The organism is Halomonas sp. IOP_31 (assembly GCF_021151495.1).
Classification (GTDB): Bacteria; Pseudomonadota; Gammaproteobacteria; order Pseudomonadales; family Halomonadaceae; genus Modicisalibacter; species Modicisalibacter zincidurans.
This window is the reverse complement of sequence record NZ_JAIRBP010000012.1, coordinates 57,104-99,490: the sequence shown is the minus strand read 5'-3', so window position 1 is coordinate 99,490 and position 42,387 is coordinate 57,104. Positions and strand designations below refer to the sequence as shown.

Annotated in this window: 34 protein-coding genes (1 of these 34 running past the window's edge); 21 read left to right on the top strand and 13 right to left on the bottom strand. The window is 63.7% G+C overall.

Features of this window, described 5'->3' with window-relative positions; genetic code table 11:
* Positions 1 to 379 precede the first annotated feature (379 nt).
* The 5 genes from K7I12_RS08615 to K7I12_RS08595 all read right to left on the bottom strand — a co-directional run bounded on the left by K7I12_RS08615 (position 380) and on the right by K7I12_RS08595 (position 6,041).
* The gene (locus K7I12_RS08615) at positions 380 to 1,564 is read right to left on the bottom strand and encodes an alpha/beta fold hydrolase (protein ID WP_231663891.1); all 1,185 of its coding nucleotides are present in this window, start codon (positions 1,562 to 1,564) and stop codon (positions 380 to 382) included.
* A gap of 159 nt (positions 1,565 to 1,723) precedes the next feature.
* A complete protein-coding gene (pcaF, locus tag K7I12_RS08610) occupies positions 1,724 to 2,941 on the bottom strand; it encodes a 3-oxoadipyl-CoA thiolase (RefSeq protein WP_231663890.1) in 1,218 nt (405 codons plus the stop codon).
* 11 nt (positions 2,942 to 2,952) lie between these two features.
* On the bottom strand, positions 2,953 to 3,723 hold the full coding sequence (locus K7I12_RS08605) for a CoA-transferase subunit beta (protein ID WP_031383270.1): 771 nt from the start codon (positions 3,721 to 3,723) through the stop codon (positions 2,953 to 2,955).
* Positions 3,723 to 4,541 (bottom strand): CoA transferase subunit A, encoded by an 819-nt coding sequence (locus K7I12_RS08600; protein WP_031383269.1) that lies wholly within the window; start codon positions 4,539 to 4,541, stop codon positions 3,723 to 3,725. The genes K7I12_RS08605 and K7I12_RS08600 overlap by 1 nt, the downstream gene beginning before the upstream one ends.
* Positions 4,542 to 4,703: 162 nt before the next feature.
* Entirely contained in the window at positions 4,704 to 6,041 is a 1,338-nt protein-coding gene (locus tag K7I12_RS08595; protein ID WP_031383268.1) for a class-II fumarase/aspartase family protein, read from the bottom strand.
* A gap of 201 nt (positions 6,042 to 6,242) precedes the next feature.
* On the opposite strand from K7I12_RS08595, the gene K7I12_RS08590 reads away from it, so the two are divergent.
* The 15 genes from K7I12_RS08590 (at position 6,243) to nadC (K7I12_RS08520) (ending at position 23,371) form a co-directional block, all read left to right on the top strand.
* Positions 6,243 to 7,034 (top strand): IclR family transcriptional regulator domain-containing protein, encoded by a 792-nt coding sequence (locus K7I12_RS08590; RefSeq protein ID WP_442908035.1) that lies wholly within the window; start codon positions 6,243 to 6,245, stop codon positions 7,032 to 7,034.
* Between the two features lie 44 nt (positions 7,035 to 7,078).
* Complete coding sequence (locus K7I12_RS08585) at positions 7,079 to 7,861, top strand: IclR family transcriptional regulator (protein WP_231663888.1); 783 nt, start codon at positions 7,079 to 7,081, stop codon at positions 7,859 to 7,861.
* A 24-nt stretch (positions 7,862 to 7,885) separates the two neighbouring features.
* Positions 7,886 to 8,833: an AEC family transporter gene (locus K7I12_RS08580; protein ID WP_231663887.1), complete on the top strand. Its 948-nt coding sequence runs from the start codon at positions 7,886 to 7,888 to the stop codon at positions 8,831 to 8,833.
* 103 nt (positions 8,834 to 8,936) lie between these two features.
* Positions 8,937 to 9,998 (top strand): Gfo/Idh/MocA family protein, encoded by a 1,062-nt coding sequence (locus K7I12_RS08575; protein WP_231663886.1) that lies wholly within the window; start codon positions 8,937 to 8,939, stop codon positions 9,996 to 9,998.
* Between the two features lie 3 nt (positions 9,999 to 10,001).
* Positions 10,002 to 11,744, top strand: a complete 1,743-nt coding sequence (locus tag K7I12_RS08570; RefSeq protein WP_231663885.1) for an FAD-dependent oxidoreductase — start codon at positions 10,002 to 10,004, stop codon at positions 11,742 to 11,744.
* Complete coding sequence (locus K7I12_RS08565) at positions 11,741 to 12,562, top strand: sugar phosphate isomerase/epimerase family protein (protein ID WP_031383262.1); 822 nt, start codon at positions 11,741 to 11,743, stop codon at positions 12,560 to 12,562. The genes K7I12_RS08570 and K7I12_RS08565 overlap by 4 nt, the downstream gene beginning before the upstream one ends.
* Positions 12,563 to 12,834: 272 nt before the next feature.
* Positions 12,835 to 13,812, top strand: coding sequence for a PDR/VanB family oxidoreductase (locus K7I12_RS08560; protein WP_084173380.1), 978 nt, complete (start codon positions 12,835 to 12,837; stop codon positions 13,810 to 13,812).
* A 26-nt stretch (positions 13,813 to 13,838) separates the two neighbouring features.
* Entirely contained in the window at positions 13,839 to 15,044 is a 1,206-nt protein-coding gene (locus K7I12_RS08555) for a Gfo/Idh/MocA family protein (protein ID WP_031383260.1), read from the top strand.
* A gap of 43 nt (positions 15,045 to 15,087) precedes the next feature.
* Positions 15,088 to 15,573 carry a MarR family winged helix-turn-helix transcriptional regulator gene (locus K7I12_RS08550; RefSeq protein WP_031383259.1) on the top strand — a complete coding sequence of 162 codons (486 nt, stop codon included), beginning with the start codon at positions 15,088 to 15,090 and terminating at the stop codon, positions 15,571 to 15,573.
* A 43-nt stretch (positions 15,574 to 15,616) separates the two neighbouring features.
* The gene (locus K7I12_RS08545; protein WP_051907394.1) at positions 15,617 to 16,363 is read left to right on the top strand and encodes a class II aldolase/adducin family protein; all 747 of its coding nucleotides are present in this window, start codon (positions 15,617 to 15,619) and stop codon (positions 16,361 to 16,363) included.
* Between the two features lie 612 nt (positions 16,364 to 16,975).
* Positions 16,976 to 18,283 carry a Rieske 2Fe-2S domain-containing protein gene (locus tag K7I12_RS08540; protein ID WP_051907393.1) on the top strand — a complete coding sequence of 436 codons (1,308 nt, stop codon included), beginning with the start codon at positions 16,976 to 16,978 and terminating at the stop codon, positions 18,281 to 18,283.
* Between the two features lie 66 nt (positions 18,284 to 18,349).
* A complete protein-coding gene (locus K7I12_RS08535; RefSeq protein WP_031383256.1) occupies positions 18,350 to 19,342 on the top strand; it encodes an ABC transporter substrate-binding protein in 993 nt (330 codons plus the stop codon).
* 54 nt (positions 19,343 to 19,396) lie between these two features.
* Entirely contained in the window at positions 19,397 to 20,392 is a 996-nt protein-coding gene (locus tag K7I12_RS08530; RefSeq protein ID WP_031383255.1) for a TAXI family TRAP transporter solute-binding subunit, read from the top strand.
* Positions 20,393 to 20,433: 41 nt separating this feature from the next.
* Positions 20,434 to 22,347, top strand: coding sequence for a TRAP transporter permease (locus K7I12_RS08525; RefSeq protein ID WP_035575184.1), 1,914 nt, complete (start codon positions 20,434 to 20,436; stop codon positions 22,345 to 22,347).
* Positions 22,348 to 22,522: 175 nt separating this feature from the next.
* A complete protein-coding gene (gene nadC / locus K7I12_RS08520; protein WP_031383253.1) occupies positions 22,523 to 23,371 on the top strand; it encodes a carboxylating nicotinate-nucleotide diphosphorylase in 849 nt (282 codons plus the stop codon).
* A gap of 182 nt (positions 23,372 to 23,553) precedes the next feature.
* Here the strand turns inward: nadC (K7I12_RS08520) and aroQ are convergent, their stop codons facing one another.
* The 3 genes from aroQ to K7I12_RS08505 all read right to left on the bottom strand — a co-directional run bounded on the left by aroQ (position 23,554) and on the right by K7I12_RS08505 (position 26,754).
* Entirely contained in the window at positions 23,554 to 23,985 is a 432-nt protein-coding gene (gene aroQ / locus K7I12_RS08515; RefSeq protein ID WP_031383252.1) for a type II 3-dehydroquinate dehydratase, read from the bottom strand.
* On the bottom strand, positions 23,982 to 24,848 hold the full coding sequence (locus K7I12_RS08510) for a shikimate dehydrogenase family protein (protein WP_031383251.1): 867 nt from the start codon (positions 24,846 to 24,848) through the stop codon (positions 23,982 to 23,984). The genes aroQ and K7I12_RS08510 overlap by 4 nt, the downstream gene beginning before the upstream one ends.
* A gap of 61 nt (positions 24,849 to 24,909) precedes the next feature.
* A complete protein-coding gene (locus K7I12_RS08505; protein WP_031383250.1) occupies positions 24,910 to 26,754 on the bottom strand; it encodes a bifunctional sugar phosphate isomerase/epimerase/4-hydroxyphenylpyruvate dioxygenase family protein in 1,845 nt (614 codons plus the stop codon).
* Positions 26,755 to 27,141: 387 nt separating this feature from the next.
* Here K7I12_RS08505 and K7I12_RS08500 point away from each other — a divergent pair, with 387 nt between their 5' ends.
* The 4 genes from K7I12_RS08500 to K7I12_RS08485 all read left to right on the top strand — a co-directional run bounded on the left by K7I12_RS08500 (position 27,142) and on the right by K7I12_RS08485 (position 30,927).
* Entirely contained in the window at positions 27,142 to 28,143 is a 1,002-nt protein-coding gene (locus K7I12_RS08500) for a tripartite tricarboxylate transporter substrate binding protein (protein ID WP_031383249.1), read from the top strand.
* A gap of 62 nt (positions 28,144 to 28,205) precedes the next feature.
* Positions 28,206 to 28,676, top strand: coding sequence for a tripartite tricarboxylate transporter TctB family protein (locus K7I12_RS08495; protein ID WP_031383248.1), 471 nt, complete (start codon positions 28,206 to 28,208; stop codon positions 28,674 to 28,676).
* An 18-nt stretch (positions 28,677 to 28,694) separates the two neighbouring features.
* Positions 28,695 to 30,194: a tripartite tricarboxylate transporter permease gene (locus K7I12_RS08490; protein ID WP_231663884.1), complete on the top strand. Its 1,500-nt coding sequence runs from the start codon at positions 28,695 to 28,697 to the stop codon at positions 30,192 to 30,194.
* A gap of 55 nt (positions 30,195 to 30,249) precedes the next feature.
* On the top strand, positions 30,250 to 30,927 hold the full coding sequence (locus K7I12_RS08485; RefSeq protein ID WP_231663883.1) for an HAD family hydrolase: 678 nt from the start codon (positions 30,250 to 30,252) through the stop codon (positions 30,925 to 30,927).
* Between the two features lie 11 nt (positions 30,928 to 30,938).
* Here the strand turns inward: K7I12_RS08485 and K7I12_RS08480 are convergent, their stop codons facing one another.
* From K7I12_RS08480 to ampD, 5 genes are all read right to left on the bottom strand, one after another.
* The gene (locus K7I12_RS08480) at positions 30,939 to 31,694 is read right to left on the bottom strand and encodes a hypothetical protein (protein ID WP_231663882.1); all 756 of its coding nucleotides are present in this window, start codon (positions 31,692 to 31,694) and stop codon (positions 30,939 to 30,941) included.
* 165 nt (positions 31,695 to 31,859) lie between these two features.
* Positions 31,860 to 34,871, bottom strand: coding sequence for a bifunctional [glutamate--ammonia ligase]-adenylyl-L-tyrosine phosphorylase/[glutamate--ammonia-ligase] adenylyltransferase (gene glnE, locus K7I12_RS08475; protein ID WP_231663881.1), 3,012 nt, complete (start codon positions 34,869 to 34,871; stop codon positions 31,860 to 31,862).
* Positions 34,872 to 35,090: 219 nt separating this feature from the next.
* Positions 35,091 to 37,163, bottom strand: coding sequence for a dihydrolipoyllysine-residue acetyltransferase (gene aceF / locus K7I12_RS08470; protein ID WP_231663879.1), 2,073 nt, complete (start codon positions 37,161 to 37,163; stop codon positions 35,091 to 35,093).
* 120 nt (positions 37,164 to 37,283) lie between these two features.
* Positions 37,284 to 39,971, bottom strand: a complete 2,688-nt coding sequence (aceE, locus tag K7I12_RS08465) for a pyruvate dehydrogenase (acetyl-transferring), homodimeric type (protein WP_231663878.1) — start codon at positions 39,969 to 39,971, stop codon at positions 37,284 to 37,286.
* Between the two features lie 306 nt (positions 39,972 to 40,277).
* Entirely contained in the window at positions 40,278 to 40,838 is a 561-nt protein-coding gene (gene ampD / locus K7I12_RS08460; protein ID WP_031383241.1) for a 1,6-anhydro-N-acetylmuramyl-L-alanine amidase AmpD, read from the bottom strand.
* Between the two features lie 76 nt (positions 40,839 to 40,914).
* On the opposite strand from ampD, the gene nadC (K7I12_RS08455) reads away from it, so the two are divergent.
* A complete protein-coding gene (nadC, locus tag K7I12_RS08455) occupies positions 40,915 to 41,769 on the top strand; it encodes a carboxylating nicotinate-nucleotide diphosphorylase (RefSeq protein ID WP_031383240.1) in 855 nt (284 codons plus the stop codon).
* 66 nt (positions 41,770 to 41,835) lie between these two features.
* Positions 41,836 to 42,387, top strand: the 5' portion of a protein-coding gene (tsaA, locus tag K7I12_RS08450) for a tRNA (N6-threonylcarbamoyladenosine(37)-N6)-methyltransferase TrmO (RefSeq protein ID WP_031383239.1). The gene runs 195 nt beyond the window's last position; the window shows 552 of its 747 coding nt (coding positions 1–552); its start codon is at positions 41,836 to 41,838; the stop codon falls past the right edge of the window.

Here is a 42,387-nt window from a genome sequence, read left to right as displayed (position 1 = left end):
TCGGCTTCGACATGGAGGTCCAGACGGTGAGGTGACACGGCAGTATCCAGGTGCTGATCCTTGAGAGTCCAAGGTGCTTCAAGGCCCAGGCCAAGGGTCAGAATCTGCGTGCCGTTCATGTCCTGCCTCCTGTCCATGTGGAGGTCATATCCTGGCCCCGTTCAAGGGACGAATTTCACACCCAACGACGAAGAGCCCTTTATTTAAACCCCATAGGAAACGTGGCCTGCTGCTAAACGACAACCCAACCGCCGAGGTGGTGCTACGCCATTCTCTGCGATTGAGCATCGATTAGTACAAGATTCGCTTTCCAAGAGATGACTTAGAAACTATCCGCAAATAAGCCTGTTAGTGCCCTCCCACTTGCCGAAGTGAGCGATTAATAGGACGTCTCGCCCCAGCCCAACTGCTTGGCCAGCGCAAAGGCATGATTGGCGGCCGGTACGCCAGCATAGACGGCGACATGCATGAGTACCTGGCGCAACTCGGCCTCGGACAGGCCGATGCGCTGCGCGGTCTTGAGGTGCAGTTCCAGTTCCTCGCGGCCCAGCGCGGCGAGAATGCCGGTGGTGATCATGCTGCGCTCGCGCCGAGTCAGGTCGCCGTTGCTCCACAGCTCGCCCCAGGCCAGCCGGGTGATCATCTGCTGGAAGGGCGCATCCAGGCTGGTCGCCTTGCTCGAGGCCCGCGCCACGTGGTCTTCGCCGAGCACCTGCTTGCGGGTCTCCAGGCCCGTGGCGTAATCGACGCCGCGTTCGCCGGCCTCGCCCAGATCCACCTTGAGCGTTGCCAGCAGCGCGGCCGCCAGCCGGTCGGGCGCTTCCACCGAGGGCACGTGGCCGACGCCGTCGAAGATCTCCAGCGGCGCGCCATCGCACTCCCCGGCCAGCGCCTCGAGGGTCGCCGGCGGCGTGGCCAGGTCCTCGCTGCCGCCCAGCAGCTGGATATTGACCGACGTGGCGTGCAACCGGCCGGTGAAGGTGTCGCGGCCCAGCATCTCGCACAGCCGGGCGTAGGATTCGTCGTCGCCGCGGCCCATCTGCACGCACCAGCCGGCCTTGAGTGCCGGGTCGGCCTCGACAAGCGCCGGTGCGAACCAGCGCGGCACGATCTCCTCGGCCATCGCCGCCAAGCCCTCGTCACGCACGCGACGCGCGCGGGTGTTCCACAGCTCGGCATTGCCGATCACCGCACCGGTGTTGGTCAGGGTCGCCGACAGCAGCCGCTCGGCGTGGGCGGCGAGCAACCGCTGGCCGACCACCCCGCCGATCGAGGTACCGACGAAATGAAAGCGCCCGGCGCCGGCGTGATCCGCCAGGGCCAGCGCCTCGAGCGCCAGGTCGACCGGCGTGATGTCGCCGCCCCGCTCGGGCCAGGCCTGGCTGGCACCGTGCCCCGGCAGGTCCCAGGTCAGCACGCGGTAACGCGGCAACAGCCGGGGCAACAGGTCGTCCCACACCGCCTGGGTCATGCCCAGCGGATGCGCCAGCATCACCAGCGGGTTGGCCTGGCTGCCCAGCAGGCGATAGGCGACGCTGCGGCCGTTGATGTCGAGAAATGCCATAAGGCTTCTCCAATCGTAAGCGCCTTGGCGGATGCCTCGGCGCGATATCCCGAAAGATGGAAGAACGGGCTACGCCCTTGAAGGTGGAAGAGCGCCACTTCGTGTCGCGACGGCGCGATGATGCATCTCTTCCGTCTTTCCTCTTCTTTCTTCCCTCTCTTAAATCCGCTCGATCACGGTCGCTATCCCCTGCCCGACGCCGATGCACATGGTGCACAACGCGAAGCGCTTGTCGCTGAGCGCAAGCTCGTGGGCCGCGGCGGTGATGATGCGCGCGCCGGACATGCCCAGCGGATGACCCAGCGCGATCGCCCCGCCATTGGGGTTGACGCGCGGGTCGTCGTCGGCGATGCCCAGTTCGCGCAGGCAGGCCAGCGATTGCGAGGCGAAGGCCTCGTTGAGCTCGATGTGGTCGAGCTGGTCGAGGCTCATGTCGAGCCGCGCGAGCAGCTTGCGCGTCGCCGGCACCGGGCCGATGCCCATGATCCGCGGCTCGACGCCGGCGGTGGCCATGCCGTGGATACGTGCGATCGGCACCAGGCTATGGCGCTTCATCGCCGCCTCGCTGGCGACGAACATCGCCGCCGCGCCGTCGTTGACCCCCGAGGCGTTGCCCGCGGTGACCGAGCCCATCACGCTGGAGCCGGCGGCCCGAAACGGCGTGGGCAGGGTGGCGAGCTTGTCGAGGGTGGTCTCGCGCGGGTGCTCGTCGGTATCGAAGATCAGCGGCTCCTGCTTGCGCCGGGGAATCTCGATGGGCACGATCTCGCGCGCCAGCCGGCCGCTGTCCTGGGCCCGCTTGGTCCTGAGCTGCGAGGTGTAGGCGAACTGATCCTGATCCTCGCGGGAGATATTGAACTGCTCGGCGACGTTCTCCGCCGTCTCGGGCATCGAGTCGACCCCGTACTGCGCTTTCAACAGCGGATTGATGAAGCGCCAGCCGATGGTGGTGTCCTCCATCACCTGGCCGCGCGAGAACGCCGTCTCGGCCTTGCCGAGCACGTAGGGCGCCCGCGACATCGACTCGACGCCGCCGGCGATCATCAGCTCGGCCTCGCCGGCGCGGATGGCGCGCGCCGCGGTGCCGATGGCGTCCATGCTCGAGCCGCACAGCCGGTTGATGGTGGTTCCGGGCACGCTGGTCGGCAGCCCCGCGAGCAGCAGCGCCATGCGCGCCACGCTGCGGTTGTCCTCGCCGGCCTGGTTGGCGCAGCCCATGATCACGTCGTCGATGGCCGCCGGATCGAGATCCGGGGCCCGTGCGAGCAGCGCGCGGAAGAGATCCGCGGCGAGATCGTCGGGGCGCACACTGGCCAGTGCGCCGCCGAACTTGCCCACCGCCGAACGAATCGGATGACACAGATAGACGTCAGTCATGTCGATACTCCTTATTCTCCCGCATGATGGCGGTCGGTCCTGTCCTTGAGTTCACGCAGCACGCTCAGTTCCTTCTCGCTGGGCGCCTCGGTGGTCTCCAGCGTCTCGGCAAAGCGGATCTTCCAGCCGGTGGCTTCCTGGACCTGCTCGGCGGTCACGCTGGGGTGCAGCGAGACGACCACCAGCTCCTTGGTGTCGGGATCGGGACGCATCACACACAGGTCGGTGATCACCCGGGTCGGGCCCTTGCCGATGTTGGGCACGCCGTCGCGGCCCTTGCCGTCGCGCCCGAAGCCCAGCGTGGTGACGAAGTCGACCTCGTTGACGAAGGTGCGCGTGGAGTGCTTGAGAGTAATGAACACCTCGCCGGCGTTGGTGGCGATTTCCGGCGCCCCGCCGCCCCCCGGCAGGCGCACCTTGGGCGCGGTGTAGTCGCCGATCAGGGTGGTGTTGAGGTTGCAGTAACGATCGATCTGCGCGGTGCCCAGAAAGCCCACGTCGACCTTGCCGCCCTGCAGCCAGTAGCGGAACATCTCGGGTACCGACACGGTGGTCAGCGCGGTCTCGCACAGCTCGCCGTCACCGATCGACAGCGGCAGCACCTCGGGCTTGGTCTGCAGCGTGCCGGACTCGTAGATCAGCACCACCTCGGGGGCATGGGTCAGCCGCGCCAGGTTGGCCGCCTCGGAGGGCAGGCCGATGCCCACGAAGCAGGTCATGCCGTTGGCCAGCGCGCGGGCGGCGGTCACGGTCATCATTTCCGCGGAAGTGTAGTTGCTCATCAGGATTCTCCTCCCGCTTCAAGCACATGAGTCTTGAGCCAGGCCTCGAAGGCATCGCGGTCGCGGGCGATGGTATCCCACTCCTTGTAGAAGCGGTTGTTGCGCGGATAGTAGCCGTGGGCATACGACGGATAGGCGCCCTGCTCGGCGACCGCCACGGCGCTGATCGCCCAGCCGGGAATCACGCAGGCGTTGGGATGGGTGTCGAGGTCGTCGACGATCTCCTCGACGGTGACGATGCTGTGCCTGGCCGCCAGTACCGCCTCCTTCTGCACGCCGACGATGCCCTCGATTAGCACGTTGCCCTTGCGGTCGGCCTTCTGCGCATGCACCACGCTGACGTCGGGGCGAATCGACGGTACCGCGGCGAGCTTCTCGCCGCTGAACGGGCATTCGATGAACTTGATCTGGTCGTTGACCTTGGGCAGGTCGCTGCCCACGTAGCCGCGCAGCACCGCCAGCGGCAGGCCCGAGGCGCCGGCCTCGTAGGCGCAGGCCATCGCCGCGTGGCTGTGTTCGAGAATCTCGACGTGATGCGGGTAGTCCTTCTCCACCGCGTCGCGCAGCCGATGCAGCGAGCCGACGCCGGGGTTGCCGCCCCACGAGAAGATCAGCTTCTTGACGCAGCCGGCGCCGATCAGTTGATCGTAGATCAGGTCGGGGGTCATGCGGATCAGGGTCAGCTCGCGCTTGCCCTGGCGGATGATCTCGTGACCGGCGGCAAACGGGATCAGGTGGGTAAAGCCCTCCATGGCCACGGTGGCGCCATCGTCGACGTAGCGCGCCACCGCGTCATGCAGGTTGAGGAATTCGGCCATGATGTTGCCTCTCAACGCGTTATGTTCGCTTGGTGAACACAGGTTTGTAATACGAACAAAGTAATTCACGCCGCCGCGCCGCGTCAAACGCGACGGGCCGCTTGCGCGGCCCGTCGCTATCCCTTCGGATTCTAAAAATGGCTTTTAAAAACAAACGCCTTCTTAGCCCTTGAGGCGCTCGCCGACACGCTCGACGAGCGCCCGGCTACTACCAATGTATAACTCCGGTCGCACCGCATTGCGTAGCGCCGCGGCATCGATGTCGCTGCCCGCGACCCGCTCGTGGGCCAGCAAGGCATCAGCATAGGCGATCCCGTCGCGACGCGCCGTTTCACTGGCTTCGCGGGCCACCCGCTTGGCGTCGTCGCTGACCATCACCGTCTGCAGCACCTGCGCCGCCGGCTCGGCCATGATCGCCCCGCCGGTCACCGCCAGGTTGCGCGCCATGGCTTGTTGATTGACTTCCAGCCCCGCGAGCAGGTGGCCGAGGGTTTCCAGCGCGCCCTCCAACAGCAGCACGCCGTCCACCAGCGGCGCCCATTCGGCGTGCCACTCGCCGAGCCCACGCTCCAGCGGCTGAGCGCCGGCATTGGCGAGCACGCTCAAGACGCCGTGGATCTGGCGCGCCGCGGCACGGATCCGTGCACAGCCCACCGGGTTGCGCTTGTGCGGCATCGACGACGACTCGCCGACCCCGGCCTCGGCCGGCTCGGCCAGCTCGCCGACTTCCGTCTGGGTCATCAGCGCCACGTCGAGGGCGATCTTCTCGGCGGCCACGGCGACGCCATCCAGCGCGCAGCCCAACGCATGGATCGGCTGACGGTCGGTATGCCATGGCAGCCAGGGCTCGCTGAGCCCCAGCCGCCGGGCCATGCCGGCCATTAGCGCGACGCCGTGCTCGCCGTGGCCCGAATGCACGCCCACCGCACCGCCGAACTGCAGGTAGAGACCGCTGTCGATCGTCTCATCGAGGCGTCGGCGGGCCTGATGAAGCCCCCACAGCCACTGAGCGAGCTTGGCGCCGAAGGTGATCGGCAGCGCCTGCTGCATCAGCGTGCGCCCGACCATCGGCGTGTCGCGGTGACGTTGCATCAGCGCCGCGCCATCGGCGAGACTCTGCCCGAGCAGTTGCGAGCAGCGCTCAAGACGCGGCTTGAGCAGCAGCATTAGCGCGCTGTCGACGATGTCCTGGCTGGTCGCGCCACGATGAAAGGCCCCTTTCAGGTCGTCGGAAAGCGCCGCCCGGGCCTGCTTGACGAAGGGAATCGCCGCGTTGCCGCCCTTGGCGGTATCGCGCGCCAGCGCAGCGATATCGAAGTCGGCCGCGTCGAGCTGCTCGGCCATCGCCTCGGCGCTGCCCGCCGGCAACAGCCCGAGCGCCTGCTGCTCGGCGGCGAGCGCCAGCTCGACGTCGCACATCGCCCGCACCAGCGCCGTTGCCTGGCACGCCTCGCGCCCGGCATCGCTCATGAAGGGGTGGCGTAACAGCAGGTCATACATGCGCTTTTCTCCGGTTGGCATGCCACTAATGGCGAATTGGCGGACACATGTTCGCGATTCGAACTCTATGCTAGAGTCACAGCGAGCCGACGACAATGTGCTTTGGACTCCGACGCGCTCGGATTCCCGGCACGATACTGTTCCGGCAAGACACTGTTCAGTAATACTCCCTCCCACACGCAACACAGGAATCGTGGCGCCATGACGACGCAAATGAAGGATGAACCGCTGAGTCCCGACGACCGGGACTTCGTTACCGCGCTGGCCAGCGGTCTGGATGTCATCCTGGCGTTCGATCACGCCAACCCGCGCATGACCCTGAGCGAGGTCGCCGCCAAGACCGGCATGAACCGGGCGCGGGCGCGGCGCTTTTTGCTGACCCTGAACTCGCTAGGCTACGTGCGCAAGCAGAACCGCCACTTCGAACTGGCGCCGCGGACCCTGCAACTGGGTTACGCATTCCTGTCGGCCAACAACTACCGCACGGTGATCCAGCAGCATCTCGAGGACATCACCGCGCAGATCGGCGAATCGTCGTCGCTGGGCGTGCTCGACGACAACGACGTGATCTACGTGGCACGCTCGGCGGCGCCTCACCGGCTGATGGCGATCGCCCTGTCGGTGGGTACCCGGCTGCCGGCGGTGGCCACCTCGATGGGTCGCGTGCTGCTGGCGCAACTGCCCGAGGCCGAACTCGAGGCATTGCTCGAAACGGCCACGCTAAAGCACTACACCGAGCGCACGATCGTCGACAAGGACGAGCTGCGCGTACGGCTGCGCCAGGTTCGCCAGCAGGGCTACTGCATCGTCGATCAGGAACTCGACTCGGCATTGCGCTCGCTGGCGGTGCCGGCGTTCGACGCCAACGGCACGCTGCTCGGTGCGATCAACGTCAGCACCAATGCCGCGCGCATCGACCTGGCCACGCTCACCGAGCGCTTCCTGCCGCTGTTGCAGGAAAAGACCCGCCAGATCGCTATCCAGGTCAGTTGAGGTCTTTCATCGCGCTTCAACCGTCGACATCAAAGGAAGGATAGATGGCAGGCAGCCTGATCGAACGCACGCTGCGGATACTCGAGACCCTGTCCAGCGAACCCGACGGCATTCCCCTACAGCGGCTCGCCGAACGCCTGGAAATCCCCAAGAGCGCCGCGCACCGCATCTGCAACGAGTTGATCCGGCTGGGTTACGCCCGCCAGGAAAGCCGTACCGGCCATTACCGGCTGTCGACCCGACTGGTTGCACTGGGCTTTCGCTACCTGGGCAGCACCGGCGCCAGCGACGTACTGCAACCGATTCTCGACCGGCTGGCCACCGAGACCGGGGAACTGGTGCGCCTGGGGGTAATCGAGGGCGATCGCCAGACCTGGATCGCCAAGGCCCAGGGCACGCGCACCGGGCTACGCTACGACCCCGACATGGGCCGTGAGGCGCCGCTGCGCTATACCGCCTCGGGGCAGGCCTGGCTGGCCAGCCTGGACGACCACGCCGCCCTGACCCTGCTCGCCCGACAGGACGGCGACGATCCCGAGCGCTTCGGCCCCAACGCGCCGCGCACCGACGCCGAGCTGCTCGAGCGTCTAGCGCTGGCCCGGGAGCGCGGCTACACCTGCTGCGTCGACAGCTCAGCGCTGGGCACCTCGGCCTTCGGCGCGGTCATCCGCCACCCCATCAGGCGTCACCCGATCGGCGTGATCAGCGTTGCCGGGCCCAGCGTACGACTCACCGAAAGCCGCATGCACGAGCTGGCCCCCAAGCTGCTGCAGGCCGTCGAGGAACTCTCGCATTGCAGCCAGTCATCGCAGCTTTTCTGCGAGTGACTCGCCCCCGACAAGGACGTTGCCGTGCTCGACATCTTCGCCATCACCACACCGATCTTCCTGCTGATCGGTATCGGCTACCTGGCCGTGATGCTCCGCCTGCTCGACAAGAGCCAGGTCCAGAGCCTGGGCGGTTTCGTGATCAACTTCGCGCTGCCCGCGCTGATTATCCGCGCGCTGATCCAGAAGCCGATCGGCGAGGTCTTCAATCCCGTCTACCTGGCGGCCTATGGGCTCGGTTCGGGCGGGTTGTTCGTCGCGGTGCTGGTTTTCGCCCGGCTGCGCGGCAAGCCGCTCGGCGAGAGCGCGATCTTCGCCCTCGGCACCTCGGCGGCCAATAGCGGCTTCATCGGCTACCCGATCGCCGCCATGGTCGTCGGGTCGACGGCGGCGATCGCCATGGCGCTCAACATGGTGGTGGAAAACCTGCTGCTGATTCCCACCGCCATGGCGCTGGCCGAGGCCGGCCGGCAGAAGGGCGGCTCGTTCTGGAGCGCGCTTTTCAAGACGCTGCGACGGCTGACCCGCAACCCGATCCTGATCGCCATCTTCAGCGGTCTGATCATCGCCGTCAGCGGTCTCGAGCTGCCCCAGCCGGTGTTCAAGACCATCGACATGCTGGCCACCGCGGCAGGGCCCACGGCGCTGTTCGTGGTCGGCGGCAGTCTCTATGGATTGCAGGTGCGCGGCATGCTCTCCGACGTCAGCCAGGTGGTATTCGCCAAGCTGTTGCTGCATCCGCTGGCCATCTTCCTGATGCTGCTGTGGCTACCGCCGCTCGATCCCGCGCTGGCCACGGCGGCGATCGTCATCGCCAGCGTGCCGATGCTCAGCGTCTACCCGATCCTAGGCCAGCGCTACGGACACGGCGAGTTGTGCACCGCCTCGCTGATGCTCGCCACGCTATTGTCGTTCGTCACCGTGAGCACCTTGTTGTGGCTCATCGAAGCGCAGCGGCTGCCCATTCCTTGAGGCCCGCACCGGCAGGCAACGCTGGTTTGCGAACAAGCGTACGCATTGCAAATTTCAGAACTTAGTTCTAAATTCGCAAGACACTCCTCCGGAGAGCTCCACGATGCCCGCTTCCAAGCCCCTGCGCATCGCCTTGATTGGTGCCGGTACCATGGGCCGTCAGCACCAGGCGGTGATCGCCCGCCAGCCAGACGCCACACTCTGCGCCATCGCCGACCCCGGCGACGCCGGCCGGGCCTTCGCCGCCGAACTCGGGGTGCCGGCCTATCGCGACCCGCGCGAACTGCTCGCCGCCGAGCGCCCCGACGCCGCGATCATTGCCAACCCCAACGCCCTGCACGTCGCCAGCGCGCTCGAGTGCTTGGCGGCAGGCGTGCCGGCGTTGATCGAGAAGCCCGTGGGCGTATCGCTGGAGGAAGTCGCCACGCTCGTCACCGCGGCCCGTCGCCACTCGACACCGCTGCTGGTCGGCCACCACCGTCGCCATAACCCGCTGATCGGTCGCGCTCACGAGTGGCTCGCCGACGGCGTGCTGGGCGAGCCGACCAACGTCACCGCGCTGTGGCAGCTGCACAAACCCGACGACTACTTCGCCGCGCCCTGGCGACGCGAGCCGGGCAATGGGCTATTGCATACCAACCTGATTCATGACCTGGACCTGTTGCGCCATCTGTGCGGCGAGGTGGTCGAGGTCCAGGCGATGGCCAGCCAGCGGCTGCGTGGCCTGCCCTACGCCGACACCGCGGCACTGATGCTGCGCTTCGCCAACGGCGCGCTGGGCACCGTCAACGCCTCGGATAGCGCCAGCGCGCCGTGGAGCTGGGAACTGACCAGCGGCGAGAATCCCGTCTATCCGCAGCAGTCCGGCCAGCCCTGCTATCTGCTCGCCGGCACCGCCGGCGCGCTGGCCCTACCCCAGCTCCGCGCCTGGCGCTACGCCGACGAGCCGCACTGGCACGCCCCGCTGGCCGAAGAAGCCATCACGCCCGACGCAGGCGCCGCGTTGGAGCGTCAACTCGCCCACTTCATCGCCGTGGCACGCGGCGAGGCGGTGGCGCTGATCGATGTCGAAGACGCCGCCCGCACGCTGGCACTGATCGACGCCGTCGAACGAGCCGCCGCGAGCGGCCGCGCAACCCAGCCCAGCTATCCTTGGGAGGCCTGAGCCATGGCCTCGCATGAGCGCCATTGCGACCTGGTGGTGGTCGGCTCCGGCGCCGCCGGACTCGCGGCCGCGGTGACCGCCGCCCATCACGGCCTCGAGGTGATCGTGGTGGAGAAGGAGAACGTCCTGGGCGGTGCCACCGCCTGGTCCGGCGGCTGGCTGTGGATTCCCCGCAACCGCTTCGCCCGCGAGGCGGGGATCGACGAGGACGTCGAGACGATCCGCACCTATCTCCGTAACGAACTCGGCGAGCGCTTCGACGCGACGAGGATCGACGCCTTCCTCGACGCCGCGCCGCGCATGGTCGACTTCTTCCAGGCGCATACTGCACTCGCGTTCAACGACGGCAACGCCATCCCCGACATCCATGGCGATGCGCCGGGCGCCGGCAACGGCGGGCGCTCGGTGATCGCCGCACCCTTCGACGCCCGCGAGCTCGGCCAGCGCGTCGCGGACATCCGCAGGACCATGCCCGAAACCGCCTTCCTGGGCATGCCGATCCAGGCCGGGCCGGACCTGATGGCGTTTCTCTCCGTGACCCGCTCGTGGCGCTCGGCGCGGCACGTGGCCCGGCGCGTGACGCGCCATCTCTACCACCTCGCCCGCTACGGTCGAGCGATGCACTGGGTCAACGGCGTGGCGCTGATCGGGAGGCTGGTCAAGTCCGCCGACACGCTGGGTGTGGAAACCTGGACGGCCTCGCCGGCCAGGCGCCTGGTAATGGCCGATGGCCGCGCGTATGGCGTGACGGTGGCAACCCATGACGGCGAACAGACGCTGCACGCCCGCCGCGGCGTGATCCTCGCCGCCGGCGGCTTTCCCCACGACGTCAAACGCCGCCGGCGCCACTTCCCGCGCACCCCGACCGGCCGCGAGCATCTCGCGCTGCCGCCCGAAGCGGCGAATGGCGACGGCATCACCCTGGGCGAGTCCGCCGGTGGGCGGCTGAGTACCGGCTTGGCCTCGCCCGCCGCCTGGTGCCCGGTCTCGGCGGTGCCCTACCGGGACGGCCGGGTCGGCCATTTCCCGCACATCATCGACCGCGGCAAGCCGGGCATCATCGGCGTGCTCGCCGACGGCCGGCGCTTCGTCAACGAGGCCCACGGCTACTACGATTACGTGGCGGCGCTGATCGAGGCACTGCCGGAGGACCAGCCGGTCGAGTCCTGGTTGATCTGCGATCACCGCTTCCTGCGTCGCTACGGGCTGGGCATCGTGCGACCGGTGCCGGTGCCGTTCGGGCACTGGATTCGCCGCGGCTATCTCAAGCGCGGCCGTACCCTGGAGCAACTGGCCGCGCACTGCGGCATCGACGCGGCGGGACTGGCAGCGACCGTCGAGGCGTATAACGCGCCTGCCCGTCATGGCGAGGACCCCGAATTCGGGCGTGGCTCGACGCCCTACAACCGCAAGCAGGGCGACCCGCTGCATCGACCCAACCCCTGCGTGGCACCCATCGAAAGAGGGCCGTTCTATGCGGTCAAGGTGGTTCCCGGCAGCTTCGGCACCTTCGCCGGGCTCGAGACCGACGCCCATGCCCGGGTGCTCGCTGGCGACAACACGCCGATTGCCGGGCTCTACGCTGCCGGCACCGACATGGCCAGCATCATGGGCGGCTTCTATCCGGCGGGTGGCGTCAACCTGGGTCCGGCGATGACCTTCGGCTACATCGCCGCGCGTCACGCGGCGGGACTCGACGCAGACGCCCGGGCCGGAACTCCTCCGAAACCGCGAGACATACCATGAACGAGCGTTGCTTTTCGCTGGCCGCACTGACCGTGCTCGAACTCTCTCCGCCCGAGATGGCCGAGGTCGCGGCACGGGCCGGCTACGACCGGGTCGGGCTGCGGTTGATCCCCGCCACCCCCGAGGAGCATCACTTCCCGCTGATCGCCGACGCCGCCCTGCGCCGTCGGACCCAGGCGCGGCTGCGCGACACCGGGATCGCGGTGCTCGATGTGGAGATCCTGCGTCTCAGGCCGGAAACCGACGTCGCATGCGATTTCGCAGCGGCATTGGAAGTCGGTGCCGAGCTGGGCGCAAGCGAAGTGCTGGTCGCCGGCAACGATGACGACGAGGGCCGGCTGACCGACAACTTCGCCGCACTGTGCGAGCTGGCCGAGCGCTTCGGCCTACACCCGCACCTCGAGTTCATGCCATGGACCGGCGTTTGTGACCTGTCCCAGGCCCGGCGCATCGTCGCCACGGCGAACCGGCCCAACGCTGGGCTGCTGGTCGATGCCTTCCATTTCGAGCATTCGGGGAGCCGGCTCGACGAGCTGGCCGAGGTGCCACGCCACTGGATACGCTACGCGCAGCTGTGCGACGTGGCCGGGCCACGCCCCGACTCGATGGACGAAATCATTCGCCAGGCCCGCCAGGCGCGTTGCTTCCCCGGCGAGGGCGACATCGACCTGGCCGGGCTGCTAGCGGTATTGCCACCCGACGTGCCGCTGAGCCTGGAGGTCCCTACCCAGGCCTTGCGCGAACGCGGCGTGAGCGCACTGGAGCGTGCCCGCGGGGCGCTGACAGCCAGCCGGCGATTGCTCGACATCATCTGCTGAAACGACACCGTGCTGGGCGACAGCGCCTTGCGCGTTGCCCGCAATACCCTTGCAATTCCCGGCTCATGGATCGCCCCATGCGCCCGTGAACCCGGCTCCCCACAGACGTGTCGCTTCGCACTACTTTATCCGCTCCGCCGCCTTGGGCCTGTGCCCGAGCCGCCCCTCAGCCGCACGACTAAAGTCGAATGCTCCCCCGATTGCATTTGGTCTTCAAAAATACTTAGATATAAAAGTATTTTGTGCCATCAATGACAACACGGGATTTCCCCATGGCTAGCACTCCCGCCGAAGTTCCCATGAGCGCACTCGAAGTGACGGCGCTGGACATGATCGCCGAAGGGATCTATCGCATCGAATTAGCGCATCCCGATGGCCATGAGCTTGCCGAATTCACACCCGGGGCGCATCTCCACATCCGCGTACCCAATGGCCAGGTGCGTCGTTACTCGCTGTGCAACGATCCCGAAGAGCGCCACCGCTACGTGATCGCGGTCAAGCGCGAGGAGGCCGGGACAGGTGGTTCGAAGAGTCTGATCGACGAGACCCAGGCCGGCGACAGGCTGCAGGTCTCCGACCCGCACAACGACTTCGAGCTCAAGGGCAATCCGGCACGCTACGTGTTCATCGCTGGCGGCATCGGCATCACTCCGATCATGGCGATGATCCGCCATCTGCGCGCCACCGGCGGCAAGCCATTCAAGCTCTATTATCTAACGCGCGACGCCGCCCAGACGGCCTTTCTCGAGGAGCTGAGCGGCCCCGAGTACCGTGGCAAGGTCATCATTCACCATGACCAGGGTGACCCTGATAATGCTTACGACCTGTGGCCGGTACTCGAGCAGCCCAAGGGCGCACACGTCTACTGTTGTGGTCCGCGCGGCCTGATGGAAGCCGTACGCGATATGACGGGGCACTGGTCATCCTCGAGTGTGCGTTTCGAGGATTTCGGCACGCGCAAGTCAGCAAGCAAGGAAGATGACAAGCCCTTCACCGTACGGTTGGCCAAGACCGGCGAAGCCGTGCCTGTCCCGGCGGGCGTGTCGATTCTCGAAGCGTTGAGAGCCAACGGGCATCACGTCCCTTACTCCTGCGAAAGCGGCACCTGTGGCTCCTGTCGCACCCGCCTGGTGGAAGGTGAGGCAGACCATCGCGACCTGGTGCTGTCAGAGGCCGAACACCAGGACAACATTATGGTCTGCGTCTCGCGTGCCATCTCGGAAGAACTAATCATCGACCTTCCAGAATGAGCCGTTCGCTTTCGCCGGAGAATCCCATGACACCACCGCCCTTGCGACTCGGGATCGCCGGTCTCGGTCGCGGCTTCATGTTGCTGCTGCCGACCCTGGCGGCACACCCTGGCATTCGTCTCGTTGCGGCCGCCGATCCTCGAGAGGAGGCCCGGCGGCAATTCGCAAGCGATTTCGACGCCGTGACTTACGCCGACGTTGCCGAGCTGTGCGCCAACCCTGATGTCGAAGCCGTCTACGTCGCCACACCGCACCAGTTTCACCGCGAGCATGTCGAACTGGCGGCGGCGCACGGCAAGCATGTCCTCGTCGAGAAGCCCATGGCACTCTCGCTCGAGGATTGCCGGGCCATGATAGCGGCCATGCGCCAGGCCGGACGCTGGCTGATGGTCGGGCACAGCCACAGCTTCGATACGCCCTATCTGCGTACCCGTGAACTGATCGACAGCGGCGAGTTCGGCGCAGTCCGCATGATTCATGCGCTCAACTTCACCGACTTTCTCTATCGCCCGCGACGTCCCGAGGAACTGGATACATCACGCGGTGGCGGCGTGGTCTTCAGCCAGGCCGCCCATCAGGTCGATATCGTGCGACTACTGGGAGGCGGTCGAGCGAGCAGCGTACGGGCCATCACCGGCAGCTGGGATGCCGCCCGCCCCACCGAAGGCGCTTATGGCGCCCTGCTGAGCTTCGAGGGCGGCCCCTTCGCCACCATGACCTACAGCGGCTTCGCGCACTTCGACAGCGACGAGTTCTGTGGCTGGTCGGGCGAGCTCGGTCAGCCACGCGACCCCAGCCAGTACGGTCATGCCCGACGCAGACTCGCCCAGGTACAGACCCCCGAGGAAGAGGCCGCACTCAAGAACACCCGCACCTACGGCGCCGGCCTGTCGCTCGCCAACAGCCGCCTCGAGGAGATCACCCACAATCATTTCGGCTTCGTCGTGGTCGCCTGCGATCACGCCGATCTGCGCCCCTCGCCCCAGGGGGTACAGGTCTACGCCGATACCCGGCGCTACCTGGAGGCATTGGCGCCCCCGACGATTCCGCGCCGCGAGGTGCTCGACGAGCTGATCGACGCCGTGCGCCACGGCCGAGCCCCGATCCACTCCGGCGAATGGGGCCTGGCGACCATGGAAGTCTGCCTGGGCATGCTCGAGTCCGCAGCCACCAGGCGCGATGTAGTGCTCTCCCAGCAGGTGGGACTGCCCCACCGCGCTGCGCTAAGGTAGGCGTTGGCTGGGAGACCCATTGGCTCGTCAGAAGGAAACCGTGATGGCACGAAGCAACAACCAAGAGACAAGAACGGTACTGCGGCACTGGCAGGAGGACGTCCCCGACGACCGCCTGGCCCACCTGGTACGCGATGCCGGGCGCGTGCTTACCAAAACCCTGCAGACGAAGCTGGCGGATCACTCCGTGAGCTTCGGCCACTGGTCGTTTCTGCGCATCCTGTGGGTGACCGAGGGGCTCACTCAGCGTGAGCTCAGCGAACAGGCCGGTCTCATGGAACCGACCACCTACACGGCGCTGAAGGCCATGGAGGCCAATGGCCTGATCGAGCGGCGCCAGCTCAACGGCAACCGCAAGAACATCCACATCTATCTGACAGAGAAAGGCCGCGATCTCAAGCAGACCCTGATTCCGCTGGCCGAATCGGTCAACGATAGCGCGGTGCGCGGCGTCGACGACGACGACCTGCTGGCGACCCGGCGCACCCTGCTCGCCATTATCAGCAACCTGGCGGAAGCCAACGAATAACGCACCCACTAGACGAAACCCCATACCCAGCCAAGGATATGCGATGAACAACAATACGCCGCAGGCCGCTGCCGGAACGCCGGACATCGACGACCTGCTGCAGGATCTGGTCCATGCCAACCACATTCTCTTCGACGAAGGCGTTGTCGATGCGTTCGGCCACGTCAGCGCCCGCCACCCCGAACGTCCCGAGCGCTTTCTGCTCGCTCGCAACATGGCGCCAGGCCTGGTCGATGCAGAGGACATCATCGAATTCGACCTCGACGGCACGCCCGTCGATGCCGACGGGCGCAAGGTCTATCTCGAACGTTTCATCCATGGAGAGATCTATCGCGCCCGACCGGATGTCATGGCCGTGGTGCATAGCCATTCGCCCTCGGTGGTGCCGTTCAGTGCGGTCAAGTCGACGCCGCTGAGACCCATGTGTCACATGAGCGGTTTTATCGGCGAAGGCGCCCCGATCTTCGAGATCCGCGACGTCGCTGGTGACGCCACGGACCTGCTGATCCGAAACGCCCCGCTTGGCGAGTCACTGGCCCACTCACTGGGCGACAATAATGTCGTGCTGATGCGTGGACACGGTGCGACGGTCACCGGCCCAACACTCAAGCAAGCCGTCTATCGGGCGGTTTACGTTGAGGTGAATGCACGCCTGCAGGCCGATGCCCTGCGCCTCGGTCCTGTCGAATACCTGACCCCGGGAGAAGCCAAGACGGCGATGGAGATGATCGAGGGTCAGGTCGAGAGACCCTGGCAGCTGTGGAAGCAGCGCGCCCAGGCACGTCGCTAGCCGACCGCCCGCTCGCCGGCGCCATTATGATTGGCAACGGCGACTGACGGGGCCATCGCTCCGGCACTCCTGCCCGATCAGCGTGTTCAATTCAGTCGACCCCGTGCGCCCCGCTCCCTTGACCGAGGAGCGGGGCGCACGGTCATGCCATCGGACGAGCCTTTTTGTAGTTGCCCGCCACCGCTTCCCGACAGTTTCGATAAGTGCCAAGCACAAGGCGCATGGGCCGTGCTCTCTTTTTCTGCAGCGCGAGGTGCGCGAACGCATCGCGGACAATAAAGTACCGCTCGATAATGCTTTATAAGTCATTGCAAACCATTCGCCATTCCGCCTTTCTACGATCAGAAAATACGCCTTGGCCGAACGATACCGAGTCGCCGCGTGGGGCTCGCGTCAAGCGCGAAGGGATCGCGGAAGAATGACCGCCAGATCCCGGGAAGCCCCTCTAGACGAAGGTCTCAAAATATTGCGAATACGGCACAAAATACGACTTTCGCCGTATTTGACGTTGCGGACTCTTGGACTAACTTAGGCATGTAAGTTAGATATCTAAGCATTTTCACTGCACAAGGCTTGGATAGCGTCGCAAACCCAATCTGGAGATCTCGTGCAATGTTGACTCACGAAGAAAACGAACTCCTCTGCCGTGTCGAAGGTGACGCCCCCATGGGGCAGATCATGCGTCGTCACTGGCTGCCTGCCTGCCTCTCCGAAGAAGTCGCCGAACCGGACGGCGATCCCGTTCGGGTACGCCTTTTGGGCGAAGACCTGGTAGCCTTCCGCGACACTGATGGTCGCGTTGGTGTTATGGACGAGATGTGTCCTCACCGCCGCGCATCACTGGCGCTGGGCCGCAATGAGGAGTGCGGGCTGCGCTGTCTGTACCATGGCTGGAAGATGGACGTCGAAGGCAATGTCCTCGAAATGTCGTCCGAGCCGCCGGAATCGAAAATGACCGAAAAGGTCAAGCACAAGGCGTACCCGACCCACGAGGAGGCCGGTTTCATCTGGGTCTACATGGGGCCCGCCGAGGAGAAGCCGGAATTCACCGCACCGGTGTTCCAGCCGACGCCGGAAACCAAGGTATCGATCGCCAAGATCATCATCGATTGCAACTGGGCGCAGATTCTGGAAGGTGCCATCGACTCGGCACACTCGTCCTCCCTGCATTCCACCGATATGGTCCCCGCACGCATCGGTGGTGCCGAAGCCAACGATAAACTCTGGCTTCGCCCGTCAACGGACAAGGCCCCACGCCTGCAATTGCAAAAGACCCGTTTCGGGTTTCGCTATGCAGCAATCCGCCGTCCAATCACGGATTCCAAGACGCACGACTATGTGCGTACGACCCTATTCATTGCGCCCTACACCGTGCAGATACCCCCGAACAATCTTTATGATATCGCGATTCTGCATGTACCGATTGATGATACCCACACGGCATTTCACTTCATCGCCTGGGGCGACAAAGCCACCACTCCGGATACCGAATCCTGGCGCAAGTTCCTCGGGGCTCAGGTCGGCATCGATCTGGACGAGCGTTTCCACAAGTTCCGTAATCGCGAGAACAATTACTGGCAGGATCGTCGGATCATGCAGCTCGGCACCAGTTTCACCGGTATCCGCGGCATCCCCAACCAGGACATCGCCATGTGGGAAACCATGGGCCCCATTGCCGACCGCACCCACGACCGCCTTGGTGCCAGCGACCTCGCCATCGTCGAGTTCCGTCGCCAGATGGTCCAGGCGGCCAAGACCATGCAGCAAGGTGGACCGGCAATTGGTACCGAAGAGCCGCGCATTCCGCAGTACAAGCTGAAATCTTTCCAGGGCGTCGTCCCCAAGGAAACCGATTGGCGCGAGCTGGGCACCGCGCCCGAGGAAGCCGAACTCTATGCGGCGGATGCCCAAGCCAAGTAGCCGATCAGTTCCTGATCCCGGCTGATACACGGCAAACGACAATCAACGACCGACCCAGGACTGCTGATGAACAAACTAGAACTCTCCATTGCCGTAGGTAACTATGATCGCATGCGTCCCTTGATCGACGGGGAAGTACAGATCGACGGCGTGGATCCGGTGTTCATGCTCCACGACCCGGAAGAGATTTTCTTCCGCGCTTTTCGTCATGCCGAATTCGACATCACCGAGCTTTCGCTGAGCAGTTTCTCGGTGAAGACCGCGGCAGACAATTGCCCCTACGTGGGTGTCCCCGTGTTTCCCTCGCGCGCCTTTCGCCACACCTCGATCTATATCCGCACCGACCGAGGCATCGAGACGCCCGCGGATCTTCGAGGCAAGCGCATCGGCGTTCCGGAGTACCAGCTCACTGCCAACGTCTGGGCGCGGCTGTTTCTCGAAGAAGACCATGGTCTGAAGCCTAGCGACGTCACTTGGCTGCGCGGCGGTTACGAGCAGCCGGGTCGAGTCGAGAAAATCAACCTCAATCTGCCGGAAGGCGTCCATGTGGAAAACATCCCTGCAGGGGAAACGCTTTCCGGCATGCTCGCCTCGGGTGAACTGGACGCAGTGATGGGGCCACGTGCCCCATCCTGTTTCGACCGCGGACACCCTCATGTGGGCTATCTCTATGCCGACCCGCAACAGGCCGCATCGGACTGGTACCGGCGTACCGGTATCTTTCCGATCATGCATTTATTGGGCATTCGCAAGACACTGGTCGAACGTCACCCTTGGCTGCCGTTTTCGGTCTACAAGGCCTTCGAACAGTCCAAGGCATTAGCCGTGGCCAAGCTCAGCGATACTGCCGCCACGAAAGTGACGCTACCCTTCGTTGAAGATCAGCTCCGTGCTGCCCGGAACTTGATGGGCGACGACTTCTGGTCGTATGGTTTTGCCGAAAATAAAAATACCCTCGAGCGTTTCCTGAACCAGCACCATGCGGAAGGCCTCTCCAGTCGCCGACTCAAACCCGAGGATCTATTCCATCCTTCCACCCTGGAAAGTTTTAAAATATAAATTCATGGTTATTTATAAAAACAACCTTCAAACCTGACAAACACGGTGAATATAATGAAGAAGTTCATCAAGAAAGCGCTCTGCACAGCCGCCTTTATAGCTCCCAGCCTGCTCATCAACCCTGCCTCGGCCCAAAGTTACGAAATGACCGTGGCCGGCGCCTCTCCCGGTGGATTGTGGTCACTGCTGGGGGCTGGCATCGACTCAGCCTTGAAGGCCGAGTACCCTGGTTCGACAATCACCTATCAGACTTCGGGCGGCGGCCTGGCCAATGTCGCCGTCCTGGAGCGTGACGACGCCAGTCTCGCAATCATCGAGGATGCCGTATTGAAGCTGGCACAGGATGGCTCACCGCCGTTCCGGGAGCCGATCAAGGACATCAGGGTACTTGCCAACCTGTACAACTGGGCCCCCATGCAGGCCGTCATGCGGAAGGACTTTGCCGAGAAATACGGCATCAAGACCTTTTCTGACATTGCCAAGGTCAAGCCCCCGATCACGATCGCCATTAACAAGCGAGGCAATATTGCCTCCAGCGTTGCCATGGAAATGCTGAACGAAATCGGCGCAGGTCCTGACAAGATTAAAAGTTGGGGTGGGGAAATTATTTATGCGGCTTCAGGTGAGCAATCCAACCTCATCCAGGATCGCCGCATCGATATGTTCCTGAATAGCCTGTTCGTGCGTCAGAGCTCCATTCTACAAGCCAGCAATAGTATCGACCTGACTCTGTTGCCGCTTTCAGAAGAAACGGTCAAGGCTGTCGATGAAAAATCAGGCACCAAGCCTTTTGTCATCCCCGGCGGTGCCTACAAGTGGGCGCCCAAAGCCATTCCTACCGTGACGATCAGTGCCGCCTTGGCAGTACGCAGCGACATGGACGAGCAGACTGCGTACAACATCACCAAGGCCCTGTTTGAAAACTACCAGAAGATCGCCACCGTCCATCCTGCGATGAAAGGGTTGACCCCCGAAGTCATGGCTTCCTCCGAAGGCGTGCCCTACCACGAAGGGGCTATTCGCTATCTGAAGGAAGCGGGGCTTCGTTAACTGACTAACCCGGCATACTCTCGCTGCTGAGGATGATTTCGATGATTCCGTTTTTCAAACTCTTGGCCGGCACGGGAACGAGGCGGCCACTAAAGGGTAAACTGGGCATGGCAGTACATGGATGTGCTGCCTTGATAGCGATTGCGGTCATTTACACGACGACCATCGTCTATATTGATTTGTACACGATGACCGTCATCTTCCTGTCCGCCATGCTGGCGGTATTATTCTTGGTCATCAATGCTGGCCCCAAGGGCCGTACCGACCGACCCAGCCTGCTGGACTGGTTGTTAGTGACGGCCAGCATAGCGGTAGGCATTTATTTTTTCATCGAGAGTGATCGTATCGCTGAAAGGATAACCCTGCTTTTCCCACTGGAGACAGCGGACCTGATCGCGTCCAGCGTATTGCTCTTTCTCACCATAGAAGCGACGCGTCGCACGGTCGGCATGGGCCTGACCAGTGTCGTTCTCCTGTTCCTTGTCTATAACTTGTTCGGCCACTCGCTGCCTGGTCCATTGGGTTTCAGAGAAGTGAGTTACAATCACTTCATGGACATCATGATGTTCACCTCTGACGGCCTGTTCGGCGTTCCCCTGCGGGTAGCGGCCACTTATGCGTTCCTGTTCGTCATGTTCGGGACCTTCCTTTCTAAAGCAGGTGGCGCCGAATTTTTCTATAATTTATCTTCCGCCATTGCGGGACGGAGAACGGGAGGTCCTGCCAAGATTGCAGTAATCTCCTCCGGCCTCTACGGCACCATGTCTGGCAGCCCCACTTCTGACGTTGTGACGACGGGCTCTGTCACCATTCCCATCATGCAACGCCTGGGTTACAACAAGGCGCTCTCGGGTAGTGTCGAAGTCGCTGCTTCGACCGGTGGCAGCTTGCTCCCCCCTGTCATGGGCTCTGCAGCCTTTATCATGGCAGAGTACACCGGCATTGATTACCGGGATATCGCCATCGCTGGCATCATCCCCGCTCTCCTCTACTACCTGTGTGTCTACAGCCAAGTACACCTTCGGTCGATGAAGCTGGGCCTTGGCGGACTCGCCAAAGGGGAAACGCCGTCTTTCAAGGGCACTCTTAAAAACGGCGGCCTTTTTATCGTTCCGCTAGTAGCTCTGTCGACCGCACTGGTCATGGGTTACTCGCCCACCTATGTGGCTGCCATTTCGACTTTCATGGTCCTGGTTGTTGCCGCCTTCCGAAAATCGACCCGCATGGGTCCCAGGGCGGTCTGGGATGCGCTAGCGGTTACCACGCTGCGCATGGTATCCGTCGTGGCCGCCTGTGCGGCTGCCGGGCTCGTCATCGGTGGTATCTCCATGACTGGGCTCGGCAGCAAATTCTCCGACCTGGTCTTCTTGCTGGCTGGTAACAGTGCATTCCTGGCGCTGGTCATTTCGGCCATCTTGGCGATTATTCTCGGCATGGGCATGCCCACGCCGTCGGCCTTCATTCTCGCCACTGTCCTGGTCAGCCCAACGTTGCTGTCTCTAGGGTTCAGCGTATTACAGACCAACATGTTCATCTTGTACTTTGCGGTCTTGTCGGCAATGACGCCCCCGGTAGCCGTCGCCGCCTTTGCAGCTTCGGCGATAGCGGACGCAAAGCCCACCGAAATCGCAATAGGCGCAGTCAAATTAGCCATCACGGCGTTCATCGTGCCCTTCGCGTTCGTGTATGGTGAAGGGCTGCTGCTGGTCGGAAGTTGGCTCAATATCGCCATGTCCTGCCTGACGGCGGTAGTCGGAGTACTGCTACTGAGCATTGGGATCGAAGGCTATTGGCGAAAGCCCCTGAAAACCTTCCCAAGGGTCGGCTTTGGCGTAGCGGGCCTGATGTTCATCGTCCCAAGTTGGTGGACGATTATCGTTGCCATAGTGATCTTTGGCATTTGTTTCGTGACTACGCCACACCTTCGACACAGCGATCATAAAATACCCGCATGATTTAAGAACCCAAAACGACCTCGGCTTATCCTACGGCACCCTTCACAGGGTGCCTTTTTCTGACTATGAGCCGAGCTCTCTGCTTCGCCCGTTCGGCGATCCTGCATGAAAATTCCGAATCTCTTCTTAAGAAACTGCTCACAAAACGACTTTTAGCACTAAAAGGACCATCCTGATGTACGAGATTGACAAAGAGGCCCTTGCACGAGCCATCCACGACAACGTCGCCGCAGCACTTCTGGAGGACATCGGCAGTGGCGATATCACTAGCCACCTGATTCCCGAGAACATTCACGCCGAAGCCACTGTCACGACAAGGGAACGTGCCATAATGTGTGGTAGCCGATGGGTCGATGAGGTTTTCCGAGAAATTGACCAAGGCGTGAAGATCGAGTGGGTAGCTTCGGACGGAGACATGGTCGAAGCCAATACCCCGTTGTGTCACCTGTCAGGTTCAGCCCGCTCCCTCTTGAGCGGTGAGCGTAGCGCTCTCAACTTCCTGCAGCTGCTGATGGGGATCGCTACGCGTTGTCATGCCTATTCAACCCTGGTCGGCAATACACACGCCAAGCTCCTGGATACTCGCAAGACGTTGCCCGGTCTACGCCTGGCGCAGAAGTATGCTGTAACCTGTGGTGGCTGCCATTCCCACCGGACAGGTCTCTATGACGGTTTCCTCATCAAGGAAAACCATATCATGTCCTGCGGTGGTATCAGCGAAGCCATAACAGCGGCAAGGCAGACGGGACTGGAGGCTCCTATCGAGATCGAAGTTGAAAACCTTTCCGAGCTGAAACAAGCTCTCGCAGCCAAAGCCGATATTATCATGCTGGACAATTTCACCCTTGATGACATGTATTCAGCCGTCCAGTTGAACAATGGCAGCGCTGTACTGGAAGCGTCGGGCGGTATTACTGAAAATACGCTGGCCGATATCGCTCAGACGGGAGTCGATTACATTTCTCTGGGAACCCTCACGAAGGATATCAAGGCAGCAGACCTGTCAATGCGTCTGTCTCTCTAGCAATTCCTTCCCTCATAGGATGGTTTACTCAAGTGGCTCATCAGCTACGATCAACACCTCTTTGGCGCTCGGCGCACTAGACGCATTGCTTTTTCGACAGGGGATTCTCAGCAGATCCCCTCTTTCTCCGGGCCCGAGCAAAACGCCATGGCGGGGAAATTGCGCCATAGGCGCTGGAAATATCAGGAAAGGGTGTCGAGCGCCAGCAGATAGCCCCGGCTGCCCAGCCCGGCGATCACACCGTCGGCGCGCCGCGAGACGTAGGAGTGATGACGAAACGCCTCACGCTTGTGGATGTTGGAAAGATGCACCTCGATGACCTGGCCCTCGTAAGCGTTGAGGGCGTCGAGGATCGCCACCGAAGTGTGCGTGTAGGCCGCGGGGTTGATGACGATCAGATCGGTGCCGTCGGTCCGCGCGGTCTGGATGGCATCGATCAGCTCGCCCTCGTGGTTGCTCTGCCGGCAGGCGATATCCCAGCCGTTGATCGCGGCCTTCTCATAGAGCCGGTTATTGATGTCGTCGAGCGTCTCGTGGCCATAGATCTCCGGCTGGCGGGTGCCCAGCAGGTTGAGGTTGGGGCCGTGCAGGATTAGCACCTTGGACGCGCTCATGCCTCGTTCTCCTTCATCAGTTCACGCTTGTAGTGGGCAAACAGCGCCGCGGCCTGCTTCTCGACCAGCGCCCGCTTGTCGGCATCTTCGCAGAAGAACTTGAAGGCATCGACACCCTGGAACACGAACAGGCTCACCCCGCTGACCACCTGCGCGCCCATCGTCTTCGCCGCGGCGATGAACTCGGTCACCGCCGGGACGTAGACGGCGTCGAATATCCATTGATGACCCTGAATCGCCGAGCTGGGCAACGGGCAGCCGGGACTCTTCTCGTGACCGATCGGCGTGCAGTTGACCAGCCCGTCGCAACGCGCCGCGGTCGTTTCCAGTTCTTCGGCGATAATCGTCGATGCCGGGAAACCGGCGCGCTTCAACTCCTCGGCGAGCCGGCGCGATTTGTCGGGGTCCAGGTCGAGCAGGACGATCTCCGTGGCGCCCAGCTTGCCCAGGCCGAAGGCCACCGCCTTGCCCACGCCGCCGGTGCCAACCAGCAGCACGCGCCCCGGCCGGCGCTCGCCGAGGGTCGCCCGATAGCCGTTGATGAAGCCGGTGAAGTCGGTGTTCTCGGCCTGAACTGCGCCATTCTCGAAGATCAGCGTGTTGGCCGCGCCGACCAGCCGCGCGCCCTCGCCCATCGTCGTCGCGACCTCGAGTGCGGCTTCCTTGTACGGATAGGTGACGTTGACGCCGCGATAGCCCTGCGCCATCACTTCGCGGACCTGGCTGTCGAGCGACTCGATGGGCTGCTCGTTGGCATCGAAGAGATCGTAGCTGGCGGGAATGCCCGTCAGCTTGCCCAGCCGAACATGCAAGTCCGGCGAGCTGGAATTCATGATCGCCCTGCCGATCAGACCGAGTTTCATGCACTGTCTCCATTGCGGGAACCGCCCTGGCGAGCCCCCGGTTGCATAGCGGTGATTGCGTTCAGCGCTGGGCGGCCTGCGCGGCCAGGCGAATCGGGGCATTCACCGCACCGAACTGCGAATAGTCGCCCCGTCGTTCGACCACCTCGAAGAAGAACCGGTCCATGAAGGTCTCGGTATAGGCGTGGAAGAATTCGCCGTCGTCGTTGCGGTCGTAAAGGATATTGCGGGTCCGCATCGCCTCGAGCAGGCTATCGTCGAGCTCGAACCGCGCCGCCAGGTCGTCGTAGTAGTTGGCCGGAATGCGCAGCATCGGCAGGCCGCGCGCGCGCATGGCATCGACGGTGGCGAAGATCTCGCCGGTGGCGAAGGCGATCTGCTGCACGCCGCCCTGATGCGCCGACAGAAAGCGCCCCGATTGGGTGTCCGAGGCCGACGAGACGTTGAGCGGAAGGCGAATCGAGCCCTCCGGGCTGGTTACCGTCTGGCTGATCATCATGCCGCGGGGATCGGCTATCTCGTGCTCGCTGCCGGCGGCAAAACCGAACACGCTGCGATAGAACAACAGCCAGCCGAGCTGCTGGGTGGGCGGCAGCACATAGGACATGTGATCGACGTTGAGCAGACCGGTGCCTTGATCGGAGGCGTCGTCGAACAGCGTGAAGTCGGTTCGCCACTGCACGTCGCGGGCCTGGGCGTCGTTGACCAGGTAGATCAGGCTGCCCTCGATCCCGCGCAACGCCGGAATCTGCATCTCGCCCTCGCCCACCGGACCGCGAAACAGCGGCGCCTGATAGATGCGCGCCCGGGCCATGGCGGTGTCAAGATCGCTGACCCTAAAGCCCACCGCGCATACCGAGGTGCCATGCAGCAGGCGGAAGGTATGCGCGAAGCTGTCGGTCTCGAAGTTAAGCACCAGATGGATGTCGCCCTGGCGCCACAGTTCGACGTTCTTCGAGCGGTGCCGGCCGATGTGCTGGAAGCCCAGCGCCGAGAGGAATTCGCCGAGCGGTGCGGCACTGCCCTCATCGAGGGTGAACTCGATGAAGTGAATCCCGCGGTAGTCGGGCTGCGCCGGGGCCGGCTGCGACCAGGGCGCGCCTTCGGCGCATTGCTCGAGCCAGATCAGCGAGCGCAGCCCGTCCCTGGCGGTGGCGTCGCTCGGCGCGGCGCGAAAGGCGTCGTTGAAGATCTCCAGCGACAGCGGCCCGTCGTAGCCGGTCCTGGCCAGCGCCTGCATGAACGCCTCGAGCGGCAGCCGGCCCTGGCCGGGGAAGCAGCGAAAGTGCCGGCTCCATTGCAGCACGTCCATGTCCAGCAGCGGCGCGTCGGCGATCTGCACGAAGGCGATCTTGTCGGCGGGAATGCTCGCCAGGGTGTCGAGTTCGAAGCCACGCGAGAGAATATGAAAGCTGTCGAGAACCACCCCCAGCGCCGGATGGTCGGCACGTCTCACCGCCTCCCAGGCCACCCGGTAGTCGCTGATATGACGTCCCCAGGCCAACGCCTCGAAGCCGACGCGCAGACCACGCTTGCCGGCCAGCTCGGCCAGTTCGCGCAGGTCGTCGATCACCCGCTGCAGGTCGTCGATGCACTGCGGCGAGACGTTGCTGCAGACCAGCAGGAAGTCGGTGCCCAACTCCTCCATGAGATCGAACTTGCGCTCGGCGCGCTCGAGATTGCGCCGACGCTGCGGCTCGGGCATCGCCTCGAAATCGCGAAACGGCTGGAAGGCGACGATCCGCAGGCCGAGCGATTCGCACAACGCGCGTACGTCGCTTGGCGAGCCATCGAAGGACAACAGGTCATTTTCGAATATCTCCACCCCGTCGTAGCCTGCGCGCGCGACGGCTTCCAGTTTGCTGCGCAGGTCACCGCTGAGGCATACGGTGGCTATGGCTCGCATGAGATACTCTCCTGATTTGTCGGGCAAGATACCGTCATCGACGTTGGCGCCCTAGTATAAGATAGCGGGTGCTGGACGGCTCGTTGTTCGCATAGCGTTCGTTAGTTCGCATTATGGACTCCCGGAGCACGATCCTGTCAAGCGCGTTTACCCAGTGAGCCCCCATGAATCGGGGCCTCAGGCGCCTGAAGAGCAGTTCTGGCACGACGTTCCATATTTGCTTCGACATTGGTCGTAGTCGGGCGTTAGGCGATTGACAGCATCACGTGCCGCCTCTAGTTTGTTCGCAGGTAGGACGACGATTCGCCTATCGAACACAAATACCATTGCGACGATGTCGGGCACTCTAAAAAATAACGCGTCGCACCGTCTGGAGGATAACAGCCCATGATCAAGCAACTACTTACCGGCCTGGCGCTCTCGGCCGGAACCCTGGCAGCCATTTCGCCTGCCTTCGCCGAGTACCCAGAGCGCAATATCCAAGGCATCATCCAGTGGGGTGCCGGCGGCGCTACGGATACGGTCGCACGCAGCCTGACGCCATACGTCGAGGACGCGCTGGGCACCGACATCATTCTCAACAATCGTCCGGGTGGCACCGGCGTGATCGGTATGAACGCTGTTATGCAACAGCCCGCGAACGGCTACACCGTACTTTACGGCGCCGAAAACCCGCAGCTTTACCCCATCATGGGACTGGCAGACTTCGACTATAGTGCCATGACGCCGATCAACGTGATCGGTCAGGGTCTGGTGGTTATCGCCGCACCAGCCGACAGCCAGTTCGACAACTTCAAGGAGTTGCTCGATTATGCCAATAAGAATCCAGGCAAGCTGCGCATGGGAGGCACTGGCGCGGGTGGTCTACCGAGCACCATTCTAGCAATGGTCAACTCGGTCAGCAGTCTGGACGTGCGCAATGTGACCTTCGGCGGCGATGGCCCGGGAATCACCGCGCTGCTCGGTAGTCATATCGACTTCATGCCGCTGAGCTTGGCCGCAGCCCAGGATCAGATAGCCGCCGGGCGTCTTAAGGGCCTGGCCGTGTTCACCAAGGAAAAGATCGAAGAACTGCCCAATACGCCGCCGATCACCCAGGCACTGCCCGAAATCGAATCGTATCTACCCTGGGGGCCGTTCTGGGCCGTAGCCGTGAACAAGGACACACCGGAAGACATCGTCGCTACTCTCAGCGAGGCCTATCAGAAGGGCGTGGCCAATGAGAATTTTCAGAAATTCCTCTCAGAGAACGGCGCAAAGTCACTTAACCTGCAAGGTGAAAAAGCCGAAGAGTTCCTGAACCGTTGGCAGTCGGTAACCGCCTGGGCCCTACAGAAGGCAGATGCAGCCAAGATCTCACCGGAAGATGTCGGCATCCCCAAGCCATAATCCTCTGACCTGCAAGGCGACGGTGGGATAACAATCCCGCCGTCGCTCACATGGAGACACCCATGTCCAACGAACAGCAACTCAAGACAGGGGAACGCGCCTTCAACGCGCTGCTGCTCCTGCTCAGCGTGGGCGTGTTCTACGAGGCCTACCAGATCGCCGGTTTCGATCTACCCAACTCTGCCGGGGCCTTTCCCCTCCTGCTGGGGGCGATCATGATCGGCTCGATGCTGGCCATTCTCTGGGGTCAGCGCCATCATCCCAAACCGGATACAACAGGCGCCCTCGACGAGGCCCGCCAATTCGTCCAACAGCATTTCCCACTGCCGATCGTAATCTTCTCCGTACTGGCTCTCTGCTACCTGTTCCTGCTTGAACTGGTCGGATTCCTCCCGGCGACGGTGCTCTTCCTGTTCGTCTCGCAGGTCTTTCTGCGCCGTGGTCGTTTCCTGGCGTCCCTGATCATCACCGCGGTGGCGACCGGCGTCATCTACGCCCTGTTCAAGCTGCTATTTCAGGTCTACCTGCCCTGACCGACCGAGGTTCCCAGCATGGCTGACTCGATTTCCTATTTCCTGATGGCATGGCTCGACCCGTCACTGTTGATGCTGACAGCCATAGGCACGCTAGCGGGCATTTATATCGGCGCGATTCCCGGCCTTTCGGTGACCATGGCCACGTCGATCCTGATCTCCTTCACTTTCTCCTGGGACATCAACGATGCCTTGGCGTTGATAGTGGGCATCTACACCGGCGGCGTCTACGGCGGCTCGCGCACCGCGATCATGCTCAACATTCCCGGCGCCCCCTCGTCGGTGGCGACCTCGTTCGACGGCTACCCGTTGGCCCAGCAGGGCGAGGCTGGCCGCGCCATCGGCCTGAGCACGGTGATGTCGGTGATCGGCGGCCTGCTCGGCACCCTGGTGCTGGCCAGTGTTGCCCCCTTTCTCGCCGATATGGCGCTGGAATTCGCTCCGCGTGACTACTTTCTGATCGCCGCCCTGGGTCTGCTGCTGGTCGGAAGTCTGGCCGCCGAGTCGCTGTCCCGCGGCATCTTCGCCGCTGCCATGGGCGCGGTCATCGGTCTGGTAGGCCTCGACCAGGTCACCGCAGAGCCGCGCTTCACCATGGGCAGCATGCAACTGATGGGCGGCATTAATTATGTCGTAGTGATGATCGGCATGTTCGGTGCCGCTGAGGCATTCTTTCAGCTCCATCAGCTCAACGCCCAACCGGTGCGCCAGAAGGTCGACAAGATCATTCCCTCGTTCAAACTGGTGCGCAAGTACCTACCGCTGTCGATCCGTACCTCGTTGATAGGGGTGATCGTCGGCGCGCTGCCCGGCACCGGTGGCGACATTGCCTCGCTGTTCGCCTACGACCATGCCAAGCGCTCGGTCAAGAACCCCAGCAAGCCATTCGGCCAGGGTGCCTACGAAGGCCTGGTGGCCCCCGAAACCGCCAACAACGCCGCGGTCGGCGGGGCCTACGTGCCGATGCTGACGCTGGGCATGCCCGGCGACGCGGTCACTGCGATCATCATCGGCGCGCTGATCATCCACGGCCTCAACCCTGGCCCGATGTTGATGATCCAGACGCCGTATATCTTCTGGTTTACGGTCGGTAACCTTGCGCTGGCCAACATCTTCCTGCTGATATTCGGCCTCACCGGTATCAAAATCTTCGCCAAGGTAGTCGAACTGCCCAAGGCGATCCTGATTCCGCTGATTTTGGTGTTGTCTGTGGTGGGCAGCTACTCGCTCAACAGCAGTATGACCGAAGTCTATTGGATGCTCGGTTTCGGCCTGCTCGGCTACTTTATGAAGATATACCGCTTCCAGATGGGCCCGGTCATTCTCGGCGTGATCCTCGGTCCGCTGATGGACCAGACCTATCGCCAGGCGATGTCATCGGTGGGCGACGACTCTGGAGCCTTCCTGTTGTCGCTGGTCACCAATCCGCTGTCGCTGGTGCTAACCATCGCTGTGGTACTGCTGCTGCTGAGCAACACACCGCTGAAGCAGTTGTTAAAGCGCCGCAATCAAGCATAATGGCCAAGGCCCGGGTCTGCCCGGGCTTTTTCATGGATTCGCTCACGAGTTGTTCATGTCCGATGCCATCGAGCCCCACTTCGACGCGCTGGTCTTCGATTGCGACGGGGTCATTCTCGACTCGGCGACACTCAAGCGCAGCGCCTTCGCCGACTTCTATCGCGACGAGCCCGAACCGCTGCGCCAGGCCATTCATGCCTATCTGGCGCGCGGCGGCGGTCAGCCACGCGACGTCAAGTTCCACCACATCGAGGCGCACATCCTCGGCCGACCGGCCACCGAGACACGCATCCGCGAGCTGTCTTGCGCCTTCGCCGAGCATATCGAGGCGCGGGTCGCCGATGCGCCCATGCTGCCCGGGGCCCACGAATTCCTGCAACGTTGGCGGGGCCGTCGGCCGTTGTTCCTGCTCTCGGCCACACCGCAGCCCGAGCTGCGTCGGGTGATCGAACGGCGCGGCCTGAGCGGGTTGTTCGACGCGGTACTCGGCGCGCCGCCGGACAAGGTCAACGGGCTGCGCAACCTGATCGATCAACACGGCTTCGATGCAGCGTGTACCGTGATGATCGGCGATTCCTACAACGACTACCGGGCCGCACGCTCCAATGGCACACATTTTCTCGGCATCCTTGCCGGCGACGCCAGTCATTCACCGTTCCCGACCAATAGCGTCATCCTGCCGGACCTCACCGATCTAGAGGACGGTCTCGCCCGGTTGCCGACAGCGGATTGATCCGTGTGGTCTCACTGCGTATCGCGGGGTCTCTCGTCACCCTGCTGCTGTACCTGAAACGATGAGGACGCGCTGAAGTTGGTCGAATTGAAGCGCTGGATCTGCCTGCGCAGTTCACGACGCTGGCGCATCGACGCCATGCGCTTGGTATCCCAGCTGGCCGGCGTCAGGGCGCAAAAATCGCCATTGTCTTGCAGATCGAACGAGCGTTCGGCGCCCACCGGCATGTCCTCGGGACCGTAGATGCCCACCAGCCGAATGGTCAGCCTGTCCAGCGTCAGGTCGCCCTTGGGCCGGTGGTGCTCCATCTCGATGCCTTCATCCCTGGCCATCCGGGCAATCAGGTCGTTGAAGGTACCGATATGCAGGAAATCGCCCGACCCCAGCGGTCCCTGACGGGTATTCTCCCTGACGCTCGAGTCATTGAGAACGCGCCGCGACTTGCGATTCTCCTCCTCGTTACTGCCCAGATCATCGTCGTCGCTGTACTGTTGCTCGAAATCGGTGACATCCATGACGATCTGCCCCCGCGAGGTGTCCAGCGTGGCGATGATGTACTCGATGAACACCGATTCGGCGCTCATGTTGCTGATGATGCACAGCGCGTTGATATCCTTCTTCTTGCCGCGGTTGATGATCAGCCGTGGCCGGCGCTGGCGGCGAAAGCCCAGATACAGCAGCTGCGCGTAGACCAGCCAGATCAGCAGCGTACCTAAATTGATGATGAGACTGAGCAGTTTCTGATGCTGCGAGATCCAGTCGAACATAACGGTCCTTGTCATTGCCTCCCGACAACTGGCGTGGACTCCGCCTCGCCATGGAGCGAGAGACTAGTCGAACGCTATCCGCCCTGCATTATCCTGTAGCAAGCCTAGTCAAGGCTGAGCATAAACCTGCATGGCGACAGCACGCTGTATCAGATGGCCTCTCGATTAATCGCCCGGCGCCAGCCAGCGTTGCCAGAGATCGCTCACCGCCCGACGATGGTCGACGAAATCCTCCGCCGCTACGCGCCCGCCCTGCTTGGTCAACGCCTGGCGATGGCTGGTGTTGCGGTAGGCCAGATACGCCTCGCGCAACGCCCTGGCGTCGTCGGCGGGCAGGCGGCCGGTCGTCTCGAGGGTTTCCAGCAGCCGCATGTTGTCGCTGAACGCAAGCAGCGCCGGCTCGTCGTGGCTCATCGCCAGTACCGCGTACTGACAGAGGAACTCGATGTCAATCATGCCGCCGGCATCCTGCTTGATGTCGAAGCGCCCCGCCTCGCGTTCGCTGGCCCGGCTGCCCAGGTGATCGCGCATCTTGTGGCGCATCGCCACTACCTCGTCACGCAGCGCCTGAGACTCGCGCGCGCGGCCCAGCACCTCGCCGCGGATCGCCGCGAAGCGCTCCTCGAGCGCTGCATCGCCCGCGACGACCCGGGCGCGCACCAGCGCCTGGTGTTCCCAGGTCCAGGCCTGGTTGCGCTGATAATCGGCGAAGGCCTCGAGACTGCTGACCAGCAGCCCCGAGTTGCCCGAGGGCCGCAGGCGCATGTCGACCTCGTAGAGCGCCCCGGCCGGGGTCACCGCGGTCAATAGATGAATGATGCGCTGGCCCAGACGAGTGAAGAATACCGGGTTGTCGATCGCTCGCTTGCCATCGGTGCTGCCCTTCAGCGCGCCATCGTGAACGAACACCAGGTCGAGATCGGAGCCGTAACCAAGCTCGATACCGCCCAGCTTGCCATAGCCGACGATCAGGAATTCGGGCCTGTGGCGATCGACCCGCGAGCCGTCGCGCCGCTGCGGACGGCCATGCTTGTTGGTCAGGTTGCGCCAGGCCATCGCCAGCACCCGGTCGAGCACCACCTCGGCGATGAAGGTCAGGTAGTCGCTGACCTTCATCAAGGTGCGCGCTCCGGCAATGTCCGAGGCCGCCACATGCAGCACCTGGGCGTGCTTGAAGACCCGCAGCGCCTCGAGCTGGGCCTCCTCGTCGTCCTCGGGAATCCGCGCCAGCGCCTGGCGCAGCTCATCGGCCAGGCGTGTCTTGTCGGCCGGCGAATAGAGGGTCGCCGGGGTCAGCAATTCGTCGAGCAGCACCGGATGACGGGCCAGTTGCTCGGCGATCCATGGGCTGGCGGCGCACAGCCGCATCAGATGGCCCAGCGCTTCGGGATTCTCGCGCAGCAGCGCCAGGTAGGCGGTGCGCCGCAGCACCGCCTCGACCAGCGGCAGGGCGCGCTCCAGCGCAGTACTCGGCGCCGCGCTGTCGGCGGCGGCATCCAGCAGCAGCGGCATCAGCGCATCGAGGCGCTCGAAGCCGATCCGCTGCATGCCCTGCACGGCGCGCGACTCGCGCAGCCCGTTAATCCGGCGCAGCGACACGGGCGCCTCGAAGCTTGCCCTGTCGAGCAGCGCCTGCGCCTCGCTCTCGGCCAATTCGCCGCACCACAGCGCACGCCATTCGTCGAGCGGCACCGTCGCCTCGTCGGCCTGCGCGTCCGCCGCCGACGTCTCGCTGTCGTCTTCGGGATCGGCGATCACCGCATCGAAATGCCCGCGAATCCGTTCGCGGACCTCGTCGAGCCGGGCGATCAGCGCCGGCCAGTCGTCGAACCAGACCTCGCCGCGACTCATGCCCAGCGCCACCCGTTCGCGTTCGTCGGCAGCGTCGGGCAACGTCTGGGTCTGGCGGTCGTCGAGCGCTTGCAGGACGTGCTCGAGATCGCGCAGGAAAGCGTAATCCGGGGTGAGCTCGTCGACCACCGCCTGGGGCAGCAGCTCGAGGGGCGCCAGGCGTTCCAGGGCCGCCTTGAGCGAGGCGACCTGCAACTCGGTATCGCGCCCGCCGCGGATCAGCTGGAAGGCCTGGATCACGAATTCGGCCTCGCGGATGCCGCCGGGACCCAGCTTGATGTTGCCGGCCATGCCCTTGCGCCGCACCTCGCGATTGATCAGCGACTTCATCTCGCGCAGCGATTCGATCGCGCCGAAATCCAGGTACTTGCGGTAGACGAACGGGCGCAGCTCGGCGAGCAGTGCGCGGCCGGCCTCGATGTCGCCAGCCACCGGGCGTGCCTTGAGCATTGCGTAACGCTCCCATTCGCGACCCTGGTCCTGATAGTAGCTGGCCAGCATGTTGAAGCTGCCCACCAGCGGCCCACCGTCGCCCAGCGGACGCAGGCGCATGTCGACGCGAAACGCGAAGCCGTCGGCGGTGACGGCGTCGAGCGCACCGATCAGCTTCTGGCCCAGGCGGGTGAAGTATTCCTGATGGTCGTACTCGCGCTTGCCGCCCTGGGTGGTGCCCTTCTCGGGGTAGGCGAAGATCAGGTCGATATCCGACGACAGGTTGAGCTCGCCGGCGCCCAGCTTGCCCATGCCCAGCACCACCAGGCGCTGCGCTTCGCCGTCGGCGGTCGCCGCCGGCCGCCCCCAGCGTGGCGCGAAGTGCGCCTCCAGCCAGCCGAGCGCACCCTCGAGACAACTTTCGGCGAGCTGCGAGACGCTGGCCGCGGTCTGCCACATGTCGACGCCTTGGGGGCGGATCAGATCGCGCCAGACGATGCCCAGCATGCGCGCGCGCCGAAAGCGGCGCAGCGCGGCATGCAGCTGGCTCTCGTCGGCGGCCCGCTCGAGGGCGTCGGCCAGCAGCCGATCGTACTGCTCGCGCTCCGGGGCGCGATCCAGTTCGCCCTCGGCATCCAGATAGGCCAGCCAGCCGGGGAAGCGGATCAGACTCTCGGCAACCAGATTGGAGACCGCCAGCACCCGGGCCAGCTCGCCACGCCGCGCCTGACTCAGCGCTGCCCAGACCTCGCCCGGCGGCTCCTCCGCGTTGCGCCCGGCGCGGCCATCCGCCTCGTCGAGGGACTCGCGCAGTCGCTGCTCGAGCTGACCCAGTCTCGGATGCAGCGCAGCGGGAATGTCGGTCAGCGGCAGGAAGCCTTCGGATAGCGCCATGGATACGTCCTGAAACGGTGAATGAGCAAGCGGCAGCTCTTTGAGCAGGCCCTTGTCCTTGCTCGCTCTAGCATAGCGAACGGCCCGCCAACACTGAACCGCCGCCCCGGGTCCAATGGTCGGCACGCCGCCAAGCACGCATAAAAAAACGGCGCCCCGCATGGAGCGCCGTTTACGTCTGCCGCATGCCCAGCGGGAATCCCGCTCGGCATCAGCGCATCACATCAGCAGGCGCCGGATATCGCTCAACGCCTGCGCCAGGAACGCCGTGAAGCGTGCCGCATCGGCGCCATTGACCGCCCGGTGGTCGTAGGAGAGACACAGCGGCATCATCAGCCGCGGCGTGAACTCGGCCCCGTCCCACACCGGCTTCATCTGCGACTTGGAGATCCCCAGGATCGCCACTTCCGGCGCATTGACGATTGGCGTGAAGGCGGTACCGCCGATCGAACCGAGACTGGAAATGGTGAAGCAACCGCCCTGCATCTCCTCGCGCTTGAGCTTCTTGCTCTGCGCTTTCTTGGCCAGCTCGACGGACTCCTTGGCCAGCTCGATCAGCGACTTCTGATCGGCGTTGCGGATCACCGGCACCATCAGGCCGTCCGGCGTGTCCACGGCGATACCGATGTGCACGTACTTCTTCCACACCAGGGTTTCGCCGTCGCTCTTCAGGCTGACGTTGAACTGCGGATACTGACGCAGCGCATAGGCGCAGGCCTTAACCAGGAACGGCAGCGGCGTGAGCTTGGCGCCCTGAGCCTCGGCCTCGGCTTTCATCGACTTGCGAAAGGCTTCCAGCTCGGTGATGTCGGCCTCGTCGAACTGGGTGACGTGAGGCAGGTTGACCCAACTGCGGTGCAGGTTGGTCGCGCCCATCTTCATCAGCCGACCCATCGGCTTCTCTTCGACCTCGCCGAACTGGCTGAAGTCGACATCGGGGATCGGCGGGATGCCCGAGCCGCCAGCGGCCGGTGCCGCCGCCTGGGCGCCGCTCTCCTGCTGGGTCTTCATCGCCTGCTTGACGTAGCCGTGAACGTCTTCCTTGAGCACCCGCTCCTTGGGACCGCTGGGCTTGACCCGCGCCAGATCGACGCCCAGCTCGCGGGCCAGCATGCGCACCGCCGGGCCGGCGTGCACCAGCTTGCCGTCACGCGGCTGCTCGGCCGGAGCCGCCTGCGCCTTGGCGCCGGAGTCGGCCTTGGGCTGGGGTTTGGCCTCGCGCTTGTCGGCACTCTTGTCGCTCTGCTTGCCCGAAGCTGCTTCCCGCTTGGGCGACTCGCTCTGCTTGGGCTTGGACGGCTTGGCGCCGACCACCTCGACATAGCCGATCAAGTCGCCTTCGGAGACGCTGTCGCCCTCCTTCACGGCGAGCTCGACCAGCTTGCCCTTGAAGGGGCTCGGCACGTCCATCGAGGCCTTGTCGGATTCCAGCGTGATCAGCGGATCTTCCTCGTTGATCTCGTCGCCCTCGGCGACCGCCAGCTCGATGATCGGTACGTTCTCGCTGCCGCCGATATCGGGAACGCGAATCTCCTTGCGCTGGGATTCGCCTTCGTCCTCCGTGCCTTCAGACGCTTCGGCCTCGTCGGATTCGGTGCTTTCACCTTCCGCCTCGCCGCCTTCCTCTGCGCTACGCGCGTCCGTGATCTCCATGGTGCCGATCAGATCGCCCTCGGAGACGGTGTCGCCCTCCTTGACCGCCAGCGAGACCAGCTTGCCGCTGTACGGGCTGGGCACGTCCATCGAGGCCTTGTCGGATTCCAGCGTGATCAGCGGATCTTCCTCGCTGACCTCGTCGCCCTCGGCGACCGCCAGCTCGATGATCGGCACATCTTCGCTGCCGCCGATATCGGGCACCTTGATCTCGACGCTACGCTTGCCGCCCGACTTCCTGGCCGGCTGGGCATCGCTCTTGGACGACCCGGAGTCGGCGCTCTTTTTGTCCTGCTTGGTCTCATCCTGCTTGGCCGACTTCTCCTGCTTGTCGTCGGCGCCCTGCTGGTCTTCCGATGCCGCTTCATCGTCTTTCGATGTCGCTTCGCTATCGCCGCCACCCTCGGCCTCGAGCTCGAGAATGTCGTCGCCTTCGGAAACGCTATCGCCTTCCTTGACCAGCACCTTGACCACCTTGCCGCCCTTGGGCGCCGGGACATCCATGCTGGCCTTGTCGGACTCGAGGGTGATCATGGTGTCTTCGGCGGCGATCTGGTCGCCTTCGGACACCGCGATCTCGATGATTTCGACATCGGTGCTGCCACCGATGTCGGGGACTTTGATGATTTCGCTACTCAAGGTCGCGCTCCTTTCTAATCATGCTCGCCGCAGGCGCAAATCGTGCAGGGCAGGCGGGTTACGCTGGCATGTCTTTGCAGCATAGCTCGCCTGTCACCTGATCAGCCGTTCGCAGGCGCCTCAGGAGTTCACCGGGTTCGGCTTGTTCGGATCGATGCCGTACTTGTTCATGGCATCCGCGACGACCTTGCGGTCGACTTCGCCACGCTCGGCCAACGCGCGCAGCGCGGCTACGGTGACGTAGTAGCGGTCCACCTCGAAGAAACGCCGCAGTGCCTCACGCGTGTCCGAACGGCCGTAACCATCGGTGCCCAGCACATGAAAATCGCTGGGCACCCAGGCGCGGATCTGGTCGGCATAGAGCCGCATGTAATCGGTCGAGGCGATCACCGGGCCTTCGCGGCCTTCGAGCTGCTGCATGACCCAGGGCTTTTCGCGCTCGTCGTCCGCCGACAGGAACTGGTAGCGATCGTAGTCGAGGGCTTCGCGACGCAGCTCGTTGAAGCTGGTCACGCTCCACACGTCGGCGACGACGCCATGCTCGTCGGCCAGCATCTCGGCAGCGGCCTCGACCTCGCGCAGGATGGTACCGCTGCCCAGCAGCTGCACACGCGGCGCTTTCTTCTTGCCCGCATCGCCTTCGTGCAGCAGATACATGCCGCGCACGATGCCCTCCTCGCAGCCTTCCGGCATCTCGGGGTGCGAGTAGTTCTCGTTCATCACCGTCAGATAGTAGAAGCAGTTCTCACGGTCCTGGAACATTCGCTTCATGCCGTCCTGCAGGATCACCGCGACCTCGTGACCGTAGCAGGGGTCGTAGGAACGGCAGGTCGGCACGGTCGACATCAGGATGTGGCTATGGCCGTCCTGGTGCTGCAGGCCTTCACCGTTGATGGTGGTGCGCCCGGCGGTACCGCCGATCATGAAGCCGCGCGCCTGCAGGTCGCCGGCGGCCCAGACCAGGTCGCCGATGCGCTGATAGCCGAACATCGAGTAGTAGATGAAGAACGGGATCAGCGTCAGGTCATGGTTGGCGTAGGCGGTCGCCGCGGCCAGCCAGGCGGACATCGAACCGGCCTCGGTGATGCCCTCCTCGAGGATCTGGCCCTTCTTGTCCTCGCGGTAGTACATGATCTGGCCGGCATCGACCGGATCGTACTTCTGCCCGCCCGAGGCGTAGATGCCCAACTGGCGGAACATGCCCTCCATGCCGAAGGTGCGCGCCTCGTCGGGGATGATCGGCACCACCCGCGAGCCCAGCTGCTTGTGCTTGACCAGCCCGTTGAGCACCCGCACGAACGACATGGTGGTCGAGACTTCGCGATCGCCCGAGCCCTTGGTCTGGGTGGCGAACATCTTGTCGTCCAGCCCCGGGATCTCGAGGGCCTCGTAATCGGTGCGCCGCTTGGGCAGGAAGCCGCCGAGCTTCTCGCGCTGGAGATGCAGGTACTTCATCTCCGGACTGTCGTCCTCGGGCTTGTAGTAGGGGATTTCGCCGTTCTCGAGCTGCTTGTCGGAGACAGGGATACCGAAGCGATCACGGAACGCCTTGAGGGCGTCGTCTTCCATCGACTTGATCTGGTGGGCTTCCATGTCGGCCTCGCCGCTGCCGCCGCCCATGCCGTAGCCCTTGACGGTGTGCGCAAGAATCACCGTGGGGCGATCGCCGGCGTTGTTGACCGCCTCATGGTAGGCCGCGTAGACCTTCTGCGGATCGTGGCCACCGCGATTGAGGCGGAAGATGTCCTCGTCGGAGTAGTCCTCGACCAGCTTGCGGGTTTCTTCGTACTTGCCGAAGAAGTGCTCGCGGGTGTAGGCGCCGCCGTTGGCCTTGTAGTTCTGGTATTCGCCGTCGACCGCCTCGTCCATGCGCTTTTGCAGCATGTCGTGCTTGTCGCGCTCGAGCAGCGGGTCCCACAGACCGCCCCAGACCACCTTGATGACATTCCAGCCGGCACCGCGGAACACGCCCTCGAGCTCGTCCATGATCCGCGAGTTGCCGCGTACCGGGCCGTCGAGACGCTGCAGGTTGCAGTTGATCACGAAGATCAGGTTGCCCAGCTGCTCGCGGCTCGCCAGGTGCAGCGCACCCAGCGATTCCGGCTCGTCGCACTCGCCGTCGCCGAGGAACGCCCAGACCTTGCGATCGCGCATGTCGGTCAGCTCCCGCGAGTCCATGTACTTCATGACGTGCGCTTGGTAGATCGCCTGGATCGGCCCCAGCCCCATGGAAACGGTGGGGAACTGCCAGTAGTCGGGCATCAGGTAGGGGTGCGGGTAGGAGGGCAGCCCCTCGCCGTCGGCCTCCTGACGAAAACCGTCCATCTGCTCTTCGGTGAGCCGGCCCTCGAGGAAGGAACGCGCATAGATACCCGGCGTCACATGACCCTGGATGTAGATGAGATCGCCCTTGTGCTCGCCGTCGTCGGCACGGAAGAAGTGATTGAAACCGACTTCGTAGAGCGTTGCGCAGGATTGATAGCTGGCAAGGTGGCCGCCCAATCCCTTGTGCTTCTTGTTGGCACGCAGAACCTGGGCCATGGCGTTCCAGCGAATTGCCGAACGCAGCTTGCGCTCGATGAACATGTCGCCGGGGATCTTCGCCTCGCGATGAACCGGAATGGTATTGCGATGGGGCGTGGTCACAGAGAACGGCGGGACCCTGCCATCGCGGCGCAGCCGGTCGGCCAGACGACTCAACAGATACTGAGCACGCTCCTCGCCTTCCCGATCGACGACCGATACCAGGGAATCAACCCATTCCGAGGTTTCGGTCGGATCGATATCTTCTCTTGCCTCCAGACTCATAAGACGTGTCTCCGAATGAAGATAAGGTGTCAGTCTGCCTCCACACGACAGGTGGCGACATTGGGCGCTCTTCAGTGCGAGCCGACCTTTCTGGGGGCCGTGTCTCCGTCAAACAGGGTTTGTAATCGCTTTACAAACAGACATGCGATCGTCACAAATACCGGCTCGAAGATACCGCAAACGTCCCTGTCTGCCAATTGGTGAAAGCCTGGAAATATTTTCCATAATTGTATATTGCATAGCAACATTAGCTACTTGCCGATGAGGCTCTACCGCTCGGCCGTTGAGTGTAGCCTAGCTACAAATTCAGCGTTTGGCGGCCAAACGCTGACGAAAATAGGCCCAATCGAAACACGGCCCGGGATCGCTCTTGCGCAACGGGGCGATTCGCGCATGGCCGGTAATGCGCTGCGCGGTCAACTGCGGGTAGTTGTCCAGCAGGCTCGCCACCACCCGGGCCAGTGCCCGGTACTGGGCGTCGCGATAGGGCTGGACGTCGTCGCCTTCGAGCTCGATGCCGATACTGAAGTCGTTGAGCTCGACGCGTTCGCGTTCACCGTCGAACCAGCGCGAGCGCCCGGCATGCCAGGCGCGCCGCTCGAAGGGCACGAACTGCACCAGCTCCCCGTCGCGGCGAATCAACAGGTGGGCCGAGACGCGCAGTCCCTCGAGCGTCCGGAAGTAGCCATGCGCCGCGCCATCGAGGCGATTGGTGAACAACCGCTCGATCGCATCGCTGCCGAACTCGCCCGGCGGCAGGCTGATGGCGTGAATCACCAGCGCCGATATCTCGCCCTGCGGACGCTCGTTGCAGTTGGGCGAGGCGACGCGACGCGCCTCGGCCAACCACCCCCGGGTAATCTGCACGTTTCCTCCCCTGCCGCAAGTGCCCGGCATTCTCTATAATGGGCGCATTGTCGCACACCAACGAGCAGGGAAAGCCATGCACTACTACGAGGCCCTCGCCGAGGAGATCCGCATCAGCGCCGCCCGGCTGCTGGCCGAAGACGTCGGTCCCGGCGATATCACCGCCCAGCTGATTCCCGAGCGTCAGTGGGCATCCGCCCGGGTGATCACCCGAGAAAACGCGGTGCTGTGCGGCGTGGCCTGGGTCGACGAGCTGTTCCGGCGCCTCGACCATCGCGTCGAGCTGATCTGGCACGCCGCCGATGGCGACGCCCTGCAAGCCGACCAGTGCTTCCTCGAGTTGCAGGGGCCCGCGCGCAGCCTGCTGACCGGCGAACGCCCGGCGCTCAATCTGCTGCAGACGCTGTCGGCCACCGCCACCCGCGCCCGCTACTACGCCGATCGCGTCGCCGACACCGGCGTGCGGCTGCTCGATACTCGCAAGACGCTGCCCGGGCTGCGTCTGGCCCAGAAATATGCCGTGACCTGTGGCGGTTGCTACAATCACCGCATCGGCCTCTACGATGCCTTTTTGATCAAGGAAAACCATATCGCCGCCTGCGGCAGCATCGCGGCCGCCGTGCACGAGGCGCGCGACATCGCCCGCGACCTTTCGGTCGAGGTCGAGGTCGAGAACCTCGATGAACTGGCCCAGGCGCTCGAGGCACATGCCGACGTGGTGATGCTCGACAACTTCTCGCTCGACGACCTGCGCGAAGCGGTACGGCTGAACGCCGGCAAGGCGACCCTGGAAGCCTCGGGCAACGTCAGCGAAACCACGCTTGAGTCGATCGCCGCCACCGGTGTCGATTGCATCTCGATCGGCGCACTGACCAAGGACATCAAGGCAATCGATCTGTCGATGCGCATCGATCACGTCGAGACTCGCTGATTGATCTGCAAATCACTCGCCGTGTGTTGTCTCGCCGGGCGCGCGCCTCGCCGGCATAATGAGCCGATGCACGACATCGACTCTGACCCCGGCGACCGATTCACGATGCAGGCCATCGGTCGCATCGCCAGCGATTATCCCGACAAGTTCGGCATCCCCCGCCAGCCCGGCCTGGCCGATGAAGCACGCGCGGTGCTTGAACTGCTGCCGCCCTTCGACGAATCGCTGGCGGTACGCGGTCTCGAAGGCGTCAGTCATCTCTGGCTGACCTTCGTCTTTCACCGCAGCCCCGAGCGCTGGACGCCGCTGGTGCGTCCGCCGCGCCTGGGCGGCAACGCCAGGCTCGGGGTGTTCGCCACTCGCAGCACTCACCGCCCCAATCGCCTGGGGCTGTCACTGGTCGAACTCGAGAAGATCGAGATCGGCAACGGCGTCCGCTTGCATCTGCGCGGCCACGACCTGGTCGACGGCACGCCGGTGCTCGACATCAAGCCCTACCTGCCGTGGGCCGAGTCGCGCCCCGCTGCGGAAGCCGGCTTCGCCCCCGCGCCGCCGCCCCGTCGCCAGGTGACCTTCAGTACCGCCGCCGAGGCCCAGCTGGCCAGCCGCGACGACGGC

Bases quoted from the DNA above. Each gene is read 5' to 3' on its own strand.
- K7I12_RS08540 (WP_051907393.1), top strand. From the start codon at position 16,976: ATGTTGACTCACGAAGAAAACGAACTCCTCTGCCGTGTCGAAGGTGAC.
- K7I12_RS08615 (WP_231663891.1), bottom strand. From the start codon at position 1,564: ATGGCATTTCTCGACATCAACGGCCGCAGCGTCGCCTATCGCCTGCTG.
- K7I12_RS08495 (WP_031383248.1), top strand. From the start codon at position 28,206: ATGTCCAACGAACAGCAACTCAAGACAGGGGAACGCGCCTTCAACGCG.
- K7I12_RS08575 (WP_231663886.1), top strand. From the start codon at position 8,937: ATGCCCGCTTCCAAGCCCCTGCGCATCGCCTTGATTGGTGCCGGTACC.
- K7I12_RS08545 (WP_051907394.1), top strand. From the start codon at position 15,617: ATGAACAACAATACGCCGCAGGCCGCTGCCGGAACGCCGGACATCGAC.
- K7I12_RS08555 (WP_031383260.1), top strand. From the start codon at position 13,839: ATGACACCACCGCCCTTGCGACTCGGGATCGCCGGTCTCGGTCGCGGC.
- K7I12_RS08550 (WP_031383259.1), top strand. From the start codon at position 15,088: ATGGCACGAAGCAACAACCAAGAGACAAGAACGGTACTGCGGCACTGG.
- K7I12_RS08590 (WP_442908035.1), top strand. From the start codon at position 6,243: ATGACGACGCAAATGAAGGATGAACCGCTGAGTCCCGACGACCGGGAC.
- nadC (WP_031383253.1), top strand. From the start codon at position 22,523: ATGTACGAGATTGACAAAGAGGCCCTTGCACGAGCCATCCACGACAAC.
- K7I12_RS08510 (WP_031383251.1), bottom strand. From the start codon at position 24,848: ATGAAACTCGGTCTGATCGGCAGGGCGATCATGAATTCCAGCTCGCCG.
- pcaF (WP_231663890.1), bottom strand. From the start codon at position 2,941: ATGACTGACGTCTATCTGTGTCATCCGATTCGTTCGGCGGTGGGCAAG.
- K7I12_RS08480 (WP_231663882.1), bottom strand. From the start codon at position 31,694: ATGTTCGACTGGATCTCGCAGCATCAGAAACTGCTCAGTCTCATCATC.
- aroQ (WP_031383252.1), bottom strand. From the start codon at position 23,985: ATGAGCGCGTCCAAGGTGCTAATCCTGCACGGCCCCAACCTCAACCTG.
- K7I12_RS08530 (WP_031383255.1), top strand. From the start codon at position 19,397: ATGAAGAAGTTCATCAAGAAAGCGCTCTGCACAGCCGCCTTTATAGCT.
- K7I12_RS08560 (WP_084173380.1), top strand. From the start codon at position 12,835: ATGGCTAGCACTCCCGCCGAAGTTCCCATGAGCGCACTCGAAGTGACG.
- K7I12_RS08585 (WP_231663888.1), top strand. From the start codon at position 7,079: ATGGCAGGCAGCCTGATCGAACGCACGCTGCGGATACTCGAGACCCTG.
- K7I12_RS08525 (WP_035575184.1), top strand. From the start codon at position 20,434: ATGATTCCGTTTTTCAAACTCTTGGCCGGCACGGGAACGAGGCGGCCA.
- K7I12_RS08600 (WP_031383269.1), bottom strand. From the start codon at position 4,541: ATGGCCGAATTCCTCAACCTGCATGACGCGGTGGCGCGCTACGTCGAC.
- K7I12_RS08605 (WP_031383270.1), bottom strand. From the start codon at position 3,723: ATGAGCAACTACACTTCCGCGGAAATGATGACCGTGACCGCCGCCCGC.
- glnE (WP_231663881.1), bottom strand. From the start codon at position 34,871: ATGGCGCTATCCGAAGGCTTCCTGCCGCTGACCGACATTCCCGCTGCG.
- nadC (WP_031383240.1), top strand. From the start codon at position 40,915: ATGCACTACTACGAGGCCCTCGCCGAGGAGATCCGCATCAGCGCCGCC.
- aceE (WP_231663878.1), bottom strand. From the start codon at position 39,971: ATGAGTCTGGAGGCAAGAGAAGATATCGATCCGACCGAAACCTCGGAA.
- K7I12_RS08595 (WP_031383268.1), bottom strand. From the start codon at position 6,041: ATGTATGACCTGCTGTTACGCCACCCCTTCATGAGCGATGCCGGGCGC.
- K7I12_RS08485 (WP_231663883.1), top strand. From the start codon at position 30,250: ATGTCCGATGCCATCGAGCCCCACTTCGACGCGCTGGTCTTCGATTGC.
- K7I12_RS08565 (WP_031383262.1), top strand. From the start codon at position 11,741: ATGAACGAGCGTTGCTTTTCGCTGGCCGCACTGACCGTGCTCGAACTC.
- K7I12_RS08500 (WP_031383249.1), top strand. From the start codon at position 27,142: ATGATCAAGCAACTACTTACCGGCCTGGCGCTCTCGGCCGGAACCCTG.
- K7I12_RS08535 (WP_031383256.1), top strand. From the start codon at position 18,350: ATGAACAAACTAGAACTCTCCATTGCCGTAGGTAACTATGATCGCATG.
- K7I12_RS08570 (WP_231663885.1), top strand. From the start codon at position 10,002: ATGGCCTCGCATGAGCGCCATTGCGACCTGGTGGTGGTCGGCTCCGGC.
- K7I12_RS08505 (WP_031383250.1), bottom strand. From the start codon at position 26,754: ATGCGAGCCATAGCCACCGTATGCCTCAGCGGTGACCTGCGCAGCAAA.
- K7I12_RS08490 (WP_231663884.1), top strand. From the start codon at position 28,695: ATGGCTGACTCGATTTCCTATTTCCTGATGGCATGGCTCGACCCGTCA.